We start from the raw sequence: 48,852 nt of genomic DNA, 5'->3' as shown, positions 1-48,852 counted from the left end.
TGGTGGGTGATGACGGAGTCGAACCGCCGACATTCTGCTTGTAAGGCAGACGCTCTACCAACTGAGCTAATCACCCTGTGCTGTTGAGGCGCGTATTTAATCACAGTGCCAACACTTCAGCAAGCTATTTTTTAAATTAGCAAACACATATTAGCTAGTTATATGTTTTTTATAGATATAATTATTAAAGTAGAAATATGACTTATACATTAAATCATTCTGTAACAATAAAATTATAATTCAATTTGAAGATACAACCAATTTAAAACAACCTTACCACAGCCATACATGGCTCACACACTAATCTATTAATTGTCTTTTTATCCATCATCCCACAACATTACAGCCATACCAGTTTTTTGTTCAGGGGCTAACTAAGCTCAGCTGATCATCAATATCGAACTGCAAAATTAACAAAACAAAACATGTATAAATGTGCAGTAAGCAATAAAATTGCCAATATAGATAAAAAAGGATTTAATAATTCATTATTGAAATCGAAAATCAAACTAAAGTAAAAACTAAATACAATCTTAAACTACACAATAAACATATTAATAAATATAAAATACGCAATAAAATTTTAATAAATATCGATTAATTTATCCTTTACATTAATTTATTGGCTCTATCTAAGCAAAGTTAATCTGTTTACTTCTAAAATAAATTAAAAGATTATTTTTATTCAGGTTAGCATCCATGAGCATAAAATTGCTTAAAAATTCTTTTGGAATATAAAACACCGGCAAACGTTTCAGCTACCAACCTACTGTCTAACGGACCACATACATACCTTCAAACTGAATGATTACTCATGTCTGGATAGTATCCAGCATAAATGTCAGGATAAAAATCAGCCCTTCTAAATATTTTTTTATTACTTCTCTCTGTTCACCTTGCACAAGTTAATCAGCTGGCTAAAAACAGATCTCATCAAACGCAGGAAACTTATGAACCAGCAACCTGAAGCCATTCACAATCAACAAACCAGAAAAGAGCAACTTTATCAAACTCTGCGATGTACTATTCTGGGAATCTTGAGCTTACTGTCCTACTCCTCAGTCTCAGCCTCGGCCAATATCTTTGCCAATATCCCTTTACACTTACAAAGCAAATCGATTACCACCTCATCCTACAGCGTTAAACCCAATATCACATTCTACATCGACGATTCCGGCAGTATGTCTATGAACATTGTACCCATTACATACAAATGTCGTGTAAGTAAGTGGGTACCTAATCCAGATGGAAAAGGTGGCTACTGGCCACCTTTTGCTGGCTATGAATACGGTTTTAACGTGAAACCCAAAAATACCTCAGAAGTCCGCTATAGCTGCGACACCTATCGTCGTATCGATTCAGTAAAAGAAGTATTAACAGACATCATCAATAACTATCATGATGATATGTATTTTGCTTTTCGACCCATGTGCGGTACAGGTGACCAAAAAAAATTCAACAAATTTTATGACACTTCAGATCCCGACAATTACCAGAACATGCTGGACAATATTAAAAAACTTGAAACTCCGTGTGATACACCAACCACACGCCAGTTTCCTGTCATCGCCCGTAATCTAGTGATAAACAAACTTAAATACCGTTGTCAAAAATCCTATATCATTCTGTTGAGTGATGGCGAGGCAGACAATACCTACTCCGTATCCGACAAAAACTACAATAACAGCAAAGACTCACGCTACGATGCTTATTTCGACCGTGATTACAGCAGTGAAAATGAGCGCCTCAATTTTCTGACACGCAATCACAACATCAACAAACCATTTCGTCTGAAATACTACACAGACAGGCTCAATAATTCTAACTTTGGCAACTATATCTACACCAAGGATTATTATAATTCCAGTGGCCGATCCATTAATGCATCACCAGTTAGAAGAAAAACCGATGAAGCAGGCCAACCATGGGATGAAGTTGACCCCAAAACCGGTAAACGCTTTGTTCAAACTGCGCAGACCTTTACCATTGGTGTAGGTTTAGGCCAGCGTAATACCAATGAAGCCAAAATAGCCATTCCTTATCTGGAAAACGGTGCCACACCTAGTGGTGAATTTAATGAAAAAAACAATCCTAAAGGGCGCTTTTTCAACGCCAATTCTCGTGATGAAATTATCAGTGCCTTTGACAAAATTTTTAAAACCATTAAAGGAGAAATGACAGCTTCTACCATTCAAACCACCACTACTGCTCCCACCATTGCCATATCTAACACCAGTATCGGCAATTTGTCCATTACCGCCAAAGTCGAAACCGGAGCATGGAGCAGCCGCATCTGTATATCAGATCTCAATAAAAAAAATAACAACGATACCTGCCCTATGCAGCCATCCTTTGATAACCGGCAATTGCTACTGAATGATGGCAAAAACACCTATCTCTTTGATGGCAATTTAAACACTTTAAACAACAGCACATTTAAAATCAGCAACAATAATAAAAACCGTTTAGAATGGCGCGACGGTTTACTGGCTTGGTTAAACCGCTCTCTTACCGATTCAACACTCAAAAACAATGATTTTGTATTGGATTATCGCACCCGTCGTCCGTTGAAAGATTTTGGCAATACCCGAGATATCGGCGATATCATCGACAACCCAATTCTTACCGCCGGCAATATTGAAAACAATCGCCAGCAATACCTGATTACCTCAGCCAACGACGGCATGGTCTACGTATTTCGCTCAAGCAACAGTTCAAACCACCCGTATGATTTAAAATTCAACTACATGCCAATGGGCATCGAAAGACAAAGTAACAATGGTTCTGATTTGATCGCTCATTACTATAAAGATTTAACCAGTAAAAAATACGGTTCTAACGATTCCTACCCCCATCGCTACCTCCTCAACGGCGGTATGGTCGTACAACAGACTGATGGCAGCAACAATCGCCCACAACAAATTTTTATGGTTTCTACTTTAGGACAGGCTGGGCGCGGCGCCTTTGGTATCAACATCGGCGGGCATGATGTCATAACTGGCCGTCCTCTTGCTGCAGAAAATATGAATTCATCTAATTGGTATCAAGATGTATTTCTGTTTCAGACTCCTAGCGGAAAAGACAACCAATTCGGATATACCGTTGGCACACCTGCAATTGCCCGTGTACGCGTAAACAAGGCAGCCAACGCATCGGATACATCTATAACCGACCACATTCGTCAGGCAGCATTCATCAGCAATGGTTACAACTACTCCTCAACTCTGGCTCAGGATATAAGCGCCAAACCCTCCCCTGAATCGGCATTATATATTTACGATATTCTCGGAATCGATGTAGGCACCAAAGCTTACGCACGCACTGGCACAAAAAAAGGGGAATTGATTGCTAAACTGACTGCACCAAATAGTAAAGGCGGTCTATCCAGTCCCACCGTTATTGATATCGATGGTGATGGCATAGCCGACATTGTTTACGCTGGCGACTATGGAGGAAATCTCTATCGCTTTGATTTGCGTTCCCCTAATCCGGCCAACTGGAAAGTGCATAAAATTTTTACTGCTGATGCTCCTATTACTTCAGCAACAGGTGTAGTTTTGATACAGACACCCGGACAAAATCACAGTACCAGTCAAACCGCGATTATCACGTTTGGCACTGGAAGTGATATTTATCAATCAGACTTGAATAACAAACAGCAGCAATCAGTTTATGGAATCTACGACAATTTAAATCAGACACAAGTAGAAGAAATAAATAAAAATAATTTGTTAAAACAGGAATTTATTCAAAAAGAGCATTATAGACTACTGAGTAATTACCCATTAAACCCAAAAGTTCACCGCGGCTGGTATTTTCAACTGCAAAACAACACTGGAGAACGTGTAGTCACGAAACCAGTGATAGTATCTTATGCCGGAGCTGTCCTTTCACGCACGTACAACGTGAAAAAAGAAAATAAACTTCCTGATCCATGTAAAGTAACTACCACAACACAGCGCACCTCAGTCATCACAGGCAAAATCCAGTATAATGTAAGAAATGGAGGTGCATTACAGATTTCAGATCCCAACTTTGTGTTTGATGAACATGCACCAGCAGGCGCAAGTGTCAACAAAGAAGGACCTTTTGGTTTTATAGTATTAGGCTATAATGCTATTGATATAGGTGGATCGGCTACCCAAAAGCCACTAAGTGAAAAAACGCCTCTCCCAGATAGTTGCTCACGTGCAGCTGTAGTGGCCGCCACAACCGATGGAGAAAAATTAACAGTAAATGTACCACGCTGTCCTATCAGCATTAAGCAACTTTCATGGCGTGAAATAAGAACCAGCTATCATTAATTAAATCCAAGTTTGCTTTAACAGTTTATTCGTTTTAACAGGCAGATTATATTCAGAATATAATCTGCTTTATTTTTTTTCATACTGTATGAATTTGTCTGATTCTTTTTTGGCAAATTATTACATTGAGCAATTATTTTCAAATACGTTTCGGTAAATGTCGACGATATCAATAATTTAATACTTTATTAAAACATACCATAAATTAATCGCCTGACAGTTTTTTGATTATTTAGATTCAAATAGGAATGTAATTAAACTGATAATTTCTGTAAATAATATTTAATTCAAATCAATTGACTTAAACAGTTTTTATACCTATATTATCATATATTAGTTTTTATAAAATATACTTAATTTTGAAAAATATTTTCACATTTTAAGTAGTTTAGAAGACAATATCTTCATAAAATTTAACCAGCTGCCCAAGTAACAAGGTAAGGTATGAATAAAGTAGCAATTTAGAATTGAAAACCGGCTTTTCTAAATCTAAAGCAATCATGATCTCAGCAATTATTGAAGATTTGAGTGCTAAGTGAATTTTTAGTTGAATGTATATTTACATAACAATGTTTTAAATTTATTTTATTACACATTTCTTTAAAAGTAATAATATGAAAATATATATGTTTAACTGTTGATTGTATGTAATCAATTTCAAATTTAATATTTGCAGTTATATTAATCGGAGAACAACCCTATGTATAATAAAATCACAAGGGAAGAAAATTCCAGTTGTGGCTTTGGTAAAAGAATTATATTCAAAGCCGTAGCTGGGGCTTTGAGTTTAATTATGCTGCAAACTCAAGCAGCATCTAATATCTTTGCTGATGTTCCTCTGCGTTTACAAAGCAAATCTACTACCACAACTGCTTATAACATAAAACCTAATATTACTTTGTATATCGATGATTCGGGTAGTATGGGCGATTCAATCGGTTATAAATGTCAGTATCGTACATACACCTGTCAAAGATTAAACCCAAACACCAAAAAATGTTCTAACTGGGGTCCGACCAGCGGATGGAGCGGAGAGAATAATATGGTTACGGGATTTCCAGATTTAGCTAGACTAAATGAGCAAATTGATGATCCCAGTTTACCTGTAAATGAACACAAATGGACTTTTTATGGTTACTGTAAAGCTATCGGTATCGATGGTGACAAGAGAACAACCAAAATGATGATGGTACAAAGAGTATTATCAGATATTGTTGACACCAATAAAAATGAATTTTATTTCAGTCTCCAACCAATGAATAACTGGGCTGATTTAGAAAAAAATCCTAATGGATCATATCCTGCATATATTACTCCAGACTACAACAAATTTTACGATACCTCTGAGCTTAAAGATTACCAGTTTATTAAAGATCATATAATCGGAAACAAAGCGCAATCTATTCGAGGATTAAGAGCATCGGGAGGCACACCCACAGCCCTAAGGTTAAACGCTGTTGTACGCAATACAGTGATGAACAAATTGAGATATCGTTGTCAGAAATCTTATTTAATCCTATTAACTGATGGTCTGGATGCCGGTACACTTCCGATAACTGATTCTACTTATTTTGCCGGACGACTTAATTATGGTTATGATGGTTATTTCGATGGAAGCAATATCAGACCAGATGGTGCCCTCGTAAACATAAATAATCGGTTTAATTTGCTCAATTACTACACCAATACTTTGGCAAACAAAAATTTTGGTGATTACATTTATTCCAAAGATTTTGTTAACAACTATGGTGGTGGTTATCAGGTAAATACCAATAAGTTTACAGATAAAAGATCAGTTGATGAAGCTGGTCAACCATGGAATGGACCGGATCCACTGGGCGATAAACCTGGACACACAAAAAATTTTACTCAGACAGCACAAACATTCACTATAGGTGTGGGACTGGGAAGCAGAGCTTTGTCAACTGACCAATCAAGAGCAATAGCATATTTGTTAAATGGTGCTTCTCCAAAGCCTGACTATGACCCCAAAACTAACCCAAATGCTAGGTACTTTTTCAATGCAAATTCGTTGGAGGAGATTAATGAAGCTTTTAAAAAGATTTTTGAGGAAATAAAAGGAAAAACAACCACTACTACAGTAAATGTTACCACTACCGCCCCTTCTGTAGGTATTTCAAGTACAACAACTAACAACTCCAGAATTACAATCAAAGTTGAAACTGGTGGCTGGAGTAGTCAGATTTGTATTAATAAAATAGATGGTTCTGATAATGAATCCTGCGAAATTCGGCCTAGCTATGCTAATCGTAAATTGCTGCTGAATGATGGTACAAACACTTATTTGTTTTCTGATTCATTAAAAGATTTAAATAATAATTATTTTTTAATTCCAGATAATGATAAGAATAAGACAGAATGGTTGAATGGTTTGCTTACTTGGCTTAGCCGTTCAAAAGCTGACAACGAGATTAAAAAAGACGGATTTGTTCTGAACTACCGCGAGCGTAAGCAAAAAGACAATTATGGAGACACCCACAATATCGGTGATATTGATGATAATCCCATTCTTACTATTGGTGGTGATAGCCATGGCGGTGAATATCAGAAGTATATGATAACTTCTGCCAACGATGGTATGGTATATGTTTTCCAATCTACTAGTAATGAAACTCGGCCTTACGATTTGAAATTTAATTTCATGCCTATGGCTATTGAGCGACAAAGTAATGATGGTAGTGATATTGTTGCCCACTATTACAAAGATTTAACTGATAATAATTATGGCAGAGATAGTGAACATCCACATCGATTTTTATTAAATGGTGGTTTTTCTGTCTATGAAACTGAAGACAGAGGCGGTGCACCTGAACTGATATTTATGGTTTCTAATATGGGTCAAGCCGGACGCGGAGCATTTGCTATTAATATCGGCGGAAAAGATTTGATTTCTGGAAAGCCAATAGGCGCTGACAATATGGGAAGCTCCGACTGGTATAAAAATGTATTTCTTTTCCAGACGCCCACCGGAGAAAATAATAAATTTGGCTATACAATTGGTACCCCTAGTGTAGCCCGTGTTCGGGTCAACACCGATAAAGATGCCTCAGCTGTTTCAGTTAAGGATCACATCCGGGAAGCTGCGTTCCTTAATAATGGATATAATTACTCTGAAGACTACCGTAACTTGCCAACTCAACAATCTGAAGAGTCAGCATTGTATATTTATGATGTATTGGGTATAGATGTCGGTACTGCTGGTTATGTCAGAACTGGAATGCATGCCGGCCAACAAATAGCCAAGCTGGTTGCCCCGGGCGGATCAGGTGGGTTATCCAGTCCGGTTGCTTATGATATTGATGGTGATGGCGTTGCTGATCTTGTTTATGCCGGTGATTATGCAGGTAATATGTTCCGTTTTGATTTGCGTAGCCCAAATCCAGCTAATTGGAAAGCGACTAAAATCTTTTCAGCGGGCGCTCCTATTACTACAGCACCAGCTATTTTTGAAGCCCAAAAAGACCCTAATATTTCTTCAACGGATCAGAAAACGAATCGTAAAGTGGTTATTGTGTTCGGTACAGGTAGTGATATTTATCAGTCTGATCTGGAAAATAAGGATCAACAAACCATTTATGGTATTTACGATGATCTGACACCTAATGTTGATCCACTGGTTAGTAAAAATTCTTTACTACAACAAGTTATGACCTATAACGGTGGAACAGGTGTGTTAAGTAATAATCCTTTTTCAGCTGACAAATACAGAGGCTGGTATTTTAACCTGAATACCGATGGTGAGCGTGTGGTAACACCTGTAGAACAGCTTTTATATTCTGGAATGGTGCTTACCCGTTCTTATTCAGTTTCTTCTGATAATAAGCTACGTGATCCTTGTCAGCCGGTAACCACAAATGAAAAAACCAATGTTTACACAAGAAAAACGCAATTCAATGCTCTAACAGGTGGTGCATTGCTTGAATCGGATCCGCATATCATCTATGATCCAAACACTCCCCTAGCTAGCAGTGTTGGCATTGACAGTCTAGTAGGTATGAAAATTAGTGGTGGAAGTAATAAGAATGTTCTCAGCGTTTCTGGTAAACAAACTTCATTAAATAAACAAAAGGAAAATCAGACAAGCTGTTTACGAACCGCTCCTCAGGTAGCCATGACAGATGGATCCAAACCAGTGATAAGTGGTGTTCAAATGTGTCCGATCAGCATTAAACGATTGTCATGGAGAGAAGTGAAAACAAGTTATCTTGATTAAATTAATTAAATAGCTAGTATTGATAACTTTAATCTGCACTTACTACTTGAGTAATAGCTTAGGTAGTAAGTGCTTTTTTTTATTTAAAATATGAAAAATAATTTTTTTATTGGCTTGAAAAGAAGTTTAGATTAGCGGGCGTTTAAAACTAATATAAAAAGTATATTTTTTAAGTTTTAAAACAAATATTTATTGCGATAATAATCTAATTAGTTTGCAAAATGGCCTAGTTTTTCCATTTTGGTGTGCAAATACTGCTGATTTTCAGGATTTTGCCCCACGTGCAAGGGTACGCGCTTGACTACGTTGATGCCCAATGCTTTGAGGGTATCTACTTTGTGCGGGTTATTGGTCATCAGTTGAACTGAACCGATGCTAAGATAATCAAGAATATATTTGGCCAGACTGAAATCACGTGCATCTATAGGCAGTCCTAAGGCCAGATTGGCTTCTACGGTATCCATACCTTCATCCTGAAGCTTGTAAGCTCGAATCTTATTGAGTAAACCTATGCCCCTGCCTTCTTGCCGCAAATAGACAATTACACCACGCCCTGCCTTCTGTACGGCCTTCATGGCTGCTTCTAGCTGTGGCCCGCAATCGCAGCGCCTAGAAAAAAGAGCATCACCGGTCAGGCATTCTGAATGGATGCGGCCAAGAACTGGTTCGCCACTGCTTACATCACCTACTGTAAGTGCAATGTGTTCCTGTTTATTGCGTACATCTTCAAAACCGTACATTGTGAATTCACCCCACTGGGTAGGCAAACGGCATGCGGAAATGAATCTTACGGGGCTGTTATCTTTTATCTGATTTTGTTGTGTTGCTTTCATGTTTTTATCTCTTGATGGAAGTCTCGATGGCCTGATGCAGGTTTTGCAATAATGGAGGAATGACAATGGCTAATGCTGTACAATCTATCAGTTCGGCTTCGGTAATAGCATTGGGCTGTATGTGTGCTGCATATAGTACGCCCAGTACTTGCCCCTGTGAATTGGTAATTGGAATAGCCAGCTGGGAATGAGCAGCCTGCTCGCCAGTTAAGCTGCCATCGCTCAGCCAATGCTGGACATTATTCACCTGATTCAGCCAGCCGGTAGTGGCGGTACGTGCAAATAAATACTGCTGCACCTGTTGCTGGCCGCAAACGATTTGTGCTGGCAGGCTGCTACCACGGGAAAGCAGTCGATACAATTGTCCTGCTATTTCATCCAGCTCATATAAGTATAATGCAAAGATTTCATTATGATGACGGCTGGCTATTGAATCTAAAGCCAAATACATCTGGCGCAAGGTATATGTGCTGTTGTTATTGGTAGTAAAAAGTTCTGTAGGCTGAAGCTGATGCAATGATGCGGTGTTCACTCCTAGTTTTTCTGCAAGACTAAAACCATTTTCCTGATACCAAATTACTGACATATCTATTTCGGCCTGTGCGAGTGTTAAAACCGATTGGGCAGCCAGCATGGCCATCTGCACTTGGTCTGCCGATAATTTTAATCCTTGAGTTTGCAGGTAATCATACACCTGAGCACAAGCCATACGTTTCCTTGGAGATTTCTTTACAAACAAATATTGTAACCGAAAATGATGCTGATTCTAGCAAATATGCTTCAAGCGTCTTTAAAAACTTATTTATTCATTATTAAATTATTTATAAGTTAATGTGATGACAGATATTAATGGTTATTTATCAGTTATTTTCATGAGTGTTGTGATGGTCTAGGTCTGATTGGTTTCAATGATTCTGTGGGGATATTAGGTGATTGTTTCTTTGTATCTGGGTGAAGGATAAATATGGGCCGTTAATTTAATTGTAACAAGTTAAAATAATGTTAAGTACTTGTATTATATTAAATTACATCGAATAATATCTTCACCGTAGTTTCACGGTTACTATTGTGAATAGGAGTAGTATATGAGTAATCTTAAACCTGGCGATAATTCTGGTACCAACGGTGGTATTTATCAAGAAGTTGATCAGCACGGCCATCCTCTGGAAAATTTTGCAACAATTAAGGATCATGAAAAAGCACCACCTACTCAGCACGCAGGTAATTGCTGGAAACTGAAAAGCAGAACACCAGACAGTAAGCATTAGTTTTACTTAGACAGCTATCTGGCTGTGGTTTTTGATGGGTTTATAAATAAAATCTGTGGCAGTCAGATAGCTTAGAAGATTAAAACATTGAAAAATAATATCAATTTTTTGTTTTATTTTTTTGATATTGAAACTGTACTGTGATGGATACGTGAATTAAGAGTATGAAACTCTGCTTTTCTGACTAAATCAACTTTTACATGGATATTACTATATAATGTTTTAAATCTAGTATCCCATTTCTTGTCTACTATTTAGATTTCTTCTCCAGTTTCTTCCTTATTTCTTGCTTAGAATATAGCTATTTGTTATCTCTGCGTTCTCAAATGCTGTCTCCAATATTTGTTTATTTTTTTCGTTAATATTCTGATTTTTCAAATCTATTTTCATAATACTCTTTTGCATTTTCAGCAGATATTAGGTATTTGCCATATAATTTTCTTTACTTTACTTCAAAGTCGATATTTAATACCGTTATTTACTATCAATAACAGAACTAGCTTTGATAAACGTAGAGAGAAATCACCATGAAAAAAATTACTGCATTGTCTGGAATTATTGCAATGGTTTCTATGCCGCTAATAGCTGCCGGTCAAGGAGGATTTACTGGTCCTTCTGTGTCCACGCAAAAGAGTGGATATAAAGACCCTAATGCCGCTGTAACCACTGTTATTCATGCCAAATCTTTGCCTGACGACAGTCGTGTAATTTTGCGTGGCAAAATAACCGAACGTGTTTCGGATGATATGTATAAGTTTAAGGATGCTACTGGGGTAATAGATGTGGATATCGACCAAAAGCGTTGGAACGGACTAAGCGTCGGTCCACAGGATACCGTGGAAATTCAGGGAGAAGTAGATAAGGACTGGAATTCAGTTGAAATCGACGTGAAACATCTTCGTAAGATTGTGCCATAAATCTAGCGATAAACAGCGCCTGCATGTTCAGGAAACGCTATCTATGTTTTGTCTGAGTATGCGTTGATTTTGTTAGCCTGACTATGTATGGCATGGCTTGTAGAAATATGTGACTAAATAATTTAATAAAAAAATATTATGCTGTATGATTAATACTAATTAAAGTATAAGTATATCGGCTTTATGCCACAACTTGAGGAAATGAGTGTGAAAAGGTCGCTACCCAGTTGCTGCTTTGTTGGTAAATATGTTTTGCCAGTTTGAATATATTGATTAAATATAATTTATAAATATCAGGTTTGTTTATGTCTTTTCTGCAAATACTGTCTTTGGTATTGCTGGTATTGATACTGGTGTTATCTATCTGGCGACATGTAAATATTGGTTTATTAGGATTTTGTGCAGCTGCCGTAATGCTGGTGGCTTCACAGACTTATCCTGATAGTGGTATGGCCTCTCAAGCTCAGGCTTTAACTGCTAAAACGGTATTGGCTCATTTCCCAGGATCTATTGTGACGTTGTTAATCGGGGTGTCTTTACTCTTTGCTCATTTTGAACGCAGTGGCAGTCTCAGCTGGATTACCGATAAGGTCTATAAAACAATTGGTAATCATGCGATGCTGATTCCTTGGGTGGGTTATGTGTTTGGTCTGTTTATCTCAACGGCCGGTGCATTTTCTACGGCTACCATTACTTTGCTGGTGCCGATTACGGCTGCTTTGGGCAGACGTTTGCCAAAAATATTTTTTATTTGTGAGGTGGCGGCTGTTGTAGGGGCGAATACTGGGGCATTATCTCCTATTAATCCTGTAGGGATGGTGATTAAAGATGCTGCCAGCCATGCGAATGTGAGTTTCAACGGCTGGCAGCTCTGGATGTTGGGAACGATTGTAAGTGCTGTAACAGTATTGATCTTGCAATTTATTTTTAGCCCTAAAAGAATGACAGATAGCCCAAAAGGCCAAAAACCTGGGCGTGGGCTGGCCCTGTTGAAACCGATAGCGTTGGATAACAGTGAGAAGAAACAATTGTGCCCTTCTTACGCTGTGTGCTCCACTCTGGCTGTATTGCTGTTTATTGTGCTGGTGGTGTTTGCCGATGCTGATGTCGGCCTAACTTCGATTTCGCTGGCTGTGGCTATGATGCTTTTGTTTCCGCAGCAAAGTAAGGATTTTTCTAAAAAAATTCCTTGGAATGCGGTGATTGTGATTAGCGGACTGCTGGTGTTTATTGGGACAATGATGTCAGTACATACGATGACGGCTGTAGAAGAAAGCTTGCTAAGTATGACAAGCAATCAGATTATTCTGCTATTTATCATTGCTTATCTCACGACCTGCCTGAGTAATGTGGAATCATCGACTATCGGGGTAATTAGTTTGATGACGCCGATGATTTTCACCATTTTTGGTGGCTCTGAACATTTACCACTGATTTTGGCAGCCTGTACGGCACCAGCTTTGCTGAGTGTAATCAACCCGATTCATATTGCCGGCACCTTAATCGTCAGCTACACCGATGAGCAGCAACAGGATGCGATGTTTAGGCGTCTGCTGACTATCGCTTTTTTTACAATACCGATTATTCCGGGTGCCACAATGATTTTACCGGCCATTCTGTTCTGAATGTTACCGGCAGTCTGATGTTTTACGGGTGATGGATTGGATTTGTGCATAGAAAATATTTTGTGATTATGCAGCAGGTGCTTAGTTAATGCTTATTTAGCTGATAATTTATTTATTTTCTGATTCATGCTAACAAACTTTATTTTTTAATTTAATTCCAAAAATTAGTGATTAAGTTAATTTTTGTTTGTTTATTTTACCTAGATACTTTATAACGATAAACACATTTATCTTCCTATTTTGCTGTAAGAAACATACTGAAAGCTGAATAAATTTAAATTTTGTTTGATTAGTGTGAATTTCAACGCAACTTTTCTTTTCAGAATGATAACAAATCAGGACTACTTATGAACTTACCACAGATATTATCGCTCGTATTACTGGTTGTGATTTTAATTCTGGCTGTCTGGCGACATGTCAATATTGGTTTGCTAGGGTTCAGTGCAGCAGCTGTAATGGTGATGGTCTCTGCTTTAGGTGCAGATGGTTCCGCTGCTGAGACAGTGCTAAGCAGTAAGGCAGTGCTGAATCATTTTCCCGGTGCCATTGTGACGCTGCTCATTGGTGTATCTTTGTTGTTTGCCCATTTGGAAAAAAGCGGTGGGCTGAGTTGGTTTACCGATAAGGTATACTCAAAAATGGGACATCGAACCCATTTGGTACCATGGATAGGCTATTTTATCGGTTTTGCCATTTCTACAGCCGGCGCGTTTTCTACTGCTTCGATTACTTTGCTGGTTCCTATAATAGCAGCTCTGGGCAGAAAACATCCCCGATTATTTTTTATCTGTGAAATGGCTGCAATCATCGGGGCGAATACTGGAGCTCTGTCTCCTATTAATCCCACTGGACAGGTTATTCTTGAGGCAGCAAAAAAAGCTCAAGTCATCTATAGCCCATGGCTAGTATGGTTTCTGGGGATGGTGCTCAGTTTTGTGCTGGTTATCGCTTTACAGATAGTTTTCCAAGATAAACGGGTAGTTGATGTATCCGAAGTGAACAAGGGCAAAAAGGGTTATCTGTTACTTAAACCTGTGACTCAGGAAAGTTGTGATAATCATCAATTGCAGCCTTTTTATGCACTTTGTTCGACAATTGCGGTGCTGATTTTTCTGTTTCTGGTGATTTTTGCTAAGGCTAATGTTGGTTTAACTGCATTAACGTTAGCTGTGGTGATGATGCTGTTTTTCCCTAAAAACAGTAAGGATTTTGTGAAAAAGATTCCTTGGAATGCGGTAGTAGTAATCAGCGGGCTTTTGGTTTTTATCGGTACGATGATGCAGATTGATACCATGAAAGCTGTAGAACAGGGACTATTGAGTATGACCAGCAGTAAAATTGCGCTATTGTTTATGCTGGCCTATCTGACCACCTTCCTCAGTAATGTTGAATCGTCTACTCTTGGTGTAATCAGTCTGATGATTCCGATGGTATTCACGATTTTCGGAGACTCACCACAGATTTCCCTGATTCTAGCAGCTTGTGCGGCTCCGGCTATGCTGAGTGTGGTTAATCCGATTCATATTGCAGGCACACTTGTTGTGAGTGTTACGGATGAAAAACAGCAGGAAACGATGTTTAAACGCTTACTGATTATCGCTTTTGCTACAGTACCGTTTTTCCCTGGTCTGGCTATGATTGTGCCGGCCATCATGATGTAAACTGATAATGAAATACACACATTTGCCGATGAATAAGCGCTGTTGGTGATACGGCTGGTAATTTCTGTTTTCTCTCTGTAGTTTTGCTGCTTAAGACAGGTGGACAGTTTGAGGGAATGCAAAAAGCGGTTAACAATTGGGCAGGAGTACGGCACAATTGACTTCTGTTTTCGACTGATATTTTCATATGCAGATTTATTTGGTTGGTGGTGCGGTAAGAGATAAATATTTGCAGCGTCCTGTGTCTGACCGCGACTGGGTAGTAGTGGGTGCCACGGCAGTAGAAATGTCTGAGGCTGGCTATCAGCCGGTGGGCAAAGATTTTCCGGTGTTTCTACATCCGCAAACACACGAAGAATATGCGCTGGCGCGTACAGAACGCAAAGTCGCCGCAGGCTACAGTGGATTTACTTTCCATGCAGCAGCAGATGTGACGCTGGAGCAGGATTTAAAACGGCGTGATTTAACCATCAATGCAATGGCAGAGGATTCTGAAGGCCATCTGATTGACCCTTATCATGGTCTGGAAGACTTACGTCGTGGAATTTTGCGCCATGTTAGCCCTGCTTTTGCTGAAGACCCAGTGCGCATTCTGCGCATTGCCCGCTTTGCGGCTCGTTATGGCTTTCAGGTAGCAGATGAAACCATGGGGTTGATGCGACAAATGGTGGACAACGGGGAAGTCAACGCACTGGTCGCAGAAAGAGTATGGCAGGAACTGGCTAAGGGATTGATGGAAAACCAGCCGCGTCTGATGATTGAAGTTTTGCGTGCCTGCGGTGCCCTGAAAATTATTCTGCCAGAAGTAGATGCTTTGTTTGGGGTACCACAACGAGCTGTGCATCATCCAGAAATAGATGCGGGTGAGCACACGCTACTAAGCCTTCAGTATGCTGCGGAACACGATTATTCATTACCCGAACGTTATGCAGCCCTCACCCATGATTTAGGTAAAGCGTTAACTCCTAAGGATAAGCTACCTGGTCATCCTGGACACGATTATGCTGGAATCAAGCTAGTGGAAGCTGTTAATCAGCGCTGGCAGGTTCCCAAAGCCTGTGCCCAGTTAGCTTTACTGATATGCAGCTATCACATCAGGCTGCACAGTGTGGGACAGTTGAAACCCAAAACTGTTTTGGAGATTCTCAAGCAAACTGATGCGTTACGGCGTCCACAACGCTTTGCTCAAATTCTGCGAGTCTGTGTGGCCGATGTCCGTGGTCGGCTGGGTTTTGAGCAACAACCTTATCCGCAGCAGCAACACTGGCTGGCATTACAGTCGGCAGCCATGGCAGTTGATGCTGCGGCCATTGCACGAGCTTCTGATAATCCGCAACATATTGCGCATGCTATAGAACGAGCGCGGCTACATCAAATCAGCCCATTGCAGAATGCTTATCGTCAATCACAATCTAATGGCTATTAATTATGGTAGTTGCAACGTTGGTTACTTCTCTGGCCGATAAATTAAAACTGCATAAACAGCAGGCTGCCGAAACTTACCGGCGACGGAAGCATCCCTTTGTTTACTTCCGCCAGCACACGCAAATTATTTCTGAAATACTGACTACTTTGTGGCAGCACTTTTTTGCCGAGCAGGAATTATGTTTACTGGCAATAGGTGGTTTCGGCCGTGGTGAGATGTATCCATATTCAGACGTGGATATGGCTATTGTTAGTAGAGAGCCAGTCAGTGATATGTTGCAACATCAGATCGCTGCATTTATTCAGATTTTGTGGGACATTCATCTGCAACCTGCTGCCAAAGTAGGTACGATTGATGAATTATGCGAAAGCGCACGGCAGGATTTAACCGGCGATTCCGCATTGCTAGAAAGCCATTATTTGTGTGGCAGCCGGCAGCTGGCGACAGAGTTAATCCATCAACTGGATTTACAGCGTGATGTCGCTGCATTTACAGAAGGTAAAATACTGGAGCAGAGCCAACGTTATACAAAAGCTTCTGGTGAAGCCAGCTTGTTAGAAGCTAATGTAAAAACGACTCAGGGTGGTTTACGTGATATTCATACTTTATTGTGGCTGGCAAAAGTACAGGGACTACCGCCCCAGATTCATGATTTGATGCGTAATGCCATTCTAAACCGCACCGAGGCAAGATTGCTACTCAGCTGCCAGAAGCAGCTTGCCAGAATCCGCATTGAGCTGCATTTGACCGCAAAACGAGCTGAAGACCGGCTGATTTTCGACCTTCAGACACAGGTGGCAGAAAATCTGGGATATGTGGATGATACAAATTCACGTGCCAGTGAAAAGCTGATGCATGATTTTTACCGCGCCATTAAAGGTGTAAAACAACTCAGTGGCATTCTGGTGCCGATGCTGCGAGACCGCGTCTATGCCACGTTGCCTCGCGTAGTTGTGGAGCTGGATGAACATTATTATCAAGTTGGCAATATGCTGGCGGTACACAACCTTGAGCTTTTTCGGCATAAGCCGGAGCATATTTTTATCAGTCTGCGGATTGCACAGGAACACAGCGATATTATTGGTCTGGCACCAAAAACCCTGCGAGCATGGTGGGCTGCAGCTCATCAGCAAGTGAATGAAGCGTTTTATCAGAATCCAATCAATCGCGAATGCTTTGCTGGCTTCTTCCGGCATGGCAATGGTCTGACGCACTTACTTAGATTTATCAATCTGTATGGTGTGCTAGGCAAGTATCTGCCGGCGTGGGAAAAAATTGTGGGTTTACTGCAACACGACCTGTTTCATATCTATCCGGTAGACGACCATATTTTAATGGTGGTGCGTAATATGCGCCGTTTGGCTATGGAACGACACAGCCATGAACAGCCATTTGCTTCTACTTTGATGCATGCTTTTGAACGCAAGCACATTTTATATATGGCGGCATTGTTTCATGATATAGCTAAAGGACGTGGCGGCGATCACGCCGTGAAAGGCGTAGCTGATGCACGTTCCTTTGCAAAAGATCATTTTCTGGATGCAGAGGAAAGTGATTTGCTTGCATGGTTGGTGGAACAGCACCTGTTGATGTCGATGACTGCGCAAAAAGAAGATATTCAAGACCCTGAAGTAGTAGCTCGATTTAGTAATCAAGTTAAAACAATTGAACGGTTGACCGCATTGTATTTGCTTACGGTTGCAGATATTCGCGGTACTAATCCAAAAATCTGGAATTCATGGAAAGCCAGCCTACTGGAAAGTTTATATAAAGCCGCACTGCATTACCTAAACGGTAGACAGAGTAACCGGCAGACAGCCATTCTTGACCGGCGTCAGCAGGCGATGCATGAATTAAGCCAGTATCAAATCAGCGAGTCACAGCAGCGTGAACTGTGGCATATTCTCGGGCAGGCGTATTTTGCACGCCATGAATGGCAGGATATTTTGTGGCATTTGTCCAAAATCATCAATTATGAGCAGCAGCCACAGGCACATAGTCAGTGGCTTCCGGATACAAATACATTAAAAGTGATGGTTTATATGCCAAACCGGCCAAAACTCTTTACAGAGCTGGCTTCAGTGTTTAGTGAGGCAGGAATGAATATCCTGACTGCGCGTGCTTATATTACCGACCACAACTTTATTCTGGATACTTTTATTCTACAATTTCCATCTGGCCTCAGCACTGCTGATTACCTCAGTATTCAGAATAAAACTGAGCTGGCACTAAACCAGTTTGTGAATGGCAATCTGTCGATGAGTGCTGCCACTCCGGCTAGTCTGAGCCGGCGCAGCAGGCATATGCCGATAGCGCCCCGCATTACCATCGATGAGGAAGATAACCCTGGCTGGTATAATTTACACATCATTACGGCTAATCGACGCTTTTTATTGGCCAATATTGCCGCAGTGTTATCAGAGCTGAATATCAGCATCCGATTTGCCAAAATCACCACATTGGACGAACGTGTAGAAGACAGCTTTCTGGTGTATGCGCCCCATCTAGCAGATACCCAGCAGCAATTACAGTTAAAAAATGCACTGCTAGACCAGCTTCTGTGCTGAACAAGACAATGTAGTAACGGCCTAAAAATTACAGGTAAACAATACATATAGTGAAGAGATAATGAACACATTCAGGACTGACAGGGAATTATTACGCCAATGGCAGCGGCTGGCACGCAGTCAGTTTCCTGCTATATGCCAACCTCGTCCTGCAGAAAGCCATAAAGGTACCTTTGGTACACTGGGTATTATTGGTGGCGCTGAAGGCATGGCTGGATCGGTTTCTTTGTCGGCTGTAGCAGCTTTGCATTGTGGATGCGGTAAAGTCTGGCTAGGCTTTAACCAGCCTTTTTTACCCTTACCGGTACTGGCACAACAGCCGGAAATTATGCTAGCTACTGCTGAGCAACTGCTGCAACGCTCAGACATTAGTGCATGGGTAATCGGTTGTGGTTTGGGCACACAAGAATCGGCTGTATCAGTACTGACAGCATGCCTGCAACAACACAATATAGTTACGTTGTTGGATGCAGATGCGCTTAATCTGCTGGCACAGCAGCCAGATATCCTGACCGGTAGAAAGAATAAACACAATATTATACTGACACCTCATCCCGGAGAAGCCTCTCGCTTGCTGCAATGCAGCATCAGTGAAATACAAGGAAACCGCAACCAAGCAGTATGCCGATTGGCAGCAAAATATAATGCATGGGTTGTTTTGAAAGGACATCAAAGCCTGATCGCTTCACCTAACGGGCAAGTTTGGCAGAATAACAGTGGCAATCCCGGGCTAGCTACGGCTGGCAGTGGAGATGTGCTCGCCGGAATTATCGGAAGTCTATTGGCGCAACAAATACCATTGGAGCAAGCCGTTTATGCTGGTGTGTGGTTACATGGTACAGCTGCCGATATCCTTGCTGCCAATGAAATTGGCCCTATTGGTTTATGTGCCGGTGAAATTGCCCCAGCTGTACGCTGGCTGAGAAACCGCCTGAGTGAAACTAATTGAATAGTAAACAAGCCGGATATTTGGATAAGTAACCGGCTTTGACTTTCCTTCTAAAGGTTTATTGTACGAAAGGGCTATTATTGCTTATCTGCCAGTGCCCAGTTCACGGCCGCAGTAGCGTGGATGGCAGTTGTATCAAAAACAGGCACCGGACTATCTGCTTCAGATACCAGCAACATGATTTCAGTACAACCAAGAATTATGGCCTCTGCTCCCGCATCTACCAAATGTTGAATAATCTGCCGATACTGCTGGCGCGACTCTTCACGAATAATGCCGGACACCAGTTCGTTATATATGATTTTATGCACTGTTTGGCAATCATGATCATTTGGAATCAGTACCTGCAAACCATATTTATCGGTGAGCCGTCCTTTGTAGAAGTCCTGCTTCATGGTAAATTCCGTACCCAGCAACCCGACTTTGCGAAGTTTTTGGCGGCAAATTTGTTCGGCAGTAGCATCGGCTATGTGTAGCAATGGAATGCAAACACTGTTTTGCACTTGCTCCGCCATACGATGCATGGTGTTGGTGCAAATAACGATACATTCTGCACCGCCCTGCTGCAACTGACGCGCGGCATGGCACATTTTTTCAGCCAACTTATCCCACTGACCCTGATGCTGTAACGCTTCTATTTCTGCGAAATCAACAGACAACATAATGCTTTGAGCTGAATGGGTACTGCCTAGTCGATCACGTACCTGCTCATTTATCATGCGGTAATATTCCGCAGAACTTTCCCAGCTCATGCCGCCAATTAAACCGATGATTTTCATTATTAACCCCCTTGAAATACATCTAAAAAATTATTTATTTTAATAATTTGAGAATTTGTTCAGGCTTCTCAATCACATAATCAGCTGGCCAACTCGCTGTATCGTCTGTGGCACTGATGTAACCCCAGTTTGCCAATACGGTAATCATACCGGCTTGACGTCCTGCTTGCATATCACGTTCAGCATCACCAACATACATACAATTTTCCGGTGCCACACCGATTTGTCTGCAGGCGTAAAACATCGGTATGGTGCTGGGCTTGGGAGCGCTGGTGGTATCACCACTTACAACTACAGATGGTTTAACACTATATTCTAATTTTGGAAGCAGGCGGTCAGTAAACACATGTGGTTTGTTGGTAATAATGCCCCAGACAATATTTTGCTCAGCTAACTTGAGCAAAAGCTCATTGACACCTCCAAACAATACAGTTTCATCAGTAAAGTGCAGCTCGTATTCGGCCAGAAAATCACGCCGCAAAGTGGCAAATTCAGGATGATCCGGTTGCCATCCAGTTCCTAGCGTGATCAGGCCGGAAGCACCATGGCTGGCTACCGGTCGAATTTCGGTCATGCTTTTTTGCGGCAGATGCTGCTTTTCCAAAACTCGGTTGAGAGTGGTACCCAAATCTGGGGCAGTATCTGCAAGTGTGCCATCTAAATCAAATAATACCGCTTTAATCATGATTTCGTTTCCATCCATGAGCTGCATGTATTGTATTAATGTGCATGTTGATGAGCAACAGAAGGCATGCAGCATAACAAATTGTCACTGTGCGTATGGGCATTGCTTTCCGTCTGTACTGTTACATGATGGATATCATGTTTGAGCAGAACAGAGGCAAGCTCATTCACTAGTTTCTCTGCTTCGGCAACGGTAATGGTACCATCCACAACGATATGACAAGACAATGCGTTCATATTACTGGTAATTGTCCATGCATGTAAATCATGCACGGCCTTGATTCCTGGCATGGCCAATATCACATTGCCTAGCTGCTCAAGTTCGATGTCGTCTGGGGTTCCTTCCATTAGAATACGCAATGTTGTTTTCAGAATACCGATACCACTGTAAGCAATCAAACAGGCCACTACTACACTGGCCAACGGGTCTGCCCAACGCCAGCCGAACAGCATCATGAGTATGGCCGCAACGATCGCCCCTACAGATCCGAGTAAATCACCCAGCACATGTAAAAAAGCACCGCGCATATTTACATTATGCTCGGTCTCAGTACTTCGATGCATATACCACGCGATAGCGATATTCACCAGCAAACCCAAGACACTGATAATCAGCATGCCACGAGTAGCAATGGCTGGTGGATTAACGAAACGGCCAATGGCTTCATAGACAATCAATACTGCAATCACCATCAGTGCGATGCCGTTAACGGCTGCGGCAATAATCTCAAAACGCTTATAACCGAATGTCTGCCGCTGATTAACCGGCCGTTCACTCAGATGAAATGCTATTAGAGACAATGCCAGTGCTAGCGCATCGGAAAACATATGGCCGGCATCGGAAAGCAGCGCTAGACTATTGGTTAACCAGCCACCGATGATTTCCACCAGCATATAAGCCCCGATAACCAACAATGAAACACGCAGCACCTGCTTATCCGCGGCGTGTGCTCCAAGATGATGGTGATGCCCGCTTTCATGAGTGTGCTCATGAGTACGATTGTGTTGGTGCATAGTAAGCCTTATCTAAAATAGCCTGAGAATGCTTCAGGCTAAACCCTGACGTAAGGTAAAAGTCAATTACTGATATCAGCCGAGCTGAGGACAAATGATGGCATAATGCATTAAAGATACAGAAATTTATTGCCACAGATTAGCTGAGCTTTTGGATAATAGCAAAAAAAAAATAAACCTACTGCTATTTCAATTCACTTAATATAAAAAGCTTTCACTGAGACTGGTCAAACAACAATAGATAGTGCGGTTATGTTGATATATGATAACTATAGTTATATTCTAAAATAAAATTTTTTTGGATAACAAAATTTTATATTTGAATTTCGTTACAATATTTCACACTTACAGGTAAAATAGTCACTTTCTAATTTGATGCAATTTTGCCCCACCATGGCTCTATCAATATAGAAATTTACAGCCAATCTAGATTAACCGAAAAGAATGTTATTCAGCAGCCTCAGAACGAAACAAACACAGTATTCCGAACCAGAACGGTGAAAAATTTTTATTCAGAAATCAATTAAGCCACTACAGTAGAATCTTTGTTTGCAACTTCGAGTGATATACAGCCTAAATCTCTGTGTCCTGCCGATAGGCATAAACATGAATTAACTGATTTTAAACAGAAACTTTTCTGCTTATATGTTTGGCATGGTTAAACAATCTCTTTTTTATTTTTGCTTATTGGCTTCATGTTTAGCTTTATATCCATCGAATTTAGTCTGTGTTTCATTGTTTTTTTCTGCCTATATTGGCTTCTGGGCGCCAGACCAAGGATCCAGAATTTTCTTTTATTGTGTACCAGTTATCTGATTGTGTATCTATGCGGTAGACTGCCGGCTCTGGCCACCCTATTAATATATACATTTATCATTTATGTGATATCAGCCTGCATTAATCGCAGTAAAAAACCGAGAATCTGGCTGATATCTGGAATTACCATTACCATTCTGCAACTGATATTGTGGAAATATTCCGATTTTTTCTCTGCACAAATAAACGAGAATTCGGATTGGTTTAGGAGTAACACAGACTGGATAGCTAATGTTATATTACCGCTGGGCTTATCCTATTATTCATTTCAAGCAATTAGCTATCTGGTTTCTCTTTATCAACTTCGCAATGGTAGACAAATAGCCGGCCAGCCTTTATCTTTGTCTGCTCTGGCATTGCATCTTGCTTTTTTTCCGACCATCACCGCAGGGCCAATTGCTCGCGCTTATGATGCTCGTGGTTTAACGGACATATCTGGTCAGCCCTGTGGCATGGCCGCGCAAATCCAAGCTGTAGAACGCCGCCGTATTTTGGCCCCAGCAGTGGCTTTGTGTCTGATTGCAATGGCACTGACGAAAAACTGGTGGTTTTCGGGCTGGATTGGAGATAACTGGGTGGATCCGGTTTTTGCCAATCCCATGCAGTATCAGAGTTTGGAAATACTGGCTGCCATTTACGGTTATACTTTACAGCTGTTTTTTAATTTTTCAGGCTACAGCGACCTGATGGTAGGCATGGGTCTGCTGTTGGGCTTTCGCTTGCCGCTTAACTTCCGTTCGCCGTTATTAGCTTATAATATTCGCGATTTTTGGAAGCGCTGGCACATCAGCCTGTCTACATGGATTAGGGATTACATATTTATTCCGTTAGGTGGCAGCCGGAGCAGCTATATACGCACACAGCTTAATCTGCTTATTGCAATGGCATTATCCGGTATTTGGCATGGCAATGGCTGGCCATTCCTCATCTGGGGATTATTGCATGGTACAGGGATGATATTGCTAAACCTGAGCGATTGGCTATATAGCCGTCTACGTCACTGTACTGCTGAACAGGCACGCGATAGTCTGAGCAAAAGTGGCCGTGTAGGCAAAATTTTAAGCATCATCATTACAGTACATTTCGTGTGTTTCTGTTTTGTGTTTTTTCGGGCACCCACCCTTAACGATGCTTTAATGTTGCTGCACGCTTTGTTCTGTAATTATATTAACGTACCGCTAAGTACCAACCCTTTCTACTTTTTCAGCCTGTTGCTGCTGGCCTGGATAGCTTATCCATTGCTAAACAGACTGACCAAACAGTTATTCCAGCGTGCAGAGAGTTTACCGCGCTACAGTCTGATTGTGCCTTTATTATTGCTGCTGGTGCTGATATTAATCTGTGCTCCGGCCGGAATTCCGGGATTTATCTATGCAAACTTCTAAATATCGCCGTCTGCCGACCTACCATAGTCATAATCAGAAAAAAAAATATACTCAGTTTGAGCAAATGCCCGTGGTAAGCGTGAAAACAGTGACCACAGTACCCATGGTAGTGGCATCCGATGAAGAATCAGAATCAAAGGTACAACCACCCAAAAGCAACAAACAGCAGTTTCGGTATGTTTTGCTAAGCTTAATCCTCGCTGCCGGCTTATCTTTATGGTTGATGCAGGATTCAGTAGAAAACTATTATCAGCAGACGTATCATAAAAACAGTATTTTATCCAAACTAAAACAATATTCGTGGTGGCAAGCAGGCGCCAAAGCAGTATTGGTACTCAATAGTGGTATCAGTTGGCTGAATCAGAACATTACATCTGCCAATCACAATGTCACAACAAGCTTTAATCAGCATGTTGCTGATGCAGATAAAAATAAGACCACCATTACACAAAAACCACAGTTGACAGTGCAGCAGAATCTGCAACAGACAGCTAAACCAGACAGTATCAAATCAGCTTTCACACTGGGTGCCGAAGATGAAGTATTCTTTGCCGGTGATTCCTTAATGCAGGGGGTGGCGCCACATATCCAGAAATGGCTAAGCGAAGGCTATGGTATCAAAAGCATTAATCTTGCCAAGCAAAGCACTGGACTCACCTATCCTGGCTTTTTCAACTGGCCTGAAACCATCGCTCGTACCTTAAATGACAATCCCCGCATTAAGATTATGGTAATATTTCTGGGGCCAAACGACCCGTGGGATATTCCTGATCCGCATAATGGCACTCGCTTTATCAGCTTTGCTTCTGCGCGCTGGGAAAGCATGTACCGCAGCCGCATACAAACGATTATGGACACTGCCCGCCAGCATCAGGTAACTGTGCTATGGCTTACCCCGCCGGATATGCGCCGCCATAAACTTAATCAGCAAATGGTTTACCTGCGTCAGTTGACTACTGACGAGGTAATGCGAAATCATGGTTTTGTTGTTGATACCCGCGCCATGCTCGGTAGCAATGGAGATGAATATACTGATACCTTGATGCAACCAAATGGCAAAAAAATCAAAACCCGTAGTGCAGATGGTATTCATTTCACCATCTCAGGGCAGAAAATTATTGCTAGAGATATTTTCCACCGCTTTATCTTACCGGCACAGCCAAATAAAAACGATTACTCAAATGTACACTAAAACACATTTAGCTATCCTAAGCTGCTGCTTGTGGATTATGGCCTGCTCTGCCGATCCGGCTCCGGCTCAATCTAGCCGTAATCACCATAGTACAGCTTTACCGGACAATAACAGGGCACAGCTGGCAAAGGCCTTTAAGAAAAAAAGTATTAACATCGTACAGCTAGGAGACTCGCATACAGCTGCTGATTACCTCACAGACGCTGCCCGTGTACGCTTGCAACAGCAGCTGGGCAACGGCGGCCCGGGCTGGGCTATGCCTACTCAGTTTCCCGGTATGCGGCTGGCAAGCTATATCTATCAGAATCAGGGCTGGCAGGCTATATCTAGCCGCACGGACACCAACATAAACTATGCGCTCGGCGGCCTGATTGCTACTCCTGCCGTCGGTTCAGTAATGACTATAGCAACCAAAGAACCAGAAGCTGAGCAAACTGTAACAGTCAGCATCCGGCAAGGGCCGAACGATGAAGATTTATCCGTTACCGATAGCAACGGCCAGCAGATTGAACTGGCCGCCCATCCTAAGGATAATCAGTGGCATTTCAGCCAGTTTAATGCCCGTTTTCCGATTACCGTCAAAGCAGGCATGAATTTTCAGACTGCCATCGGTGGCTGGTGGGCACGTAATCAAAACAAGCAAGGGGTAGTATTTTCGGCACTTGGAATCAACGGTTTTCAGCTCAACCAATGGAATCGCTGGAATACAACGGCGTGGCAGCAAGAACTGAACGTTATAGCTCCAGACCTCATTATTTTGGCCTTCGGTACCAACGAAGCCTACAACAATCTAGACACCGCCACAGTAAAACAGAATCTTATCGAAACCATTGCTCTCATCCGTACCGCCTCACCCAATAGCGCTATCATGCTGCTAGGTGCTCCAGAAAGCCTTAAAAGTACTGCTGGTGCATGCGGCGTACGTCCAGAAAAACTAACCGAGCTGCAAAACATGCAGAAAGAAGTAGCGCAAAATCAGCATACTTTCTACTGGGACTGGCAGGCTGTCATGGGTGGCGAATGCAGTATGAAAACATGGATTGGTGAGGGGTTAGCGCGTAGCGATGGTGTGCATTTCACAGCCAGTGGTTATCAACGTCTGGGTGAGGCACTGGCCGACAGCATACTAGCATTACCACAGCATCGTTAACGCTTTATCAAATACAAAACACCTGTCCAGACAACACGGACAGGTGTTTTTTCCAATCAGCTTAGCGTGTGGCCAGCCCCTGCTGATGCAAAAATGGCAGAATATGCGGGCGCACCGGCTGAGCAAAATTATTGGCAACGGCCTTACTCCAATTGAGATCCAGACCACTACGATCACGATAATACTGCGTCAGCTGCTCATCATAGGCAGCCAGCTTAGCCGGATCAAGCGGACGATAGCGGTTTTCACTCACCAGCGTCTCCAAAGGCAGGCGCGGACGATACATCGGATCCTGTGCCGGATATCCCAGACACAACCCAAACAGCGGAAATGTTAGTGACGGTAATTCCAGAATTTCAGCTGCACGGGCTGTATCATTGCGTAAAGAACCAATATACACACCACCCAGACCCAGTGATTCCGCAGCCAGCAAACAGTTCTGAGCCATGATACCTGCATCAACTGAGCCAATAATCATCGCTTCAGTCCAATCAAGCTGCGCTTCCGGAAAAGCCAGCCGGTGTCTGGTATAGTCTACACAAAATACCCAAAATTCAGCCGCCGTACGCACATATTTCTGATTGGCAGCCACTTCGCACAAAGCCGCACGCTTATCTGCATCTGTGACACGGATAATATGTGTACTTTGCATAAAACTAGAAGAAGACGCCGCCCGTCCTGCCTCCCATATAGCTTCACGCTGCTCATCAGTTAAAGCTTCTTCAGTAAATTTACGAATTGAGCGGTGGCGATAAATTGTGGGCAAAGTAGCCGCACTCTTCAAATTGGTGTGATAAGTCATAATTATTCCTAAAACGATTATTTGCGTGCCAGCCGCAAAGTTAGCTCTGCTAGCCGTTTACCCTGAGCAAATGCCAGCGCTTCTTCAGCTTCACTTAACTGAGTGTTGTTGTGCATTCCGGCTACATGGCTGGCACCATAGGGCGTACCACCACTATGTGTAGCATTAAGCTGTGGCTCGCTAAACGGAATCCCGCATATCAACATCCCATGATGCAGCAATGGCGTTATCATACTCAGCAAAGTACTCTCCTGTCCGCCATGCAAACTAGTAGTGCTGGTAAACACACAGGCAGGCTTGCCAATCAGGCTGCCGGCCAACCACAGACTACTGGTGCTGTCGAGAAAATATTTCACCGGTGCGGCACAATTGCCAAAACGGGTAGGACTACCCAGCGCCAATGCGGCACAATCCTGCAACTCTTCAAGCGTAACATAGGGTGCACCTTCATCCGGAATGACGGCAGCAGTTGCCTCACATTCAGCCGATACCTTAGGTACAGTACGCAACAAAGCTTCACAACCAGCCACACTATTTATACCTCGTGCCAGCGCTAGCGCCAGATTGCGGGTACTGCCAGATAAACTGTAATACACCACTAGAATAGGCAAATCTTTCATCAAGCGCTCCTGAAACTGTTTTCATGCCATTATTGTGCCGTAACTGCCCCTACTTGAACAGTCAGCACCGAAATTCTGCTGCAAAACCACATTTTTGGTTACAATCAGTTAGCCGCTTGTCAGGAGTAGCCATGAATATACATTTATTTAAAAGCAAATATTTACAGCAGCGCCTGCCCCAGTTTTTACTCTTTGTCGCACACAATTACCAGCGCTGCAATCTGCCTCTGATTGCTGCCAGCCTAACCTTCACCACCCTACTGGCATTGGTACCGTTTTTTACTATTACTGTAATTGTGGTTAACGCATTTCCCATGTTTGCGGATATGGCCACACGGTTTAATCAGTTTCTAACTCATATTATTGTTCCTGCAGCCGGCGCAGATTCCGTAAGCGATTATCTATATGCTTTTCGTGACAAAGCCAGCGGCCTCACCGCAGTAGGCATCAGTTTCATGATCATCACTTCGCTGATGCTGATTCAGACCATAGAACACGCATTCAACCAAATCTGGCAGGCTCGCGACCAGCGTCCGATATGGATACGTATTCTGATTTACTGGGCCTTGCTGACACTGGGACCGTTGGTGCTGGGCATGAGTCTTTCAGCCCTCGGTTTTTTGTCCAATCCAGACAACGTAGCCGGCCAAATTCCGTTTTACAGTAAAATTTTCAAAATCAGCACCAATCTAGCATTGATAACTCTATTGCTGTTTCTACTGTACAAACTGGTACCATTCTGTTTTGTAAACTGGAGGCATGCCTTAACCGGTGCATTAATTACTGCAATCGGGCTGGATTTACTGCGACGAGGATTTGCTATATTTGTCACCCACTTTGGCAATTATCAGCTTGTATACGGTGCTTTTGCTGCCATACCAGTATTTCTAATCTGGCTGAATTTGTTATGGCTGCTCTTACTCGCCGGCGCCGTACTCACTTCTTCATTACCTTATTGGCATCAAGACAGATTTCTTCATCTACGTGTGTATCAGCCGTTTGAAAATGCACTTGACCTCATGTACAGACTAATCCTGTGCCAGCAGCAAGGACAAGCCATCAAATGCTGTGAACTACAGCAGCTTCTAAGCATCAGCGACAAACATCTGGACCAGATACTAAGCAAACTCAAACACAAGCACTACATTACCGACAGCAGCAATGGCTGGGTATTACAAACCGATCCCAACAAAATTACGCTAGCCGATTTATATCAACTATTTATATATCAGCCCAACCAGTACTCAGCCATAGCCAGCTCCATACAAACACTGCTCAACCCCTGTTTACAACATATGAATATCAGCCTGAGCGAATGGGCTCGCCATTTCCGCGCGCAAGAAAAAGAAAATCAACAACAGAAAAAAGCACAAAAACCAAACAAGGCACTGGCAATTTCGGATAAATAGTTTTACATTTACCGGTTTTAGCGTTGCATAAACAACACAATACCTGACCATGAGCAAGTTTAACCAAGCAGCAGCGTTAATCAGGCGCCTGAAAAATAAAATAGCCAGTCATCCCCGACTATGGTTTGGCACAGCAGCAACACTGATACTGCTGCTGGGTATTGTGATTCCGGCCAGCTGCCAACACCAGCCACAAACCTACCAGCCACAGCAAACTACCATCAAATTGCCTCCGGTAAAAATCACACCACGAACTACCAATCTCAACTTCTGGCGCGACGAAGTCGTACAGCCGGGCGATACCATCAGCATGGTTTTACAACGATTTCATATTAATGACGAAGAAATCCGACAAATTACCAACCTGAAAATCATTAAAAACCAAGTTCAACACCTGCAAGTGAACCAAGTATTCAGCATCCGTATGGACAACAATGGCCACCTGACCGATATCCAGTTTTTCAATGATGACGATAACGGTGAAAAAAATCTGGTAGCACTCAAAAAAACCGGCAACAATTGGAATGCCGATATCGGCGCAGTAGATACCGAAACCCTCCCAACATTCAAAGCCGTTGTCGTCAAAACCTCCGCCCGTGGAGCACTGGCGCAGGCCGGCATACCCGTCGAAATCCGCGAATCATTGCGGGAAATATTCAAAGACAAAATAGACATTAATACCCTGCAAAGCGGCGACACCATCCGCTTGATTTACGACAGCCTGTACTATCGCGGACAGGAACTGGCTACAGGTGACATCCGTGCTGCGGAATTCAGCCACAACGGCACCCTATATCAAGCCTATTATTTCGACACTGGCAATGATGGCAATGGCCAGTATTACGACGCCACAGGCAAACCCTTACGGCAAGGATTCACCAGTGTACCTGTAGAAGGGGCACGCATTTCCTCTCCGTTTGGTACCCGTTTCCATCCAATACTGCAAACCCTGCGTATGCACAGCGGTATAGACTATGCCGTGGCTAGCGGTACACCGATCCACGCACCGTCTGACGGAATAGTAGAAAGCTACGGCATCAAAGGCGGCTATGGCAACGCGGTGATATTACGTCACAACGACAGCATGCAAACACTTTACGGACACATGAGTGCTTTTGCCAACCTCAGTCCCGGCCAACATGTACAAGCCGGAGATATAATTGGCTACGTTGGCAGCACCGGCGTTTCCACCGGCCCACACTTGCATTACGAAGTTAGAATTAACGGTCAGCCAGTTAATCCCGCCAGCGTAGCCCTGCCCACCCGAAAACTGAATGCACACGAACTGGCGACTTTCAAAAAGATGGAGCAGCGTTGGAATTCCCGTCTGGCAGACATCCGCAATCTGAGTGTTACTATCGCCCAGATGGATTAACCGTACACACTAGCACGCTAGAACTCAGTTCCGAATACGCATACAATAACCGCTTTGCTGACAGTGTATCCATCATGAAAATTGCCACCTGGAATGTCAACTCTTTAAACGTACGCCTGCCCCATACTCTGCGTTGGCTAGAAGAAAACCAGCCGGATATACTGGCCTTGCAGGAACTGAAACTTGAACAAGACAAATTTCCGGAGGCAGAATTCACCGGCATCGGCTATCACGCTGCATGGAACGGCCAGAAAACCTACAATGGTGTGGCCATTCTCAGCCGTCAACCGTTTCAAGAAGTGAGCATCGATATTCCGGAATTAAACGAACCGCAAAAGCGCATCATTGCCGCCACAATCGATGATATCCGCATTGTCTGTGCCTACTGTGTCAACGGCGAAGCCATAGGCAGCGAAAAATTTGCCTATAAAGAACGCTGGTTTGCCGCTCTCCAAGCCTATATGCGCACACAGCTAGAAAAATATCCCCAAACTATATTACTCGGCGATTTCAACATAGCTCCGCATAACATCGATGTATACGACCCTGAAAAATGGCAAGATAAAGTTTTATGTTCGCCACAGGAACGGAGCTGGTTTCAGCAACTGCTGCAATTGGGCTTTACCGACAGCCTGCATCAACTGTATCCCGACAGCGCTCACTATACATGGTGGGATTACCGCATGAATATGTTCAAACGCAAGCTTGGCCTTCGCATCGATCACATCTTGCTGAGTGAAAAACTTGTCCCACTGCTGCGTGACGTACAGGTGGACAGTAGTGCACGCGGCTGGGAGCGTCCCAGCGACCATGCACCTGTAATCGCTACCCTTGCCTAATGAACAGCATGCAACCTTTTCAATACTATATCGGCCTAATGTCAGGTACCAGCATGGATGGAATTGATGCCGTGCTGGCCACACTCAGCGGTACCAAATGGCGGGGCGTCAGTGCTCATGCCTTCATTGCTTATCCCGATGAACTGAAACAACATTTACTTGCTTTACAAATCCCCGCTCACAACGAGCTTGCACAGGCCGCACTACTAGCACAGCAACTGGCTCAGCTCAATGCACAGGCCGTCAGTGCCGTTCTCAGCCACGCTCGGATAAAGCCAGAAGCCATCACCGCACTCGGCTGTCATGGCCAAACCATACGCCATGCACCACAACAGCACTACAGTATTCAGTTGATGGATTGGGCACTGCTGGCCGAGCTGACAGGTATTACCACAGTTGGAGATTTCCGTAGCCGCGATTTAGCCGCAGGTGGTCAGGGAGCACCACTAGTTCCAGCCTTTCATCAAGCTGTGTTTGCCAGTACACAGCAATCACGCGTAGTACTGAATTTAGGCGGCATAGCCAACATCAGCGTCCTAACTCCTAGCCGGCCGGCTTTCGGCTTCGACACAGGGCCTGCCAATATGCTGATGGATGCATGGGTACAACTACACTGGCAACAACAATATGATCACAACGGTACACTTGCCAGTAATGGGCAAATTATTGTGTCACTGCTGCAATCCATGCTTAGCGATGCTTATTTTGCCAAGCCTTATCCCAAAAGCACCGGCCGTGATTTATTCAGCCTGAATTGGCTCAGCCACTACCTCAGTGGTAGAGAAAATCCGGCAGATGTATTGCGTACCTTACTGGAACTCACCGCACAAACAGCTGTCAGCGCCATCATCAGCGCCGCACCCAGCACCGAATGCGTATACGTCTGTGGCGGCGGCAGCCGAAACATGCTGCTCATGCAAACATTGAGACAATTACTCAGCCGGCACCACATCACCCTGCATACCACTGATGCATTACAACTTCCAGCACAACTGGTTGAAGCAGCCGCTTTTGCATGGCTTGCCGCATGCTGGTATCAGCGCCAGCCGGTAGCCACTCACCTCGCCACCGGTGCTGCCGGTGCACGCATTCCTGGCTGCGGCTACTGGGCTTAACCATCAGCAAAAAACCGTTAAATCCTGTTACCAGCATCAGTATCACGCCCAACAGACTTTATAATAACCAGTTAATTTAAGATAAGAATACCGCTACAGTCGCAATATTTATGGCCACAACACCAAAAAAATCTGTTTCCCGCAAACAGCCCGCGCAAAAAGTAAAATCAACTAAAGTCAGCAAACCAAAACAGCCTTGGTTAATGAATTTAATTAACGACATATTCTGGTTACTGGCACTAATGGTAACGATTTTTGTCATGCTGTCTTTAGCCAGCTTCAACATGGCCGATCCTGCATGGTCGCGCGGTATCGTCCAGCTCGACAAAATCCATAATCTAGCCGGCCTTACTGGAGCATGGTTGGCTGACATCGGCTATTACATTTTTGGCTTTTCAGTCTGGTGGTGCATCATTGCAGCACTAATTGCCTTGTATCAGAGTTTCCGCCCCCTAAATGCCCGTTCACTCAACACCAGCGATAACAGCAAGCCATACAGCAGTTGGCTGGCCATAACCGGCCTGATTATCCTACTGATTTTCAGCCCCACACTGGAAAATTTAGTACTGGCAAACCTGTTAGAAGAAGCCCTGCCCATCGGCGCCGGCGGATTAATCGGACAGGTATTGAGCCATCTACTGCAACAATTTTTCGGCCTAACCGGCGGACTGGTAATCAGTATTTTCATGATGCTGATTGGCCTATCGCTACTAATTCAAGTTTCATGGCTAACGGTAATCGAAAAAATCGGGGCGCAATTCGAATGGATATGGTGCAAACTGCTGCGCCGCCCGCAACGCCTGATTACCGAATTCCCGAATAACAAAACTGTACAGCGCATGGTCAAACAAGCCAAAACCATCACTGCCAAAAATATTGATACACCGGTTGTGGCCAGTAGCAATCGCAAAAACGTAGTCGTGCGCAGCGAAGCCCCCGCAGCTCAGGAACTAACCATACCCGAACCAGCAGATACCAGTCCCGCCAGCAGCAAAAAAACACAGGGATTGATACAGCTACCGGAAATCAATCTTTTGACCAAACCCACCATCCAGCCAACAGCCATCAACAATGAAGAGCTGCAACAAACTGCCGCACACATCGAATCCAAACTAAAAGAATTCGGAGTAGAAGTAGACGTTACAAGCGCTACCACCGGCCCTGTCATCACCCGCTATGAAATCGAACCAGCACAAGGCGTAAAAGGCAGCCAGATAGTCAATCTCAACAAAGATCTTGCGCGCTCACTTTCCGTTCAGAGCGTAAGAGTCGTGGAAACCATTGCTGGTAAAACCACCATGGGTATCGAACTGCCAAACGAACAGCGCCAGAACGTTCTACTGGCAGAAATTTTAGGCGCTAGAATATTTCACGACGCCAGCGATAAACTGACCATGGCCATGGGCAAAGACATCGCAGGCGCACCTGTTATCGCCAGTTTGGCCAAAATGCCACATTTACTAGTAGCCGGTACTACTGGTTCCGGTAAATCGGTCGGCGTTAACTGTATGATATTGTCGATTCTGTACAAGGCACAGCCAGATGAAGTCCGCTTTATCATGGTAGACCCCAAAATGCTTGAACTGAGCGTATACGACGGTATCCCGCATTTACTTGCACCTGTCGTTACCGACATGAAAGAAGCGGCACAGGCACTGAACTGGTGTGTAACTGAAATGGAAAAACGTTATCGTCTACTGGCACACGTTGGCGTACGCAATATCAGTGGCTTCAACGACAAAGTAGCCGTAGCCAAAACCAGCGGCACACCACTTGTTAATCCATTCAGCACCAATCCAGATGAACCAGAACCACTAAACAAACTGCCGTATATAGTTGTGGTAATTGACGAACTGGCTGATCTAATGATGGTTGAAGGAAAAAAAGTCGAGCAGCAGATTGCCCGTCTGGCACAAAAAGCCCGCGCAGCCGGCATTCACCTGATATTGGCCACCCAACGGCCCAGCGTCGATGTCATTACCGGACTGATAAAAGCCAATATCCCCACCCGCCTATCCTTTCAGGTATCCAGCAAAATTGATAGCCGTACCATTCTCGACCAGATGGGTGCTGAAAACCTCTTAGGCAAAGGAGACATGCTGTTTTTACCTCCGGGGCAGGCTGAGCCTACACGGCTACATGGTGCCTTTGTATCCGATGAAGAAGTACATGCCGTTGTTAATTTTATCAAGCAGCAGGCACCTACCCAATACGTAGAAGGCATACTTTCCGGAGAAGCCGCACAAACCAACGTCAATCAGGTTAACCCAAATGCCAACAGCGACGAATTATTCGATCAGGCCGTAGCGTTTGTACTTGAAACCCGAAAAACCTCAATTTCATCCCTCCAGCGCCATTTACGCATCGGCTACAACCGTGCCGCCAACCTAATGGAAGCACTGGAAGCCGCCGGAATCGTTTCTGCCGCCGAGCTGGGAGGCAACCGGCGCATACTGGCACAAAAGGACAATATCTAAATCTTTGTCTCTTCTGCCAGCTTCCAAAAAACTCAAGCCGCAACCATAATTGATTGCGGCTTTAAAATTTTATCCTGATAACCTATTTCGCCCTTTTGCCGGCATATACAAAACCAAAGGCACCAATCACAATCATCGGCAGACTCAACCATTGCCCCATCGACATATGCATGGCTAGCAACCCTAAAAAATCATCCGGTTCTCTCGCAAACTCAACAATAAAACGAAACACTCCGTAGCCCAGCAAAAATAACATCGATGTCTGTCCCACAGGACGTGGCTTTTTCACAAACAGCCACATAATCACAAACAGCACAATACCTTCCAGCAAAAACTCGTAGAGTTGCGAAGGATGACGTGGCAACATCTGAAACTTTTCCCATACCGGCAGCCATTTCTGTGGATCCTGCATCACCAGCACCATATCTTCTTCTCGCGCATGCGGAAAACCCATCGCCCAAAAAGCATCCACACTGGTTACCCGTCCCCATAGTTCGCCATTAATAAAATTACCAATACGCCCGCAGGCCAGTCCCAGCGGCACCAGTGGCGCCACAAAATCCGCTACCCCCCAGAACCGCAAGTGGTGACGGCGCGCAAACAGCAACATTGCCACCAGCACACCCACAAATCCGCCGTGAAACGACATCCCACCCTGCCAGACTTTCAGTATTTCCAATGGATGGCTCAGATAGAATGCCGGCTGATAAAACAGCACATAACCCAAACGGCCGCCTAATATCACCCCAAAAACACCCCAGGTAATAAAATCATCCAGCAGTTCATTAGTAAATACCGTTTGTCCGCTTCGTATGCGCCGTCGCCCAAGCCAGATAAACAAACAAAAACCAACAATATAACTCAACGCATACCAGCGAATCGCCAGCGGTCCCAGATGCACCAGCACCGGGTCAAAATTCGGATGAATCATCATAAACTTAGCATTCCTCAGATATCCTGCCCAACGCACCGGCCAAAAACTCACAGCCGGACATAAACACCATGGCCATAACACCACAGCCAAAACAGCTCACAGTTTAACTCAAGCAGCCAAACCATGCCCTAATTTCATTACAACCACACATTAGCCACTAACGGATAGCCGCAGCAAATATCACAAATATCTTCAACTGCATTGACATCACAACGCAAGCCGCCTAACATAAAATATGTATTTTATATACATATTAAAACAATCAGGAGAGCACTTATGCAATTAACTGACAAACAAATCGAACTAATTCAGGCCACCATACCCACACTCCAGCAACACGGCATAGAACTAACCCGCTATTTTTACAATAGAATGCTTAGCAACCATCCGGAGCTAAAAGAAACATTCAATCTCGGCAATCAGCGCAACGATGCACAGCCACAGGCACTTGCCAAAGCCATACTCGCCTATGCACAGAACATCACCAAATTGCAAAATCTTGGCGAGGCCGTCAGCCAAATAGCGCATCGCCACGTCAGCCTCGACATACAGCCAGAACAATATCCAATAGTCGGAACCAACCTATTACATTCCATCAGCGAAGTATTAAACGTACCTATGGATAGCGAATTGATAGCAGCATGGACAGCCGCTTATCAGCAACTAGCCGATATTCTCATAAAAACCGAAGCTAATCTTTATCAGCAGCAGGAAAAGAATTATGGCGGCTGGAATGGTTGGAAAAAATTTAAAATTGTAGACAAACAGCCAGAAAGTAGCGAAATCACATCTTTTTATCTACAACCTGCAGACAATACACCACTACCCACCTATCAACCCGGACAATATATATCCGTACGCGTCATGGTGCCCCAGTTAGGAATCAAACAACCTCGTCAGTATTCTTTGTCAGACAGCAACCATCCAGATTATTTTCGCATCAGTATAAAAAAAGAAGCTGCCGACCAGCAGCATGAAGCAGGTTATGTTTCCAATACCCTTCATCAACATTATCATATCGGAGACGAAATAGAAGTCACCCATCCCACTGGTACTTTCCTATTACACCATACCGATAAAAGCATCGTACTCATCAGCGCCGGTGTTGGTATTACTCCTATGATTGCCATACTCAATACCCTTGCCGCAAACAAAAACCAACAACATATCAGCTTTATCCATGCCTGCCGCAACAGCGATGTACTAGCCATGCACCAACACATCATCGGCTTGCAGCAGAGCATGCCCAATCTACATAGCTATCTGGCTTGTGAAAATCCTGGTACCGAACTGATGGCAGACAAAAAAGGGCGACTTGAGCTTTCCGAATTGAATAATAGCCTCCTACCCAGCAATGCCGACTATTATCTGTGCGGACCCAAAGCATTCATGCATAGCCAATATCAGGCTTTGCGCAAACTGCACATCCCCCAGAATCAAATCTTTATGGAGCTCTTTGGTACAGGTGGATTCAGCCAGCTTGCAGCCTGATAAACAGGCAATTTTTAAACATTGAACTTTTCATGGCAGCTGAAAACGGGCAAAATCATTACATCAACAACCCAACAGTCTGCCATGCAATTAAACCGTTTCACCGATTTAGGTTTGCGCGTCTTATTATCCCTGCAATATCTGCACGAATCCGAACTTTCCACCGTAGAAAACCTAGCCAAACAGCTTAATGTATCCAGAAACCATCTGGTAAAAATCGTCTATTTCATGGCACAGGCAGGATGGATAGAATCCTTCAAAGGCAGAAACGGCGGCATCAGACTGGCTGCCGGCAGCCAACAGCTTCAACTAGGCTTAATCGTACAAGCTCTAGAAGAAGCCTCATCCGAAATAACCACATTAATCAACTGCCAGCAGCCCCCCTGCTCCATGACAGAATTCTGCTTTTTGCCCAAGTTGTTCAATCAGGCACAACAGGCATTCTACGCATCACTAAACCAATATACCCTCAAACAGCTTCAAGTACCTGCTACCAATCAGGCCGTTATCAAATGGCTTACTCAATAGAGCGAATTAAAAAGCCGGTATTTAATGCCGGCCAAAACCCTTACATCACATCTTCAGTTTCAGATGAAGGAGACTCAGATACCGGCGCGCCAATTATTCCATTCAGCAGCCCCTCTGCAGCAGGCGGCTGTGGAATCAGCGTATTCAAAGCCAGTACTGATGCATTCAATACCGGATAGTCTCTAAAATCAATCTGATACCCCCCGTCACTGGTCGAATGCAGACTAGCACGTGCCCCTAACGGGAATGTAACCTTATCAGTTGTATGTCCAAACGGAAATCCAGTTAACACGGGTATCCGCGTCAAACGCGCCATCGTCTGTACCACCGCATTAAATGTATAGCTACTGTCATACACATCCCGTATCGTACCCATACGAAAATTGCCCAGCACAATCGCCTGCTGCCGCTTCAAAATGCCACTCAGATATAAAGTTTGAAGCATTCGTTCAATCCGATAAGGCTGTTCCCCTACATCCTCAATAAACAGAATCCCGCCCTCAACCTGAGGCATATAAGGGGAACCCACCAGCGCAGACAGCACACTCAGATTACCGCCCCACAACACGCCTTCAGTTCGAACCTGATAATTCTGCATCGCAGGTACCACAACCGACATCGACGGATTGCAGCTATTATCTATAAACGAACGAGTGGTGAATTCACTCATCTGTGGCTTACCAAACTCACTATACAGCATCGGGCCGGCAAAACTGCACATCTGCCCCTGTGCCAAAAGCGCCAACTGTACTGCCGTCACATCACTATAACCAAACAGCAGCGTACCCTGTTCTCGCATACGGGCACCCAAAGTCGGCCAATTAACCAAAGGCAGAATACGCATCGCCCCATAGCCCCCGCGCAATCCCATCAACACTTTAGGAACTTGCACACGGCCGGCGGCCACATCCTGCAAATCAGCCGCACGCTCAGCATCACTGCCGGCAAAACGCTGATAGCGGCGCACATATGCCTGCTGATTAGTAACTGCAAAACCAGCAGTAGCCAGACGTTGTGCCGCCAAATCACTGCGGCTGGTACTTTCTCCAAAACCGGAACACGCAAAAATACGCATAGAATTCAGATTACCATTAGATGGTTTCAGCACTTTAGAAGCAGACACCGGTGTAACAGAAGGTTTCTGAGTACTGCCACATGCCTGCAACAAACCAGCACCGGCAAAAGCAGCACCAGCACGCAAAAATCCACGACGGCTTTGATGTTGTAAATCCATAAATACTCACTTTCTGCTCCGGCAGCTCATCCCGCTGAGAAAACAGCAGCCAATATCATACAAAACAGCTCAAACCAAAAACTACCGGCCTGCACCGTTAAATAAAATCCTACTATAGCCCTGTTTGTCATTAATAGCAGCAAAAAAATTAACACAAGGCATGGAGTCACCATGCCTTTCTACATACAGAAAATAATTTAATGTTGCTGAGGTATTGCTTTTAATAAATCCAGCAGAATAGCCCAGCATTCTGCCACTGCCGCAATCTCTACCCTTTCCTTAGGCGAGTGCGCCGCACGGATTGTTGGGCCGAAAGAGACCATATCCAGATGCGGCGCTTTTCCACTCAGAATGCCGCATTCCAACCCCGCATGAATAATTTGCAATGGCGGTTTCTTACCATAATGGCGCTCAAAAATATCACTAGTCCGCTTCAGCAAAGCCGAATCGGGATTTGGTGCCCAGCCAGGATAATCTGCCGTCAGTTCTAGCTTTGCTCCAGCCATACGTGCTAAAGCTTGCAAACGCAGACTGAATTCATCTTTTGGTGTCTCCAGCAACGAACGCATCAGACAGTGAATCAGCAAACCATCCGCACCTGTCCTGACTTCTCCCATATTCGAAGATGTCTCCACAACCCCCTCAAAGTCCGGACTCATACGCATTACCCCGTTGGGAACCGCCATCAACAAATCCAGCGCCTGCTGCGTACTCTCAAGAGAAGCTGCCTGAAGCATATTTTCCGCAGCCAGCACCTCAATACATAACTGCGTTTCTTCCGCCCACTCATGTGTAATGACCGCTGCAATCGGCTCCAGCAGCGCTTTTGCCCTAGCTTCATCCAGCACAATCACCGCTTCCGCCTCGCGCGTAATCACATTTCGCAACTCACCACCCTGCCACGAGCCCAGAGCAAATGGTACCTGCGCATAGATTTCAGCCAGCACACGAGCGAGCAAAACGTTAGCATTAGCATGATTTTTATCAATATCTACGCCAGAATGGCCGCCACGTAAACCAGACACACGTATCCTACAAGCAGAAGCCTGATTAGACTGCCAATCTAGCGGCAAGGTTATACTGGCATCTCTTCCACCGGCACAGCCAATAAAAATCTCACCCGCCTCTTCCGTATCCAAATTAATCAGATACGGCATCTGCAACCAATCAGCACTCAGTGCTTCCGCACCACCCATGCCGATTTCTTCTTCCACCGTCACAATCAGCGTAATATCAGGATGTGCCACATCATCAGCAAACAGCACCGCTAGCCCCATAGCCAGACCAATACCATTATCTGCACCCAGCGTAGTATCGTTGGCCCACATCCAACCATCCTTAATCTGCATCTGTATCGGATCACGCTTAAAATCATGCAGCGACCCCGCACCTTTCTGCGCCACCATATCCATATGTGCCTGAAGTGCCACCGGTGCATAGTTTTCCATTCCTACTGTCGCAGGTTTCTGAATACGCAGATTACCCTTAGCATCAATATCCGTGTTCAGACCCCGCTCATGTGCAGCCTGCACCAACATGTCCCGCACCGCCTGTTCATGAAATGTAGGACGAGGCACCGCACACAAACGAGCAAACCATTGCCATACCGGCAGCGGTTGTAAATCTTCTATAGTATTCATATTTAAATCCATCACCAACAAAATAAATCAGGCCACCATATGGCAGCCTGAAGATAGTGTCAACCAGCAAACTAAAACTTAACACCTTTATGCAAAGCCACCACCCCTGCCGTTAAATTATGGTAACTCACACTATCAAAACCAGCATCCAGCATCATCTGCTTCAATGTCTCCTGATCCGGATGCATACGAATAGATTCAGCCAAATACTGATAACTGTCTGCGTCCTTCGCAATCAACTTACCCATCAGTGGCAGCATCTTAAAAGAGTACAAATCATATACCGGCTTAAGCGGCTTAAATACATGAGAGAATTCGAGCACCAACAGCGTTCCACCAGGCTGCAACACTCGATACATTTCTGCCAGTGCCACATCCTTGTGCGTCATATTTCGCAAACCAAACGACACCGATACCAAATTAAAATAATTATCCGGAAACGGCAGCTTTTCTGCATCACACAATGCCACCGGCAAAGCCATTCCCTCATTCAGCAGCCGGTCACGCCCCACTGTCAACATCGAAGAATTGATATCCGTCAGCCAGACCTCACCACTGTGTCCTACCCGTTTGGCCCAACCACGCGACAAATCACCCGAACCACCGGCAATATCCAGCACCTTATCTCCTTTACGTAAAGGAGCTGTGGTAATCGTAAAATGTTTCCAAACCCGATGCAGACCACCAGACATCACATCATTCATCACATCATAGTTTTTGGCTACCGAATGGAATACACCGGCAACGCGTCCCGCCTTTTCATCTTCATCAACAGTCTGATAACCAAAATGAGTTTTGTGATCGCTCATACCACACTTTCAGAATTAAACATTGCCCAAATAAAATCAGCCAGCCATCCACATCAGCCCAGCCGCAGCTTCAATTAGGTAGGTTCACGGCTGGCACCAGCCAGCAATAATTTTTGTTCATAAGCAGCCCAAAGCTCGGACTGATGTATCGCCAAATCATACAAATGAGCCCAATCATACAGTCCAGTGTCATGCCCATCAGAAAAAGCAATACGCAAAGCATAATTACCCACCTGCTGTAATCCGGCTATCGTCACATAGCGTTTACCAGTTTGCAATACCTCTTGACCCGCACCATGACCTCGCACCTCTGCACTAGGCGAATAGACACGTAGATACTCAGCCATCAGTTCAAACGTCTGTCCAGCATAATTCAGTCGCAGCACCTGCCGATTCTGGCACAAACGGATTTCTGTCGGCACCTTCTCCTGCATAGAAACCGTATCCCCATCACAAGACATTAAGAAACCATACCTATTCTAACCTAATCTACCCTATACTGCCCACCCAATAAGCATTCGGCATAATTGGTAATATCACTAATTTACATATAATGAACAGATTAAGAAAAAATGTATTCAACGAATTCAAGTACTTGACAAATATAATTCATTTTATTCATTTAACGAATTAAGTATGCTTAAATGTTTTAATGAAACTAATTCCAAGCAGTTAAATCATTAATCAGTAGAATTTAAACTAAAACTGGCTTTTTTTAGTTAAAAAATACCTAGCAAAATGCCGATGTTAGACACTAATCATAAAAACAAATGACAAACTCCAATTAAATTACCATATTTACCCATTATTGTTTTGTTTCACTAAATGCAAAATATTATTGATAGCGGTTTGAGCTTGAGGACTATTTTTCCAACAAACTGAGCCTGTTAACAATACCCCTTGGTTAAGGATTTCATCTGAAGTAACCTTGCGTAATTTATCAAAAGAATCGAGCTGCATTTGCTCGAGTCTGTCAACAATTTTGCTACCCACAAATTTTAGTTCTAGCATTTGCTGGCGCTCAGATTCAGAAAAAGCCATATCAAACCTTTTAAATTACATAAATATTAATTTTAAGTTACGTTTGCATTATTGCGTTCAATTTTTTCTACTCCCTGATTTTGCTTCGAAACGTTTTAAAGGTGCCACCGAACTGATATAAATAAAAATCACTACCGTCCAAGATTCAGGGAAAAATAAATAACAAATAGATTAATGACATTAAAATCAACATAATCTATCTTTGAGCAAATATCGTTCATACTACAGCTTTTTGGGCAATACCCTAAATTTATTCTACCCAATCCGTACAAACCATTTTATGCATACACTTTGCAAGCCACCACTTAAAGAAGTATATTAACCCTATCAAAAATAGCCAGAGGACGCATACCATGCAAACCAAAGCCATCATCGAATACATCGTAAAATGGTTACGCGACTACGCCGCTCAGGCCAAATGCAAAGGTTTCGTCGTCGGCGTCTCCGGCGGTATCGATTCCGCCGTGGTTTCCACACTTGCAGCCCAAACCGGCCTACCCACACTGGTACTAGAATTGCCCATTCACCAGAAAGTAAACCAAATAGCGCGCGCGCAGGAACACATTCGCCAGCTTAAAAGCCGCTTCAACAACATCGAAGAACACTGGGTCGATCTCACCCGTACTTTCGATTCATTCACCATGGCCGTTGACATCGGCGACAACAAAGATGAGCAAACTCAGCTAGCACTAGCCAATGCCCGCAGCCGTCTGCGAATGATAGCCCTCTACTATTACGCTCAAGAGCGTGGTCTACTCGTAGTCGGTACCGGCAATAAAGTAGAAGATTTCGGCGTTGGTTTCTTTACCAAATACGGCGACGGCGGCGTAGACCTCAGCCCCATCGCCGACTTACTAAAAACACAAGTATATGAACTGGCCAAAGAACTGAATATCGATCAAAAAATAATCGACGCCCCGCCCACAGACGGCTTGTGGGATGCAGACAAAACCGATGAAGAACAAATTGGCGCTACCTATCCTGAGCTGGAATGGGCAATGGGCGTTTACTCCAACCACACCATAGATGATTTCAGCGGTCGCGAGCGCGAAGTTTTTGCCATCTACGATCGCTATCATCGCGCCATGCAGCACAAAATCAACCCAATACCGGTATGTATCATCCCTCCCGAATTACTTAGTTAATACAAAAAAACCAGATTGAAAAATCTGGTTTTTTTGTCGACAGTATTTCTGTACCTGAAACATCCAGAATTATCAGGCCATTTCGCAGCAGTTATCCATAAAACAAAAATTAAAAAAAACTATCACAACCCTAAATCCAAAAAGCCAGACAAGTTATGTCTGGCTTTTGAATTAACATTTGAAACTCAATCTTACTTCAACAAAGAACAAATATATCCCACCACATTATCCATATCCAATTCAGTTGGTTCAGCATCTCTGCGAGCCTGATACTCCACCTTGCCGGCTTTCAGACCGCGGTCACCAATCACAACACGATGCGGGATACCTATCAGTTCTGAATCATGCAGCAGCACACCAGAGCGTTCATCACGATCATCCAACAACACATCTACACCGGCCTGCTGCAATTGTGCGTATAAATCATCTGCAGCAGCCTTCACCGTATCAGATTTACGATAATTCATCGGCACAATCACCACCGTAAACGGCGCCATCGCTTCCGTCCAGATAATACCGCGCTCATCATTATTCTGTTCAATAGCAGCCGCTACTACCCGTGTAATACCGATACCGTAACACCCCATCTCCAGCACAACATTCTTGCCGTTCTGGTCCAGTACCGTAGCCTGCATCGCCTCTGAGTATTTAGTTCTCAGCTGAAATACATGTCCTACCTCAATACCGCGAGCCAGTTTCAGACTGCCCTGACCACACGGGCTCGGGTCACCAGCAATCACCTCACGTAAATCCACAAATTCCGGTTCTGCCGCATCGCGGCCGAAATTAAATCCGGTATAATGATGATCATCCTCATTGGCCCCGATTACCCAATCAGCTGCTTTTGCCGTAGCAAAATCAGCATAAACCTTACCATTAAAGCCCACCGGTCCCAATGAACCACCATGTGCACCATTAAAAGCACTCTCAATCGCAGCCACCGATGCCATCGTCAACGGTGCTTTCACACCGGTCAGCTTCTCAGCCTTGATTTCATTCAGATGATGGTCACCACGAACAAGCAATAGCACCACTGTACCCTCTTCTTCGCCCTCAACCACCAGCGACTTCAGCGTCTGTTCTGCCGGCACATTCAAGAAAGCCACCAATTCATCAATACTGCGCACATTCGGCGTATGAACCTTAGACAACTCTTTAGCAGCACTGTGACGTTCACCACTTAGCGGCAAAGTAGCAGCCAGCTCAACATTAGCCGCATAATCAGACCCATCACTATACGCAATTACATCCTCACCGCTTTCCGCCAGTACCTGAAATTCATGCGACCCCGTACCACCAATACTGCCTGTATCAGCCGCAACTGGTCGATAATCCAGACCCAGCCGGTCAAACACCCTGCAATACGCATTAAACATATCCTGATACGATTGTTGCAATGATTCAAATGTCGTATGAAAAGAATAAGCATCTTTCATCACAAACTCACGCGCCCGCATTACCCCGAAACGTGGCCGCACTTCATCACGGAATTTAGTCTGAATATGATAAAAATTCAGTGGCAATTGCTTATAACTGCGAATCTCACTGCGCACAATATCCGTAATCACCTCTTCACAGGTCGGTCCCAGACAGAACTCACGTTCATGGCGGTCAGTAATCCGCAATAATTCCTTACCATAAAACGACCAGCGCCCACTTTCCTGCCATAACTCCGCAGGTTGCACCACCGGCATCAGCAGCTCAATCGAACCGGCGCGATTCATTTCCTCACGCACAATACGTTCTACCTTGCGCAACACCCGTAAACCCATTGGCATCCAAGTATACAGACCACTGGCTAAACGACGAATCATCCCCGTCCGCAACATAAGTTTATGGCTGGCCAGCTCCGCTTCTGCCGGAGCTTCTTTCAAAGTCGAAATATAAAACTGACTGGCTTTCATAAAAATCTCCCAAAACAGCCGCCATTGTACCAGCCTCCAGCCACTAAAAAAGCATATCCCTTATAGTAAAAATAAATTTTTCAGCAACAAAAGCCTGAGCAAAATCCATTAGGCGTGATATGATTTATCTAAATCAACCACCAAATATCCACTATGAAATATCTGCTCATTTATAGCAGCCGCTTCGGCTACACCAAGAAAATAGCCCAGAAACTGGAAACGCAGTGGACAGGAGCTGGTATTACAGTAGACATAGTAAATCTCGCAGATGCTCCCATTCTCCAGTCAGGAGAATATGATAAAATAATTATTGGAGCCTCTATTCGCTATGGTCACTATGCAGCTGCATTGGCACCCTGGATTATTCAAAATCAGCACATCCTCAACAGCATCCCTAGTGCCTTTTACAGCGTCAGCATATTGGCCAACAAACCACATCGCAACACACCGCAAACCCATACTTATACGCGCAAATTCTTCGCCAAAAGCCCTTGGCAGCCTCAAACAATCGGCATTTTCGCCGGAGAATTGCACTATGCCAGATACAACATTATTGATCGATATATGATGCGCTTAGTAATGAAATTAAACAAAGGCGAAACCAATCTTAATGCGCATATCGAATATACAGACTGGAAAAAAGTAAGAGAATTTGGAGAACAGATACTTAAACTAACCAAATAAACTCAAACCTGATATTACAATCACAAAATTGCCTTTAAAATAAAAAATTGCATACTATTAAACACACAAAAAAATTTCATTCATAATGAATAAAATAACATCAAAATAAAACTATATTCTGAACCATCCCTACCAATTTAATTATTGCAATCTAAAGCATATAAACATAAAAATTAAAAACATTTTAAAATCATTATGATAAAAAAATTAATTGAAATAAACTTCCCTTCAGTCTAAAATAATCATATCTCTACCTAAATTATATATTCTTAATTAAGAATTTAAACTTATATTGTTAAAAACAAATAACAAATTGATTTAATCTGGTAGAAAAAAATAAAAACTCAGAAAATCATATTATTAACATAAAATTTGAATATAAGAATGATTTTTATATCTTATATATAAAAAAGGGGAAAATCTTCATTAAAACCGTTACAACCTCAATTCCATCATGTACAAAAATATTGTAATTATAAAATTCATAGTGCACTAAAAAGTAAATGTATAAATTCATTAATTTATTATTACGAAATACCAAATAGAGTTCAATAAAAAACATGATAATTAATACATTGAAATATTGATAATTGAAAGGAAATCATACCCAAATCAATAAAAACCAGCATACAAATACCAAATGTCAAATTAAATATTCTATTCAGAACTTATACAATTATAAAGTTAAATTAATTTAAAACTAAAAAAATAAAATAGTTACATACTATAAAATATATTTTACATAAAAATAAAACCTTATTAAGAACAATAAGTAAGAAAAAAATAAGCAACCCAAATTTATTAAAATCTACTCAAAGGACTACAATAATGATACAAACAGATAATGAAATGCCAAGTGAAAATAACAATAGCTCATATCAATACATATTTCCAGCTGGACATGGACAAAACACTATCAACAGCCAGATAAGTAACAATAACAATTATCAGCATATTAAAATACTATTCGAAAATACCAATGTTACAGATATTATTTTTTATCATTATAAAAATGATTTCATCATAAAAAATAAAAATAACGAAGATTCAGTTACCCTGACAGATTTTTTTAACACCGACCAAACCAATAAATGCCGTTTTACTTTTATCTTCAACGATAAAACATTCAATCCTGAAGATATAACTGATTTAGTCACCACCTTGAACGGTACCGAAAAAGATGATGTACTTAATGGTACCAATAACAACGACATTATTTATGGTGAAAGTGGTAACGATAAACTAAGCGGAAACGAAGGAAATGATCTCTTAATCGGAGGCGATGGAAACGATACTTTAAGTGGAGGCAATGGAGACGATATCCTAGTCGGAAGTGAGGGGGACGATATTCTTAAAGGCGATAGTGGTTACGACACCCTGATTGGAGGACCAGGCAACGATACCCTTTATGGCGGAAATTTCCATAAAGACCAATATATCTTTCAAAAAGGACATGGACAGGATATTATCATCGACAACGGTTATCAATACGACAAACAAGAGTATAACGATATCGTATTTGAACAAGCTAGCTCCATAAACGCTGAATTCATCCGTTCTAATATGGATTTAATCATCCTAGCATATGGTAACGACGATTCCGTTACTTTCAAAGACTATTTCGATCCAAACAGTAATTACAACAACGCCTTCAATTTTATATTTAAAGATAAAACTTTAAGTTACGATGATATTACTGCTATGTCGTTTACCTTAGGTGGTACTTCTGGTGACGATATCCTAAAAGGCTGGAATGGCAACGATATCATTGCAGGCGGTGCAGGTAATGACCAATTGTATGGTGGTAACGGTGTAGATAATATTTTTGGCGGTAAAGGCAACGACACACTCTATGGTGAAAACGGTAATGATTATTTAAGCGGTGGTGATGGTAATGATACTCTCAACGGCGGTGCCGATAACGATATCCTGTATGGTGGCACGGGCGACGACATCCTAAATGGCGGTGCCGGCTACGATATCCTTATTGGCGGTACCGGC

36 protein-coding genes and 1 tRNA gene are annotated in these 48,852 nt (G+C 43.3%); 22 read left to right on the top strand and 15 right to left on the bottom strand.

The genetic code is table 11. From position 1 onward, the window contains the following. Positions 1-76: transfer RNA gene (locus tag J3U67_RS00645), tRNA-Val, on the bottom strand. An 874-nt stretch (positions 77-950) separates the two neighbouring features. On the opposite strand from J3U67_RS00645, the gene J3U67_RS00640 reads away from it, so the two are divergent. Both J3U67_RS00640 and J3U67_RS00635 read left to right on the top strand, forming a co-directional pair. Further along, a complete protein-coding gene (locus J3U67_RS00640) occupies positions 951-4,304 on the top strand; it encodes a PilC/PilY family type IV pilus protein (RefSeq protein ID WP_267403314.1) in 3,354 nt (1,117 codons plus the stop codon). 700 nt (positions 4,305-5,004) lie between these two features. Continuing rightward, complete coding sequence (locus J3U67_RS00635; RefSeq protein WP_267403312.1) at positions 5,005-8,538, top strand: PilC/PilY family type IV pilus protein; 3,534 nt, start codon at positions 5,005-5,007, stop codon at positions 8,536-8,538. Positions 8,539-8,747: 209 nt separating this feature from the next. Here J3U67_RS00635 and ribA read toward each other — a convergent pair whose 3' ends face one another. Beyond that, positions 8,748-9,371 (bottom strand): GTP cyclohydrolase II, encoded by a 624-nt coding sequence (gene ribA, locus J3U67_RS00630; protein ID WP_267403310.1) that lies wholly within the window; start codon positions 9,369-9,371, stop codon positions 8,748-8,750. Between the two features lie 4 nt (positions 9,372-9,375). Next, on the bottom strand, positions 9,376-10,080 hold the full coding sequence (locus J3U67_RS00625; protein WP_267403308.1) for a GAF domain-containing protein: 705 nt from the start codon (positions 10,078-10,080) through the stop codon (positions 9,376-9,378). A gap of 376 nt (positions 10,081-10,456) precedes the next feature. Here J3U67_RS00625 and J3U67_RS00620 point away from each other — a divergent pair, with 376 nt between their 5' ends. The 7 genes from J3U67_RS00620 (at position 10,457) to J3U67_RS00590 (ending at position 19,784) form a co-directional block, all read left to right on the top strand. After that, complete coding sequence (locus tag J3U67_RS00620; protein ID WP_100141536.1) at positions 10,457-10,639, top strand: hypothetical protein; 183 nt, start codon at positions 10,457-10,459, stop codon at positions 10,637-10,639. 527 nt (positions 10,640-11,166) lie between these two features. Continuing rightward, positions 11,167-11,556 carry a YgiW/YdeI family stress tolerance OB fold protein gene (locus J3U67_RS00615; RefSeq protein WP_267403306.1) on the top strand — a complete coding sequence of 130 codons (390 nt, stop codon included), beginning with the start codon at positions 11,167-11,169 and terminating at the stop codon, positions 11,554-11,556. 305 nt (positions 11,557-11,861) lie between these two features. After that, a complete protein-coding gene (locus tag J3U67_RS00610; protein WP_267403304.1) occupies positions 11,862-13,181 on the top strand; it encodes an SLC13 family permease in 1,320 nt (439 codons plus the stop codon). A 347-nt stretch (positions 13,182-13,528) separates the two neighbouring features. Further along, entirely contained in the window at positions 13,529-14,842 is a 1,314-nt protein-coding gene (locus tag J3U67_RS00605; RefSeq protein WP_267403302.1) for an SLC13 family permease, read from the top strand. Positions 14,843-15,029: 187 nt separating this feature from the next. After that, a complete protein-coding gene (locus J3U67_RS00600; protein WP_267403300.1) occupies positions 15,030-16,268 on the top strand; it encodes a multifunctional CCA addition/repair protein in 1,239 nt (412 codons plus the stop codon). A 17-nt stretch (positions 16,269-16,285) separates the two neighbouring features. Next, positions 16,286-18,835, top strand: a complete 2,550-nt coding sequence (gene glnD, locus J3U67_RS00595; protein ID WP_267403373.1) for a [protein-PII] uridylyltransferase — start codon at positions 16,286-16,288, stop codon at positions 18,833-18,835. Positions 18,836-18,896: 61 nt separating this feature from the next. After that, on the top strand, positions 18,897-19,784 hold the full coding sequence (locus tag J3U67_RS00590; RefSeq protein WP_267403299.1) for an NAD(P)H-hydrate dehydratase: 888 nt from the start codon (positions 18,897-18,899) through the stop codon (positions 19,782-19,784). A 77-nt stretch (positions 19,785-19,861) separates the two neighbouring features. Here J3U67_RS00590 and J3U67_RS00585 read toward each other — a convergent pair whose 3' ends face one another. Genes J3U67_RS00585 through J3U67_RS00575 form a run of 3 tightly spaced genes read right to left on the bottom strand, consistent with a single transcriptional unit; the run spans position 19,862 to position 22,261 of the window. Further along, entirely contained in the window at positions 19,862-20,563 is a 702-nt protein-coding gene (locus J3U67_RS00585; protein WP_267389962.1) for an aspartate/glutamate racemase family protein, read from the bottom strand. Between the two features lie 34 nt (positions 20,564-20,597). Then, entirely contained in the window at positions 20,598-21,248 is a 651-nt protein-coding gene (locus tag J3U67_RS00580) for an HAD family hydrolase (RefSeq protein ID WP_267389961.1), read from the bottom strand. 35 nt (positions 21,249-21,283) lie between these two features. Beyond that, positions 21,284-22,261, bottom strand: a complete 978-nt coding sequence (locus tag J3U67_RS00575) for a cation diffusion facilitator family transporter (protein ID WP_267389960.1) — start codon at positions 22,259-22,261, stop codon at positions 21,284-21,286. A 797-nt stretch (positions 22,262-23,058) separates the two neighbouring features. Between J3U67_RS00575 and J3U67_RS00570 the strand changes: the two genes are divergently transcribed. From J3U67_RS00570 to J3U67_RS00560, 3 genes are read left to right on the top strand one after another with little or no spacing between them, the layout of a single operon-like run. Next, positions 23,059-24,462, top strand: a complete 1,404-nt coding sequence (locus J3U67_RS00570; protein WP_267389959.1) for an MBOAT family O-acyltransferase — start codon at positions 23,059-23,061, stop codon at positions 24,460-24,462. After that, a complete protein-coding gene (locus J3U67_RS00565) occupies positions 24,449-25,654 on the top strand; it encodes a DUF459 domain-containing protein (protein WP_267389958.1) in 1,206 nt (401 codons plus the stop codon). The genes J3U67_RS00570 and J3U67_RS00565 overlap by 14 nt, the downstream gene beginning before the upstream one ends. Then, positions 25,644-26,804 carry a GDSL-type esterase/lipase family protein gene (locus J3U67_RS00560; RefSeq protein WP_267389957.1) on the top strand — a complete coding sequence of 387 codons (1,161 nt, stop codon included), beginning with the start codon at positions 25,644-25,646 and terminating at the stop codon, positions 26,802-26,804. The genes J3U67_RS00565 and J3U67_RS00560 overlap by 11 nt, the downstream gene beginning before the upstream one ends. Before the next feature lie 61 nt (positions 26,805-26,865). Here the strand turns inward: J3U67_RS00560 and nfsA are convergent, their stop codons facing one another. Continuing rightward, positions 26,866-27,606 carry an oxygen-insensitive NADPH nitroreductase gene (nfsA, locus tag J3U67_RS00555; protein ID WP_267389956.1) on the bottom strand — a complete coding sequence of 247 codons (741 nt, stop codon included), beginning with the start codon at positions 27,604-27,606 and terminating at the stop codon, positions 26,866-26,868. Positions 27,607-27,623: 17 nt separating this feature from the next. Beyond that, the gene (wrbA, locus tag J3U67_RS00550; protein ID WP_267389955.1) at positions 27,624-28,226 is read right to left on the bottom strand and encodes an NAD(P)H:quinone oxidoreductase; all 603 of its coding nucleotides are present in this window, start codon (positions 28,224-28,226) and stop codon (positions 27,624-27,626) included. A gap of 131 nt (positions 28,227-28,357) precedes the next feature. Here wrbA and J3U67_RS00545 point away from each other — a divergent pair, with 131 nt between their 5' ends. The 5 genes from J3U67_RS00545 to J3U67_RS00525 all read left to right on the top strand — a co-directional run bounded on the left by J3U67_RS00545 (position 28,358) and on the right by J3U67_RS00525 (position 35,441). Beyond that, entirely contained in the window at positions 28,358-29,635 is a 1,278-nt protein-coding gene (locus J3U67_RS00545) for a YihY family inner membrane protein (protein WP_267389954.1), read from the top strand. 49 nt (positions 29,636-29,684) lie between these two features. Beyond that, a complete protein-coding gene (locus J3U67_RS00540) occupies positions 29,685-31,010 on the top strand; it encodes a M23 family metallopeptidase (RefSeq protein ID WP_267389953.1) in 1,326 nt (441 codons plus the stop codon). A 74-nt stretch (positions 31,011-31,084) separates the two neighbouring features. Beyond that, positions 31,085-31,849 carry an exodeoxyribonuclease III gene (xth, locus tag J3U67_RS00535; RefSeq protein WP_267389952.1) on the top strand — a complete coding sequence of 255 codons (765 nt, stop codon included), beginning with the start codon at positions 31,085-31,087 and terminating at the stop codon, positions 31,847-31,849. Positions 31,850-31,857: 8 nt separating this feature from the next. Next, the gene (locus J3U67_RS00530; protein WP_267389951.1) at positions 31,858-32,964 is read left to right on the top strand and encodes an anhydro-N-acetylmuramic acid kinase; all 1,107 of its coding nucleotides are present in this window, start codon (positions 31,858-31,860) and stop codon (positions 32,962-32,964) included. Positions 32,965-33,074: 110 nt separating this feature from the next. Beyond that, positions 33,075-35,441, top strand: a complete 2,367-nt coding sequence (locus J3U67_RS00525) for a DNA translocase FtsK (protein WP_267389950.1) — start codon at positions 33,075-33,077, stop codon at positions 35,439-35,441. A gap of 82 nt (positions 35,442-35,523) precedes the next feature. Here the strand turns inward: J3U67_RS00525 and lgt are convergent, their stop codons facing one another. Further along, positions 35,524-36,375: a prolipoprotein diacylglyceryl transferase gene (gene lgt, locus J3U67_RS00520; RefSeq protein WP_267389949.1), complete on the bottom strand. Its 852-nt coding sequence runs from the start codon at positions 36,373-36,375 to the stop codon at positions 35,524-35,526. 276 nt (positions 36,376-36,651) lie between these two features. On the opposite strand from lgt, the gene hmpA reads away from it, so the two are divergent. Next, positions 36,652-37,866, top strand: a complete 1,215-nt coding sequence (hmpA, locus tag J3U67_RS00515; protein WP_267389948.1) for an NO-inducible flavohemoprotein — start codon at positions 36,652-36,654, stop codon at positions 37,864-37,866. A gap of 84 nt (positions 37,867-37,950) precedes the next feature. Next, positions 37,951-38,394, top strand: a complete 444-nt coding sequence (locus tag J3U67_RS00510) for an Rrf2 family transcriptional regulator (RefSeq protein ID WP_267403298.1) — start codon at positions 37,951-37,953, stop codon at positions 38,392-38,394. 40 nt (positions 38,395-38,434) lie between these two features. Here the strand turns inward: J3U67_RS00510 and J3U67_RS00505 are convergent, their stop codons facing one another. The 5 genes from J3U67_RS00505 to J3U67_RS00485 form a co-directional block, all read right to left on the bottom strand. Further along, the gene (locus J3U67_RS00505) at positions 38,435-39,628 is read right to left on the bottom strand and encodes an LD-carboxypeptidase (protein WP_267389946.1); all 1,194 of its coding nucleotides are present in this window, start codon (positions 39,626-39,628) and stop codon (positions 38,435-38,437) included. A gap of 197 nt (positions 39,629-39,825) precedes the next feature. Beyond that, on the bottom strand, positions 39,826-41,268 hold the full coding sequence (locus J3U67_RS00500; RefSeq protein ID WP_267403297.1) for an aminoacyl-histidine dipeptidase: 1,443 nt from the start codon (positions 41,266-41,268) through the stop codon (positions 39,826-39,828). A gap of 71 nt (positions 41,269-41,339) precedes the next feature. Beyond that, a complete protein-coding gene (gene ubiE, locus J3U67_RS00495) occupies positions 41,340-42,077 on the bottom strand; it encodes a bifunctional demethylmenaquinone methyltransferase/2-methoxy-6-polyprenyl-1,4-benzoquinol methylase UbiE (protein ID WP_267389944.1) in 738 nt (245 codons plus the stop codon). Positions 42,078-42,151: 74 nt separating this feature from the next. Beyond that, positions 42,152-42,538, bottom strand: a complete 387-nt coding sequence (locus tag J3U67_RS00490) for a DUF971 domain-containing protein (protein WP_323811340.1) — start codon at positions 42,536-42,538, stop codon at positions 42,152-42,154. Between the two features lie 337 nt (positions 42,539-42,875). Further along, entirely contained in the window at positions 42,876-43,118 is a 243-nt protein-coding gene (locus tag J3U67_RS00485) for a recombinase RecA (RefSeq protein ID WP_267389943.1), read from the bottom strand. A 353-nt stretch (positions 43,119-43,471) separates the two neighbouring features. On the opposite strand from J3U67_RS00485, the gene nadE reads away from it, so the two are divergent. After that, the gene (gene nadE, locus J3U67_RS00480; protein WP_267389942.1) at positions 43,472-44,263 is read left to right on the top strand and encodes an NAD(+) synthase; all 792 of its coding nucleotides are present in this window, start codon (positions 43,472-43,474) and stop codon (positions 44,261-44,263) included. Between the two features lie 191 nt (positions 44,264-44,454). On the opposite strand, the gene J3U67_RS00475 is transcribed toward nadE, so the two are convergent. Beyond that, entirely contained in the window at positions 44,455-46,167 is a 1,713-nt protein-coding gene (locus J3U67_RS00475; protein ID WP_267389941.1) for a proline--tRNA ligase, read from the bottom strand. Positions 46,168-46,320: 153 nt separating this feature from the next. Between J3U67_RS00475 and hemG the strand changes: the two genes are divergently transcribed. Next, positions 46,321-46,851, top strand: a complete 531-nt coding sequence (hemG, locus tag J3U67_RS00470) for a menaquinone-dependent protoporphyrinogen IX dehydrogenase (RefSeq protein ID WP_267389940.1) — start codon at positions 46,321-46,323, stop codon at positions 46,849-46,851. Positions 46,852-47,679: 828 nt separating this feature from the next. Beyond that, a partial coding sequence (locus J3U67_RS09150) for a calcium-binding protein (RefSeq protein WP_323811373.1) occupies positions 47,680-48,852 on the top strand: 1,173 nt, incomplete at its 3' end.

This window comes from Snodgrassella sp. B3837, assembly GCF_026535955.1.
GTDB lineage: Bacteria > Pseudomonadota > Gammaproteobacteria > Burkholderiales > Neisseriaceae > Snodgrassella > Snodgrassella alvi_E.
Note: the sequence above shows the minus strand (reverse complement) of the source record. Positions and strands in the feature narration are given on the sequence as shown.

What these genes read in the sequence shown, in the direction of transcription:
- J3U67_RS00530 (WP_267389951.1), top strand. Translation starts at nt 31,858, where the DNA reads ATGCAACCTTTTCAATACTATATCGGCCTAATGTCAGGTACCAGCATG.
- J3U67_RS00505 (WP_267389946.1), bottom strand. Translation starts at nt 39,628, where the DNA reads ATGGATTTACAACATCAAAGCCGTCGTGGATTTTTGCGTGCTGGTGCT.
- J3U67_RS00540 (WP_267389953.1), top strand. Translation starts at nt 29,685, where the DNA reads ATGAGCAAGTTTAACCAAGCAGCAGCGTTAATCAGGCGCCTGAAAAAT.
- J3U67_RS00605 (WP_267403302.1), top strand. Translation starts at nt 13,529, where the DNA reads ATGAACTTACCACAGATATTATCGCTCGTATTACTGGTTGTGATTTTA.
- nadE (WP_267389942.1), top strand. Translation starts at nt 43,472, where the DNA reads ATGCAAACCAAAGCCATCATCGAATACATCGTAAAATGGTTACGCGAC.
- hemG (WP_267389940.1), top strand. Translation starts at nt 46,321, where the DNA reads ATGAAATATCTGCTCATTTATAGCAGCCGCTTCGGCTACACCAAGAAA.
- J3U67_RS00585 (WP_267389962.1), bottom strand. Translation starts at nt 20,563, where the DNA reads ATGAAAATCATCGGTTTAATTGGCGGCATGAGCTGGGAAAGTTCTGCG.
- J3U67_RS00565 (WP_267389958.1), top strand. Translation starts at nt 24,449, where the DNA reads ATGCAAACTTCTAAATATCGCCGTCTGCCGACCTACCATAGTCATAAT.
- xth (WP_267389952.1), top strand. Translation starts at nt 31,085, where the DNA reads ATGAAAATTGCCACCTGGAATGTCAACTCTTTAAACGTACGCCTGCCC.
- lgt (WP_267389949.1), bottom strand. Translation starts at nt 36,375, where the DNA reads ATGATGATTCATCCGAATTTTGACCCGGTGCTGGTGCATCTGGGACCG.
- J3U67_RS00475 (WP_267389941.1), bottom strand. Translation starts at nt 46,167, where the DNA reads ATGAAAGCCAGTCAGTTTTATATTTCGACTTTGAAAGAAGCTCCGGCA.
- J3U67_RS00600 (WP_267403300.1), top strand. Translation starts at nt 15,030, where the DNA reads ATGCAGATTTATTTGGTTGGTGGTGCGGTAAGAGATAAATATTTGCAG.
- J3U67_RS00625 (WP_267403308.1), bottom strand. Translation starts at nt 10,080, where the DNA reads ATGGCTTGTGCTCAGGTGTATGATTACCTGCAAACTCAAGGATTAAAA.
- wrbA (WP_267389955.1), bottom strand. Translation starts at nt 28,226, where the DNA reads ATGAAAGATTTGCCTATTCTAGTGGTGTATTACAGTTTATCTGGCAGT.
- J3U67_RS00500 (WP_267403297.1), bottom strand. Translation starts at nt 41,268, where the DNA reads ATGAATACTATAGAAGATTTACAACCGCTGCCGGTATGGCAATGGTTT.
- nfsA (WP_267389956.1), bottom strand. Translation starts at nt 27,606, where the DNA reads ATGACTTATCACACCAATTTGAAGAGTGCGGCTACTTTGCCCACAATT.
- J3U67_RS00590 (WP_267403299.1), top strand. Translation starts at nt 18,897, where the DNA reads ATGAACACATTCAGGACTGACAGGGAATTATTACGCCAATGGCAGCGG.
- hmpA (WP_267389948.1), top strand. Translation starts at nt 36,652, where the DNA reads ATGCAATTAACTGACAAACAAATCGAACTAATTCAGGCCACCATACCC.
- J3U67_RS00525 (WP_267389950.1), top strand. Translation starts at nt 33,075, where the DNA reads ATGGCCACAACACCAAAAAAATCTGTTTCCCGCAAACAGCCCGCGCAA.
- J3U67_RS00545 (WP_267389954.1), top strand. Translation starts at nt 28,358, where the DNA reads ATGAATATACATTTATTTAAAAGCAAATATTTACAGCAGCGCCTGCCC.
- J3U67_RS00640 (WP_267403314.1), top strand. Translation starts at nt 951, where the DNA reads ATGAACCAGCAACCTGAAGCCATTCACAATCAACAAACCAGAAAAGAG.
- ubiE (WP_267389944.1), bottom strand. Translation starts at nt 42,077, where the DNA reads ATGAGCGATCACAAAACTCATTTTGGTTATCAGACTGTTGATGAAGAT.
- J3U67_RS00580 (WP_267389961.1), bottom strand. Translation starts at nt 21,248, where the DNA reads ATGATTAAAGCGGTATTATTTGATTTAGATGGCACACTTGCAGATACT.
- J3U67_RS00485 (WP_267389943.1), bottom strand. Translation starts at nt 43,118, where the DNA reads ATGGCTTTTTCTGAATCTGAGCGCCAGCAAATGCTAGAACTAAAATTT.
- J3U67_RS00510 (WP_267403298.1), top strand. Translation starts at nt 37,951, where the DNA reads ATGCAATTAAACCGTTTCACCGATTTAGGTTTGCGCGTCTTATTATCC.
- J3U67_RS00560 (WP_267389957.1), top strand. Translation starts at nt 25,644, where the DNA reads ATGTACACTAAAACACATTTAGCTATCCTAAGCTGCTGCTTGTGGATT.
- J3U67_RS00610 (WP_267403304.1), top strand. Translation starts at nt 11,862, where the DNA reads ATGTCTTTTCTGCAAATACTGTCTTTGGTATTGCTGGTATTGATACTG.
- J3U67_RS00620 (WP_100141536.1), top strand. Translation starts at nt 10,457, where the DNA reads ATGAGTAATCTTAAACCTGGCGATAATTCTGGTACCAACGGTGGTATT.
- J3U67_RS00575 (WP_267389960.1), bottom strand. Translation starts at nt 22,261, where the DNA reads ATGCACCAACACAATCGTACTCATGAGCACACTCATGAAAGCGGGCAT.
- J3U67_RS00615 (WP_267403306.1), top strand. Translation starts at nt 11,167, where the DNA reads ATGAAAAAAATTACTGCATTGTCTGGAATTATTGCAATGGTTTCTATG.
- J3U67_RS00490 (WP_323811340.1), bottom strand. Translation starts at nt 42,538, where the DNA reads ATGTCTTGTGATGGGGATACGGTTTCTATGCAGGAGAAGGTGCCGACA.
- J3U67_RS00635 (WP_267403312.1), top strand. Translation starts at nt 5,005, where the DNA reads ATGTATAATAAAATCACAAGGGAAGAAAATTCCAGTTGTGGCTTTGGT.
- ribA (WP_267403310.1), bottom strand. Translation starts at nt 9,371, where the DNA reads ATGAAAGCAACACAACAAAATCAGATAAAAGATAACAGCCCCGTAAGA.